This is a genomic window from Flavobacterium lacus, from assembly GCF_003268815.1.
Lineage (GTDB): Bacteria > Bacteroidota > Bacteroidia > Flavobacteriales > Flavobacteriaceae > Flavobacterium > Flavobacterium lacus.
The window spans coordinates 115,343-164,365 of record NZ_QLSV01000009.1; the positions used below are offsets into that span (position 1 = coordinate 115,343).

The window sequence follows — 49,023 nt, forward strand, 5'->3', positions numbered from 1 at the left end:
TAAAAAACAAGAAACATATCAATTAACTAAATTACAAAAAATTAACACACAACTGAAAGTACAATAATAATGAAAAAATATATCAATACAGGAAATAAAGACACCCGCTCCGGTTTTGGTGCAGGTTTGACCGAACTTGGTCAAAAAAACGAAAAAGTAGTGGCTCTTTGTGCCGACTTAATCGGATCATTAAAAATGGATGATTTTAAAAAAAATCATCCCGAACGTTTTTTTCAAATCGGAATTGCGGAAGCCAATATGATTGGTATTGCGGCCGGATTAACTATTGGTGGAAAAATTCCTTTTACAGGAACTTTTGCTAATTTTTCTACGGGAAGAGTTTATGACCAAATTCGTCAATCGGTTGCCTATTCTGATAAAAATGTAAAAATATGTGCTTCGCATGCCGGACTAACTTTAGGTGAAGACGGTGCAACACACCAAATTTTGGAAGACATTGGTTTGATGAAAATGCTTCCTGGAATGACTGTTATCAACACGTGTGATTACAACCAAACCAAAGCAGCAACGTTGGCTATTGCAGACCATCACGGTCCGGTTTATTTACGTTTTGGTCGTCCGAGTGTAGCCAATTTCACCCCTGAAAATGGTGAATTTATCATTGGAAAAGCAGTGGTGTTAAATGAAGGTGCAGATGTAACCATCATCGCGACCGGTCATTTGGTTTGGGAAGCTTTGCTTGCTGCTGAAAAATTGGAAGAGAAGGGAATTTCTGCCGAAGTAATTAATATTCATACCATTAAACCATTAGATGAAGAGGCTATTTTAAAATCGGTTGCTAAAACGGGTTGCGTAGTTACTGCTGAAGAGCACAATATTTTAGGCGGTTTAGGCGAAAGTGTTGCCAGAACATTATCATTAAACAGTCCCGTTCCACAAGAATATGTAGCAGTTCAAGATAGCTTTGGTGAAAGTGGAACACCTGCTCAGTTGATGGAAAAATACCAATTGAATGCCGAAGCAATTATTGCAAAAGCAGAGAAAGTCAGAAGCAGAAAATAGATTACCTTTTTTACCTCAAAAATCCCAATTCTGAAAAATTAGGATTTTTTTATGCTTAATTTTAAAAAAATGGTTTGGATATTAAATTTACATCCCTACATTTGCAATTCAAAATAAAACAATGAACACGGTATTAAATACTTCTTGGTGGTGGAACAACTTACGTCAAACGTCGTGAGCTAGCTACCTGTAGATTTATTTTTCAAAATATTCAAAAGGGCTTGTCAAACACGACAAGCCCTTTTTCTTTTTAATTCAATCACACTATGAAGCAATATAAATTAAATACAACTTACAAATCGGTTTTAGCCGATACCATCACGCCGGTGAGTGTTTATCTAAAAATTCGAGATAAATTTCCGAATAGTATTTTATTGGAAAGTTCCGATTACCACGCGAGCGATAATAGTTTTTCGTACATCTGCTGCAATCCGATTGCGAGTTTTAAGGTTGAAAATAATCAAATCACAACGCTTTTTCCTGATGGAACTACAAAGAAACAAACCATCGATAAAAACACTGTTGTTACGAATGAAATGATACAATTCATGCAAAAATTTGATGTTTCCGGTCCCGATTTAAAGTTTGCCTATAACGGTTTATTCGGATTCACGAGTTATGATGCCGTTCAGTATTTTGAAAAAGTAGAAATCAATCCGAAAGAAAACACGTTGGCAATTCCGGAAATGTATTATGTCATTTATCAAAATGTTATTGCCATCAATCATTTTAAAAACGAAGCGTATTTATTTTGCCATAGCCTAGATAATCAATCCAATATTGAAGAAATCGAGCAACTGCTTCAAGTGAAAAACTTCGCATCCTTTTCCTTTGCAAAAGTGGGAGATTCGGTTTCCAATTTAACCGATGAAAATTTCAAAGAATATGTTTCTTTAGCGAAAAAACACTGTCATCGTGGTGATGTTTTTCAATTGGTTTTATCCCGTAGATTTTCGCAGGGTTTTAAAGGTGATGAGTTCAATGTTTATCGTGCTTTACGAAACGTCAATCCTTCCCCTTATTTGTTTTATTTTGATTATGGCGATTTTAAATTATTTGGATCTTCGCCCGAAGCGCATTTGATTGTAAAAAATGGTGAAGCCGAAATTCATCCCATTGCAGGAACTTTCAAACGAACCGGAAATGATGAAAATGATGCCATCCAAGCCAAAAAATTAGCCGAAGATGTCAAAGAAAACAGCGAGCACGTGATGCTAGTCGATTTGGCTCGAAATGATTTAAGTCGAAATTGCAATCAAGTAAAAATTGAAAAATACAAAGAAATTCAATTTTTTTCACATGTCATTCACTTAGTCTCCAAAGTAAAAGGCAAACTAAAACCCGAAGCCAAAACGATGGATCTCGTTGCTTCCACGTTTCCGGCAGGAACACTCACAGGAGCACCCAAACACAAAGCCATGCAACTGATTGATCAGATTGAAAATACTAACCGAAGTTTTTACGGTGGAGCCATTGGTTTTATGGATTTTAATGGTAACTTCAATCACGCAATTCTGATTCGCACATTTTTGAGTAAAAATCATCAATTGCATTACCAAGCCGGAGCCGGGATTGTAGAAAGTTCTTCGGAAGAAAATGAAATGCAAGAAGTCTATAACAAGTTAAATGCATTAACAAAAGCCTTAGAAATGGCAGAAAAAATATAAACTAAGATGAAAAAAATTATAATCATTGACAACTACGATAGTTTTACCTACAATTTGGTTCACTATTTAGAAGAGTTGAATGCCGAAGTGACCGTTTATAGAAATGATGAATTTGAATTGGATGAATTAGAAAAATTCGACAAAATTCTCCTTTCGCCAGGTCCGGGAATTCCCGAAGAAGCGGGTTTGTTATTAGATGTCATCAAAAAATATGCTACTACTAAAAGTATTCTCGGTATTTGTTTAGGTCAGCAAGCCATTGGCGAAGTTTTTGGTGGAAGCTTAATCAACTTAGAAAAAGTATATCACGGTGTTTCATCTAAAGTAAAACTACAGAAAGAAGATAGTCTTTTTAAGGATTTGCCAACTGAATTTGAAGTCGGACGCTACCATTCTTGGGTCATCAATGCCGATGATTTTCCCGACGATTTAGAAATCACTTCCGTAGATGAAAACGGCGAAATCATGTCCATCCGACACAAAACGCTCGATGTAAAAGGTGTTCAATACCATCCGGAAAGCATTTTAACGCCGCATGGGAAGAAGATATTGGAGAATTGGCTGGAAAGTTAGTCGGCCTTCTGTTGACCGTTACCTGAGAAACCTGACAGGTTTTTGAAACCTGTCAGGTTTAAAAATCGTTATTAAAAAAATTAAAATGAAAAATATACTCAATCAATTAATCAATCACAAAACGCTGTCAAAAGATGAAGCAAAAAATGTGTTGATTAACCTTTCTTCCGGACAATACAATGCCAGTCAAATGGCGGCATTTATGACGGTTTATATGATGCGAAGCATTACCATCGAAGAGTTAACCGGATTTCGCGAAGCGTTATTAGAGCTTTGTGTTCCTGTCGATTTTTCAAACTACCAAACCATCGATTTATGCGGAACCGGTGGCGATGGAAAAGACACGTTCAACATTTCCACTTTGGCTTCCTTTGTAGCTGCAGGTGCTGGAATTAAAGTCGCTAAGCATGGAAATTACGGCGTTTCGTCTATTTCCGGTTCTAGTAATGTGATGGAAAATTTAGGAGTAAAATTTAGTAACCAACAAGATTATCTGGAAAAATGTCTGGAAGAAGCCAACATTGCCATTCTTCACGCTCCGTTATTCCATCCGGCTATGAAAAATGTGGGTGCGATTCGAAAAGAATTAGGCATAAAAACGTTTTTCAATATGCTTGGTCCGATGGTCAATCCGTCCTTTCCGAGAAATCAATTGGTTGGTGTTTTTAGTTTGGAATTGGCCCGAATGTATGCGTATTTGTACCAAAACACGACGACCAATTTTTCCATTTTATACGATTTAGAAGGTTTTGACGAAGTTTCTCTGACCGGTAATGTCAAGATCATTTCAAATACATATGAAAAAATACTAAAACCGGAAGATTTCAATACCAAATCGGTCACTTTATATCAAATCAGAGGCGGTGAAACCGTTGAAGAAGCAGCGAACATTTTCATGACAATACTTTCCGGAAACGGAACGCAAATGCAAAATGAGGTGGTTTGTGCTAATGCGGCATTGGCCATTTCGATGATGAAAAAAACGTCGATAGATGAAAGTTTAGCCATCGCTAAAGAAAGTTTGATGAGCGGAAAAGCGCTCGATAAATTAAAAACACTACAAAACTTGAGTCGCTCATGAACATTTTAGATCAAATAATTGCTTCCAAAAAAAGAGAAGTGGCATTGAAAAAATCCGTTATTCCGATCAAACAATTGGAACAATCGGTGTTGATTGAACGAAAAACGAATTCATTGGTGCAGCATTTATCCACTAGTTCGAGTGGAATTATCGCAGAACACAAACGTCGTTCACCTTCTAAATCAGTGATTAATCAATCGAAATCTGTGGAAGAAATAGTTAAAAACTATGAAAGCGGCGGAGCTTCGGGCTTATCAATGCTCACTGATGGTCAGTATTTTGGTGGTTCGTTGGATGATTTGATTTTAGCAAGAGCCACAACCCATTTACCGCTTTTGCGGAAAGATTTTATGGTAGATGAATACCAAATCATTGAAGCCAAAGCTTTTGGAGCGGATGTAATTTTACTGATTGCAGCGGCTTTGACTCGAGAAGAAATCAAAACATTATCGCAATTCGCCCAATCGTTGCACATGGAAGTTCTATTGGAAATTCACGACGAAAAAGAACTAGATAAGTCGATTATGTCCAGTTTAAATTTGATTGGTGTAAACAACCGAAATCTGAAAACATTTGAAGTTAATTTGGATTATAGTAAGCAATTAGCGAAACATATTCCAAATGATTTTATCAAAATTTCAGAAAGTGGTATCGATAATGCAGATGCGATTATAGAACTACAACAATACGGATTTAAAGGGTTTCTAATGGGAGAATATTTTATGAAAAGCGAAAATCCGGAAAATGAGATGAAACAATTTATCAAAAAACTATCACTATGAAATTAAAAATTTGTGGAATGAAAGAACAGGAAAACACACTTTCAATAAGTGAATTGCAACCTGACTTTTTAGGATTTATTTTTTGGAAGGATTCCAAACGGTATTGTGAAAATGTTATTGAAAAAATTCCTACTAACATCGAAAAAGTAGGTGTTTTTGTCGATGCTGATTACAATGAAATTGTCGATAAAATCATTTCACATCAACTAAATTTTGTTCAATTACACGGTGAAGAATCAGCTGATTTCTGTTTAGAAATGAAAAAAACTAACATTAAAGTAATTAAAGCAATAAAGATTGATAATAATTTTAATTTCAATGAATTAAAATATAATAAAAATTGTATCGATTATTTCCTATTCGACACGAAAGGAGATCTTCCGGGCGGGAACGGAACAACATTTGACTGGGAAGTTTTAAATGATTATAACGAAGAAATTCCATTCTTTTTAAGTGGTGGAATTGGATTAGATGAATGGCCAAAATTAGAAAAATTTATACAATCAGAAGCAGCAAAAAAGTGTTTAGCAATTGATATAAACAGTCAATTTGAAGATGATTTTGGCATCAAAAACAAAGAAAAAATTAAAGAATTTCAAGAAAAATTAAGTCAATTGCTATGAATTATCAAGTAGATGAAAAAGGATTTTATGGTGATTTTGGTGGAGCGTTCATTCCTGAAATGTTATATCCAAATATCGAAGAATTGCGTTTAAATTACCTAAAAATCACTGCGGAACCCAGCTTTAAAAAAGAGTTCATGGATTTGTTAGTCGATTATGTCGGTCGACCTACGCCACTCTATTTTGCGAAACGTTTATCTGAAAAATACAAGACTAAAATCTACCTGAAAAGAGAAGATTTATGTCACACCGGAGCTCATAAAATCAATAACACCATTGGTCAAATTCTGATTGCCAAACGTTTAGGTAAAACCAGAATCATTGCCGAAACCGGAGCAGGTCAGCATGGCGTTGCCACAGCCACTGTTTGTGCGTTGATGGGTCTGGAATGTATAATATACATGGGTGAAGTTGATATCAAACGCCAGGCTCCCAATGTGGCTCGAATGAAAATGCTCGGTGCTGAAGTCAGACCCGCCACTTCAGGTTCAAAAACCCTCAAAGATGCCACCAATGAAGCGATTCGCGATTGGATTAACAATCCCGAAAACACGTATTACATCATCGGTTCGGTAGTTGGACCTCATCCCTATCCCGACATGGTAGCTCGTTTTCAAGCGGTAATTTCAGAGGAAATCAAAGCTCAATTAGAGGAAAAAGAAGGGACGGAATTCCCTGATTATGTAATTGCATGTGTCGGCGGTGGAAGCAACGCTGCCGGAGCTTTTTATCATTTTTTAGAAGATGAAAAGGTGCAATTAATTGCCGTGGAAGCAGCAGGAAAAGGAGTCGATTCCGGTGAAAGTGCGGCGACATCCATTTTAGGTAAAATCGGAATCATCCACGGAAGTAAAACGCTTTTAATGCAATCGTCAGACGGACAAATTACAGAGCCTTATTCGATTTCTGCCGGTTTGGATTATCCGGGAGTTGGCCCGCTACACTCGCATCTACATCAAACCAATCGGGCGGAATTTATTGCGATAACCGATGACGAAGCCATGCAATCGGGTTGGGAAGTATCACAAACGGAAGGAATTATTCCCGCAATTGAAACCGCTCACGTCTTTTCGGTTTTAGATAAAAAACAATTTAAACCTACTGATATTGTGGTGATTAATCTTTCCGGTCGCGGTGATAAAGATTTGAGTACCTACATTGATTATTTTAATTTACACTAGAAATGAATCGAATAAATAAAAAATTGCAAGAAGATAAAAAGCTGTTATCCATCTATTTTACAGCAGGTTATCCTAATTTAAATGATACGTCAGTAATCATAACCGAATTGGAAAAAAATGGCGTCGATATGATTGAAATCGGTTTGCCTTTTAGTGATCCGTTAGCCGATGGACCAACGATTCAAGCGAGTTCGGCACAGGCATTGCAAAACGGAATGTCGACCGAAGTTTTGTTTCAACAACTGGCGAATATTCGCGAAAGCGTTGAAATTCCTTTGATTATCATGGGGTATTTTAATCCAATGATGCAATTTGGCGTGGAAAATTTCTGCCAAAAATGTCAAGAAGTAGGTGTTGATGGCTTAATTATTCCGGATTTGCCTTTGGAAATCTATGAATCGGAATATAAAGAACTGTTTGAAAAATACGATTTAAAGAACATTTTTTTAATCACACCACAAACTTCCGAGGAACGAATTTTAAAAATTGATGCCATTTCAGACAGTTTTATCTACTTGGTGAGTTCATCGAGTGTCACCGGAAATCAATCCGGATTTAATGAAATTCAAGAAAACTATTTTGAGCGAATTGCATCTTTAAAATTAAAAAATCCTCAAATCATTGGCTTTGGAATTTCGGACAAGACTACTTTTCAACAAGCAACCAAACATCAAAAAGGAGCAATAATTGGAAGTGATTTTATTAAATTTATTAAAAATAATCCGGTTGAAAGCATTAAGCATTATATCAATAATTTACTTTAGATATATTATCATAAATTAATTATATTCAACATTATAAATGCCTACTATAGATTTTGACTATATTGAAAAATTAACTGTTTTAAAGTTGTGTTTTTATCTTAGCTTTATACTAAATAACGTGTTTCAAAAAAACGGTATTCAAAAAATAATTTAACAAACTCTTGTAACTTTTTGTAAAAGTCCACGTATAAAAGTTGTAACCAAACCAAAACTATATTTATGGAATTTCTTGAAGGATTAGATCCCTTATTAAAAAGCTATTGGTACATTGCTATACCGGTAAGTTTATTTTTTTTATTGCAAACCATTATGACTTTTATAGGTTTGAGTGGTGGCGAAACAGATATAGATTCGGATAGTGGCGATAGTGATTTGCCATTTGAAATCTTTACATTAAGAAACTTAATTAATTTTCTTTTAGGTTTCAGTTGGACCGGAATTTCGTTGTATGACAGTATTGAAAACAAAGTCGTTTTAATTTTCATTTCTATTGTTGTTGGAATTGTTTTTATCGGATTGTTCTTTATTTTAATCAAACAAATATTGAAGCTGGGCGAAGACAACTCCTTCAAATTTGAAAATACCATTAATAAAACGGCTACTGTTTATCTGACTATTCCCGAGGCTAAATCGGGTTTAGGAAAAGTACAGATTAGTGTGAAAGGTGCCTTTCATGAATTACAAGCCATGACAGAAGCTTCCGAAAAAATCGCCACCGGTAGTGTGGTAAAAATCAAAAATGTTGAAAATAATATCTTAATCGTCGAAAAACTTTAAATCCTAACCCTATGACCACACTTATTATTATTGTTGTTGCTGTTTTTGTATTCTTTGTACTGTTTGTCACTTTAGTTTCACGTTACAAACGTTGTCCGTCCGACAAAATTCTTGTTATCTACGGAAGAACGGGAGGAACTTCTGCCAAATGTGTTCACGGTGGTGGTGCTTTCATTTGGCCGGTTATTCAAGATTATCAGTATTTGGATTTAAAACCGCTTTCTATTGAAGCCAATTTAACCAATGCTCTTTCAAGACAAAACATTCGTGTGGATGTTCCGTGTCGATTTACCATTGCAATTTCTACAGAAAGCGATAGTATGAATACGGCGGCAGAACGTCTTTTAGGACTTTCTCCTGAACAAATTCAGGAATTGGCTAAAGATATTCTTTTCGGTCAATTGCGTTTAGTTATTGCCACGATGACGATTGAAGAAATTAATTCGGACCGTGATAAATTCTTAGATAACATTTCTAAAAACGTAGATTCTGAGTTGAAAAAAATCGGTTTAAAATTAATCAACGTAAACGTTACCGATATTAAAGACGAATCGGGTTATATCGAAGCATTGGGAAAAGAAGCAGCAGCGAAAGCGATTAACGAAGCGAAAATCTCGGTAGCTGAGCAAGAAAAAATCGGGGAAACCGGAAAAGCAATGGCCGATCGTGAAAAAGACGTTCAAATTGCAGAAACGCATAGAGATCGTGACGTAAAAATTGCCATCACCAATAAAGACAAAGAAGTAAGTATTGCCGAAGCATTTAAAGATGAAAGCATTGGTAAAGCCGAAGCACAAAGAGATACACGTGTAGCTACATCAGAAGCCAATGCGATTGCGATTCAAGGGGAAAACGAAGCCAAAATCGCCATTGCACAATCGGATGCAACCCGAAGAGAACGTGAAGCGGAAGCACTTAGAATCGCTTTAGCCTCTGAAAAAGTTCAAAGTGCAAGAGCCTTAGAAGAATCCTATGTGGCAGAACAGAAAGCAGAACAAGCACGTGCCGAAAGAGAACGTTCTACTCAAAATGCGAACATTGTAATTCCGGCAGAAATTGCCAAACAAAAAGCAATTATCGATGCACAAGCCGAAGCTGAAAAAACGCGTGTGCAAGCCAAAGGGGAAGCCGATGCTATTTTTGCAAAAATGGAAGCGGAAGCAAAAGGTTTGTATGAGATTTTGACCAAACAAGCAGAAGGTTACCGAGAAGTGGTGAATGCTGCCGGTGGCGATCCAACAAAAGCTTTCCAATTGTTATTAATTGAAAAACTTCCTGAGTTGGTAAAAACGCAAGTGGAAGCCGTGAAAAACATCAAAATTGATAAAATTACCGTTTGGGATTCAGGAAATAATGCTAACGGAAATGGTTCTACTGCCAATTTTGTATCAGGTATGATGAAAACCGTGCCGCCGTTGAATGATTTGTTTAACATGGCCGGATTGAACTTACCAACCTATTTAAAAGGAGAAGATCCAGTGGAGGATGTGAAAGCTACTGATAGTTCATCGGATAGTAAACCAACACAAGAGACAAAGTAATTTAGTTACAAACTTTCAAAAAATCCCAAATTCAAAGTTATGAATTTGGGATTTTTTCTTACTTTTACCTACATCAATACATTTAAAATGGAAAACATCATACAAACCAGTAATCTAAATTTTCACTATTCAAAACATAAAAGCATTATTGAAAACTTATCGATCAATGTTCCTAAAGGAAGTATTTATGGTTTTCTGGGTCCAAATGGTGCAGGAAAGTCAACCACTATGCGATTGCTAACCGGGATCATTCCCGATGATAAAAATGCAATTAAAATCTTTGGAAGTGAATTAAATGAACAAATTCCGTTTATTTTTTCCAAGATTGGTGCTTTAGTGGAAAGTCCAGCTTTATATCTTCATTTATCGGGTTATAACAATCTGTTGTATATCGCAAAAGTCAAAAACATTAATCCTGACAAAATTGACGAAGTGCTTGAATTAGTTGAATTAACCTACGCAAAAAATCAAAAAGCCAAACAATATTCACTTGGAATGAAACAACGATTAGCAATTGCAATGGCACTCTTAGGTGAGCCCGAATTGTTGTTTTTAGATGAACCCGTAAACGGATTAGATCCAAATGGAATTGTTGAAATAAGAAAACTTTTAATCAAAATAAATAAAGAAAAAGGCGTTACTATTTTTGTATCAAGTCATTTGCTAAGTGAAATCGAAAAAATGTGTACGCACATCGGCATCATTGCAAAAGGGAAATTAAAATTTGAAGGCACAATGAATCAATTGTCCACCAGTTTTAACACATGCAAAATTGAAATAACGATTGACAATGCTTCTGATTGGCAAAAAAAATTAAATGAAAATGGCGTTAAAACACAATTAAACGAAGCTAATAAAATAGCCGTTCTATTGAATACCAAAGAAGAAATTCCAACTTTTATAAAAAAATTGATTAATGAAGGTGCACTACTTTATGAAGTTAAAATACTTGAAGGATTAGAAGAATGGTTTATGAACTTAATTGAAAATTAAAATGAAAAATAGCGTAAACAACTTATTCACAGCCATTCAAGGAGAACATATAAAAAAGCGTGGTTCTGGTTTGTATACCATGAGTTTAATTTTTGGATTGATCATACCATTACTCTATTCAATAATTTATATTTTTAATCAAGAAGCAACAGCCAAACCCGTAGCTTTTTCATTCAATATATTTACGAAACACTTAAATGATATTTTCGATTCTTTTACTGTTTTCATCTTTCCTTTGTTAATTATTTTAATTACAAGTAAAATAGCGCAATTAGATCATAAAAATGGTGGTTGGCAACTTATGGAAACTACTCCTTTACAAAAAACATCCATCTATTTGTCAAAATTTTGTGTAGTTCTAATAGCAAACAGTATTGCAATTTTTTCGTTTTTATTTTTTAGTGTGCTATCTACTTTAGTAATTTATTTGTTTGTAGAAGCTCCCGAAGTGGCAGAATTCAACTTGCCATTTCTTCATTTATTACATATTTTCATTCGATTATTTATAGCAAGTTTATTTTTAACGGCTTTTCAATACTTCCTAGCAGTAAAAATTTCAAGTTATATTTGGTCTGTTTTAATCGGTTTTTTTCTGTTGATCGGTTTCTTAATTGTATCAAGTCTAGTGACAATACCGGACTGGTTTCCTTTTGAAATTTTAAAAAGGGTAGCAAAGTACCCCGAAGGTAGCCAAGTAGAAAATTGGCTTTTATTTACTGAAAAAATAAGTATAATTGGTGCCGCTTTCTTTTTATTTTTGGGTTATTATTGGTATAGCTTTAAATCTATTTTTAGAGCATTTTTTTATTCTAAAAAAAGATTGGTTATTTCTTTGCTTGTTACTGCAATAACGGTATTTTCCTATTTATTCCTGTCACAAACCCATCAAGTAATGTTAAATAAAAAAACAATAATTGCCGGTGAAATTAAAAGTGAAACAAAATTTAAAAAAGCATACTTAATTCATCCAATTATAGAAGATACACTTGCCGCTTTAGAAATTAGAAACAATAAATTTCATACTGTTTTAAGCAACAAAATTCCGTTGGATAATTATAAAATAATCATTGATAATTCTTTACCGGTAGATTTATTATTTGCTTCGAATGATAGTATTTTTGCTTCGATTGAATTTATGAATAATGAATTAAAAACGGAATTATTTGGTTCTCGATTTCCAGAAAACGATTATCAAAAAAGCAACAGTGTCAGTTGGAGTTATTTAAGTTATCAAATTAATGAAAGTGTCAATTTAGATAACCCAAAAAAAATACAAGAAGAATTGTTTGATGAATGGGAAGATAAATACAACGCTGCAAATACCTTTAAAACAGCTGACAATTACACTCCAAAACAAGATTTTATCGAAAAAGAAAAAAAATTAATTACGGTTGAATACCTCAATCTTCTCAATCAATTTCTGGATAAAAGAAAAGCGTTGTTTCCAAATGATAAAACAGTTCTAATTGATGATGTAAAATTTTTAAAATCAAAAATAACATTACAAGATGAATCTTTAATTGGCAATGAAAATTATTTAAGTTACTTACTGTATGAACTTACAAAACAGGATAGTCGCGATATTGATAAAAACCTGAAAGAAATTGATGCCATTTCAACTTTAGAACCAAGTCAATTCAAAAACAGATTGCTTTATTATTATTTAAAAAACAACATTAAAGAAGCGAATTCTTCTGAAAACAGATTGCAATTAGTTGAAAATTATGCTAATAAAATAACTGATTCGAAACTAAACAAAAGTATTCTTCATCTTTTCAAAACCTATGAAAGATTAGGAAGAGGAAAAATAGCTGATGAGATTTTAGCTACCAATTTAGATTCGAAACCCATTAGTTTATCAAATTTTAAAGGAAAATATGTCGTAATTGATGTTTGGGCAACTTGGTGCGGACCATGTCGCTATCAATCGCCTTATTTTGAAAAAATGGCCATTAAGTACAAAAAAGAAAATATTCAATTTATTGCGTTAAGTACTGATAAGGATGTTAAAAAATGGTTTGTAAGTGCTCAATTAAAATCAAAATCTGTTTTGCAATTGCATGCAAATGACATTGGAAAACTTGGAAAAGATTATAATATTGAATCTATTCCAAGATTTATTTTAATTGATACCGAAGGTAAAATATACAATTCAAACATGCCTTTTCCAACAGAGGCAACTTTTGAAATGATTTTGCGAAAAGTATTAAATCTGAAAGAACTTGAATAAAAAGTTTAGTAAACGTTCCACAAAAGTCTGTTAAATCAGTCAAACCAAAAACCTAAATCACTTACATTTATATGCAAATTAAGTGTGAGATGAAAATAGGTTTAGTTTTACTGATGACAATTTTGAACATAACAATGATATACGACTTCAACAAAAATTCCTCCCCACGCGATTGGCGAATCATTGACGATGGTGTCATGGGCGGTTTATCGCAAGGAAAATTTTCGATTGATGCGGAAGGAAATGGCGTTTTTGCCGGAACCGTTTCATTAGAAAATAATGGTGGTTTTTCGTCTGTTCGTTATCAATGTGATAAAATTAAAGTGACAAAAGACAGTAAAGTTCGCATTCGATTGAAAGGCGATGGCAAAAACTATCAATTCCGAATCAAAGACAAAGCAACTTCCTATTACTCGTACATCACGACTTTTAAAACTTCCGGCGATTGGGAAACCATTGAAATCAAACTGAGTGAATTGTATCCTTCGTTTAGAGGTAGAACGTTAGATTTGCCCAATTTTAAAAGCGATTCATTCGAAGAAATCGTGTTTTTAATCGGTAACAAAAAGAATGAATCGTTTCAGTTGGTTTTGGATAAAATTGAGTTGGAGTAAATTCAACAACATTTCCAAGTCAACTTGATTAAAAATAAAATATTTCTCTCTTAAAACCATTAAGGTATTAAGTTGCATTAAGGGCTTATAGCTTAATGTTCCTTAATAATTTTAATGGTTCAAAATAAATAAGTAATCAATTCGTCTAATGTTGCATTAAAGGATTATATCTTAATGCCCCTTAATTTCTTAATGGTTTAAAAAACTGTTTGAATAGTCAAAATTTTAATTTTTTCAAATCTCAAGCTTATTCCTTTTCCTTTATCTTTAAGGCTGAGTTTTTCGCTCTCAAAACCATTAAGAAATTAAGTTTCATTAAGGTCTTTCTCTTGATGTTCCTTAATTTCTTAATGGTTCAAAAAAATGATTGATGAATCAAAAATTTAATTTTAATTTTTACAATCTCAAGCGCGTTCCTTTTCTCTTATCTTTAAGGCTGAGTTTTTCGTTCTCAAAACCATTAAGAAATTAAGTTTCATTAAGGTCTTTCACTTAATGTTCCTTAATTTCTTAATGGTTTAAAAAACTGTTTGAATAGTCAAAATTTTAATTTTTTCAAATCTCAAGCTTATTCCTTTTCCTTTATCTTTACGGCTCAATATTTACCATGAGTCCTACCCTACTTTCTTCTCCTTTACAAGGTTTTACCGATTTCCGTTTTCGCAATGCGTTTCATCACTATTTTGGTGGCATTGATACATTTTATGCTCCGTATATTCGTTTGGATGGAAAATTAGTGATCAAAAATTCGTACCAACGTGATTTGCAACCCGAAAACAACAAAGTCTCCGAATTGATTCCGCAAGTGATGACCAATGATGCCGATGAGTTTTTGTTTGTCGTGAAATACATTCAGGAATTGGGTTACAAGGAACTCAACTGGAATTTAGGTTGTCCCTACCCGATGGTGACCAAAAAAGGAATGGGTTCCGGATTAATTTGCGAACCGCAACGAATTGACCATATTTTAAATCGAGTGCACAACGAAACCGATGTCATTGTTTCGATGAAAATGCGAATGGGTTACGAACATCCGGAAGAAATTTTGGATGTCTTTCCGATTTTGGATAAATACCCAATTAAAAACATTGCCATTCACGCCCGAATAGGTAAGCAATTGTATAATGGCGGAGTGAATTTAGAAGCCTTTCAACGTTGCACCGAAAATACTCGACATAAACTCTATTACAACGGCGACATCACTTCTGTAGCCAAATTTAAAGAAATGCAAGAACGTTTTCCGAGTATTGATCATTTTATGATTGGTCGCGGTTTGATTGCCGACCCGTTTTTGCCAAGTATGATTAAAAACAACACCACGGAATACCCGGCCAATCGCTGGCAAATCTTCAAAGAATTTCACGACACGATTTACCAAGAATACGACTCTGCCCTTTCCGGCCCCACGCCTATCAAAATGAAAATGTTAGGTTTTTGGGAATACTTTTCCACTTCCTTCTCCAACCCACAAAAAACGTTGAAAAAAATTAAAAAAGCTCAAAATCCGAAAAGTTATAGCGAGGCAGTGAAGGAGATTTTTGGTGGGGAGAGGTCGGTAAAATAAATAGTTGTTTATTCTTTATACTTTACTAAATCTAAACCAAATTCTCTTGTTGGATTCTATTTTATATGTCATTGACTTCATAACAATTAAACTGATTACAAAAATTCTAAAAAGTTTATATATTTGATGGCAATTACAATTTAAAAGTGATTTCACAGAATCTTGAAAGTAACCAAAAAAGACATTGAAAAATTAATTAAATCAAGGAAAAACGATTCTTTTCTAAATCATTTATGGAATGCTATTTCTGGGAATTTTCAACCACAAGGAGAAATATCTAAAAATCATATTAAAATTTGGAAACAGAATATTTGGTTTGGTAGTTTTTACACAGTTTTCATATTTGAATTAAACGATAATTTACATCTGATAAAAATTTCGGATAAACTCAATTCCTTTGGAAAATTTCTAATCATACTTATTTTTAGCGGTTTTCTGTTAGCAATCATTCCAGAAAACTTTACCAATTTTAACTTTACAGATAATTGGTTAACTGTTTCAACTGTAGTTATTTTTGCGATTATTTTAGTTTTAGTATTTCGAAAAGTATACATATTAGAAAAACAAAATCAACTTAATGAAATATTCGAAATTTTAGATATTGAAACTGAACACGAAATACCTGAAAAAGAATGGTCTGCCAAAAACATTATAATTAGACTTTTTACATATCCATTTTGTCTTTTTTTAATCGGACTAAATTTCTTTTTTATAATCCCGAATGAACAATACATTTTAGCATTAGGTGCTTTTAGTTTTGTTGGATTTTATTTAGTAACAGACTTGAAAATGATATTTAGAAGAAAAAATTCAAGTAACAACCGTTCATAAAAGTTCAAAAACTAACTAGTAAAATCTAAATTATTTCTATCATTTTTTTGCAATTCCACAAAATAAAACTACTTTTGATACTATCAAATGATACTATCAATGAAACCGCCTTATGACATTACTCCTACTATTTTAAAGCAAATTACTACTATTGCTCAAAAGTTGGGTGAAGTAAATGCCACTTATTTAAACAAACAAAAACCACAACTTCGCAAAGAAAATCGCATTAAAACCATTCATTCTTCTTTACAAATTGAAGGCAATACGTTAACTGAAGAACAAATAACTGCTTTATTGGAAAACAAGAAAATTGTAGGACCAAAAAAAGATATTTTGGAAGTTTTGAATGCCATCAAGGTTTATGAAAACTTAGGAAAGTATAAATTCCATTCCGAAAAAAGTTTTTTAAAAGCTCATTCCGAATTAATGACTGGCTTAATTGAATCTGCCGGAAAATATAGAACAAAAGGTGTCGGAATTGTAAAAGGTAATCAAGTAGAACATGTTGCTCCACCATATGAAAATGTTCTTTTTTTAATGAATGATTTATTTAGTTATTTAGAGAAATCAGATGATTTGACATTGATAAAAAGTTGTGTTTTTCATTACGAAATGGAATTTATTCATCCTTTTTTAGATGGAAATGGAAGAATGGGAAGATTATGGCAAACGCTTATCTTACTAAATGAATATCCTGTTTTTGAGTTTTTGCCTTTTGAAACGTTAATCAGTCAAACCCAAAAGGAATATTACAAAGCTTTATCTTTAAGTGACAAATCAGGAAAATCGACTATTTTCATAGAATACATGTTGGATGTTATTGACAAATCACTAGCGGATTTACTTAAGTTTAATAATAGAACTTTAAAAGAAATCGACCGATTGGAGTATTTCATTCAATTAAAAATCAAAACATTCACTCGAAAAGACTATATGAATACGTTTAAAGACATTTCAAGTGCAACTGCTAGTCGGGATTTAAAAAAGGGAATCGCTTTAGAAATGTTTGAAAGTGTTGGAGAACATAACAAAACAAAATACATTTTAAAAAAATGAATACTTTTATCAAATTACAATCTCCTGCTCCTCTTAGTCTTCTTTGATTGCACACTGCTCTTCGAATGTCTCTGACTTCGCAGCAAATCATCTTTTCAAATTATATTAAGACGCTGAAAATACATCAATAATTTAGAAGAAATTAGTTGCCGTTTTTATTTTTTAATTTAAACTTTTCAAACTTATCTCCATTTTGTTTGTAAACGCCATCATTATCTGTTCCTAACCACAGAATACCGTTTTTGTCTTGGTAGATTGAAACTAGTAAAACATCTTCTATTTCACTATTGATTTCAAACTTTGATAGTGTTTTTCCATCATATTTCCAGACACCACCGCTATAGGTTGCCATCCATAAATTTCCTTTATTATCTGATAATCCGGAATTGAAATAGTGAGGATGGTCTTTTTCAATTCCTTTTAATTTTTTATACGCTGATCCGCTTGCTTCGATTTTGTATTTGCTTTTAAAATTGCTCAACCAAAAATACCCATCTTTGTCTTGAATTATTGAGCGAACTGCTGGAACTCTTCCATCCGGAAGTGTGGAAAGTTCTTCTTCATCAAACCACAAAAACGATTTTCCATCGTATCGGAAAGCACCAGCTATAAACGTTCCAAACCAAATATTTCCGTCTTTGTCTTTATTTACACCATAAACGGAATAAGGATTAAAAGGACTGATAAGCGTGTCAATTCCAAACGCTTTTTTTAAATCTTGTCGTGGTAGTTTTAATTCATAAAGTGAATCACCATCATAACGATATAAATCGTTTGCATTGTAGAAACCAAACCACAAGTCATTCGGTTCAAGTTTCCATTGATTATGAGACGATCTTATTACTTTTAAAGTGGTAAATTTCCTTCCGTCAAATTTGCTTATGCCTTTGTGTGTTTCGATGTATATATTTCCATCCGCATCTTCTTGAAAACCACGTATTGAATCGTTCACTAATCCGTCTACAGTTGTAAATTGTTTCAGCTCGTTTCCGTTTAAATGATAGATACCTTTTCCATCACTTCCAAACCAGTACTTTCCTTTTGAGTCTTGAAATATTCTCCAAATTTTAGTATGAAGTTCAGAAGCTGATTTACCGATTTCTAACGTTTCTGCTTTAGTCTGTTTTTGTTCAGATTTCCTTTCATCAGCAGAGAGCGGCTTTGGAATTGACTTTTTAGGAGTTTCCGTTTTAATTTCACGATTAGCAACCCAGTCGTTGTTGAACTGAGCAAATCTAAACACCAGTCCGCCAACCACTACCAATGTTAAGGTGAATATAGAAATGATTTTTTTCATATTATTTATTGATTTAACGAATGCTTTATAACGACTGATAACTGACTACCGACTACCGACTACCGACAACCGACAACCGACAACAGTTAACACCCATCCATCTTCACACTCAACTTTCCATCCACATACGAAAGTATAAACGGTATTTTTTCTAACGAACAACGCGGTTCAATTGTAAATTGGATATAGCCATAGACTTCAAAATTTTCGTTGGTTAGCACTTTTAACGATTGTTTGTAATGCGTGTTTTGTCGAACCCATTTTACAAAACCATGATTTTCATCTACTTTTGATAAAGGTGTTTCGATAATGGCTCCATTGGTTTGTACATGTTGCGGTTCAGTCAGCACAATTGTAAATTTTCCTGTAAAAGAACCGGGTTCTGTAGGCGAAACAAAATAGCCATTTTTCTTTAAATTCATTTGAATGGAAAGTAAATGTTCTTTATCGCTTTGTTTGTCAATGCGGATGATAGCGGTGAAAAGCGGATCTTCCCGCACCACATCATCGCTAAAATGAGTTGGGCCAACATATACGCTGTCTGCCGCTGTGGTGTTTTGAGCCATGTCTTGTGAGTTGACTTCCGCACAATTGTAATTGAACGAAAGAAGGAGTGATCCGAAAAAGAAACTGTTGTTCATGATTGATGATTTAAAGATTTATATAAAATTGATTATTGTTTACCGTTACCACGGTCCGTTTCTAGTAACATTCACAAAGGCATTGTTTTCCAAACGATACGCTCCTTTAAAACCTACAAACCAGAGTCGTTGTTGTTCGTCTTGGTAGATTTGAAATGGGAAAGGTGAAAAATTACCTTCTTGCTTTTGTTGGTCTTGGTTAACTTCAAAGGGCAATACTATATAATCGCTTATTTTAATTTTAGCTTCAATTTTCTGAAATGTTTTGCCGTTATAATTATAGATATCACGCTTATACGCAATAAACCAAATCGTACCGGTTTTGTCTTCAAAAATACAGCCTACTCCTTCATCCTTACCCAATAACTTTTCGGTGATACTTTTAAACGTAGTCCCATCGTAGAGAAAAAGTCCGTTTACGGTTGAAATCCAATACGTACCATCTGCTCTTTCAATAATTCGATTTACAAAATTGGAAAGCGATTGGTCTTTAACTGAAATGTTCGTTAATGTATTTCCGTCAAACCTATACGCTCCGCCATTGGTGGCAAACCACATATGGCCTTTGCTGTCTTCAGTAATGGCGTGTATCATTTTGGAAGTGCTAACTCCAAAGTTTGGATTTACTTTTCCTTCCGGAATTTCAAACGGTGTAAATGCTTTGCCATCAAAAGTAAAGACACCTTGCGTAGTTCCAACCCAAAGCGTTCCTTTTGAGTCCATTAGCATGCTCCAAAGTCCGCCGGTTGTCAGGATATCTTTTTCATGATAATTGGTAAAATACGTTCCGTCATATTTCGCAATTCCACCGCCATAACCAATCCAAATCGCACCATCTTTGTCTTCAAGGATAACATGAACCGTTACTCCCTGACCAGTACGATTTTTAATATCAAAATAAACAAGTCCATTTTTGTCGTTTCGACAAAGTCCGCTTTGTGTCCCAAACCAAAAGTTTCCTTTACTATCTTGAAAAACAGTTCGAACCACGCCACTGATTTGGTTTCCTTGATAGTCTTTATCATGCACGTCCACTCTATATTCGGGTAAAGTTTCTGCTTTTAAACTGATACTATCGGCATGAATTTTCGTTTGTTCGGGTATGAATTTTAATGGTGTAGCGTTTTTTTCAATTTGCCCGGCACACGATGTCATACCTAACGAACATAGTATTGAAAGACAAATTGCTTTTGTTTTAAAAATAGTTAGTGGAATGTTTTTCATTGTTGTTTCTTATTATTATGGTGTGTGTAAGATAAAGTTCATCTATCCGAACAAACATGATGTAAAACTAGTCCAATCAATTGTTTAAAATGTAAAAAAAATGTAAAAGAAGTGTCAACAGTTTTAAAAAATCACAAAATTGTATGTTATTTGCATAACTTATGAATCAACGAAAAATTTATTTTTATGGTAGTGTTTGCTTAGCCATTTTTGCTGCAATCATGATATTTACTTCTACTAAAAAAGACGAACCCTTTTCTGAATTAGTCAAAATTGCATTAAGGGATGTGGGCAATAAATTATTATTAGCCAATCAAGACAGCACATCGCTGATATTGCCGGTTCAAAAAGTAGAAGAATCAAAATACCAACTTTCCTTTGAGAAAGAACTGACCATTTACCCGGACACTTTAGTGAAAATTGTTCAACAAAGTTTTCAAAAAGCCAACCTTCCCTCCCATTATCAACTGGAAGTGAAACAATGTAAAGATTTGGAAGTGGCGTATAGTTTTCTAAAAAATGCCAGTGTTGAAAAAGATATTATTCCTTGCGGCGGACGAAACATGCCACAAAAATGCTATACGATTGAAGTACGCTTTTTAGAAAAAACAGCAACTTCCAGTTTTAATACTATTTGGATAGTGCTTTTGTCATTAAGTATAATAGTTGCTTTTATCTTCTTTCCGAAAAGAAAAAAGATAAAACAACCTCATTCCACAATCGAAGATGGAATTCCATTGGGCAAATTTCAGTTTTATCCTGAAGAAAGCAAATTACTATTGGCCTCAAATGAAATCAGTCTTTCCAAAAAAGAAGTGGAATTATTGACTCTTTTTGTAGAAAATCCCAATAAAATCATCAAACGAGAAGAACTTTCCAAAAAAGTATGGGAAGATCACGGTGTTTTTGTGGGAAGAAGTTTGGATACGTACATCTCTAAATTGCGTAAAAAATTGAGTGAGGATGAATCAATCAAATTAACGAATGTGCACGGAATTGGGTATGTTTTGGAGGTGAAAATAATTTAAAAAGAAAACCCAAAACATTTTGTGTGCTTTGGGTTTACTTTATAATTGGAAAAACTAAAATATTGTTTTAAAGTTTACTAATTTTAAATTCTTTACTTCCATTTTCTGATTTTACTTTTACCAAGTAGATTGATTTGGGTAAATCACTTAATTCGATTGAAAAAGCCATATCGTTCACTATTTTTGTGCGTATGAATTGCCCCAGAAGTGAGTAGATTTCCACTTGTTTTATAACTGTATTATTAGCAATGTTTAATATAGAATTAACCGGATTTGGATAATAAACAAAATTTGAAAATTCATTATTTGCAACACTCAAAGTAAGCGAAACGGTTACTGCGAAAGGTTCACTTCTACATTCTCCATCAACATTAATAGCATAATAGGTTACGCCATCTTGAAGTAAAAAATCAGACGGTAAAGGAGAAAGATTTGCCAAAGCATCATTCAGAGATGCATACCAAATAACTGTTACTGGACTGATCACTATCGAACTTAGAGTGCTATTTGCTGAAAATGTCTGATTTGAATCACCGCTCGGGGTTGCAGCTTGATTTACAATTACTGTCAATGAAGTTGTACTTGCACATTGTCCTGAATTTGGAGTAAATGTATAAGTTGTAGTTGCCGTATTATTTAGAGCAGGTGACCAAAATCCAATAATTCCATTGTTAGAAGAAGTAGGCAAGGCTGCTAAAACTTCACCAGAGCAAATTGGTGAAACTTCGGTAAATACCGGGTCAATTGAAGGTGTAATCGAAATAGTTACAACTGAGGTTATGGCACATTCGTCATCGTTTGGAATAAAACTATAGGTTGTAGTGGTGGTGTTATTTAAGGCTGGTATCCAAGAGCCACTTATACCATCTGTTGAAACCGTTGGTAAAGGCGGAATCGATGAACCTTGGCAATACGTTGTTTGAAAATCAAAAGAAGGAATTGTACTGATGAAATCATGACCTGAAAAACCCCAACCCTTATTAAAAACAAGATTGTTTATAGCAGGAATTGCCTCTAGACCGTATTCTAAAAAAGTAGCTCCTAAAACTATATTATTTGGAGTATTGGGATTAGCATTCCAAGCTATAAGTGTTTGTGAATAATTTCGACAATCTAATCCAGAGCGGTCAATCATTTCAGACATGTTAGTAACCGAACTAATGTTCCAATTGCCTAAATTATAATTAAAATTTTCTGCTTTAAAGAATATTCCTGACATATCGGTAACATTGGCAGTATTCCAGTTTTGAATAGCGTTACTACCTCCATTAGTAAAGGAAGATAGTGTAGAAAATGGAACCAAGAAACCATTAAAATCAGCCCTAAACATATTAGCCATAGTGGTAACATTTGCTGTATTCCAATTGCCTAAGTTTTGGTTAAATGAAAAAGCATTATTGAACATGTTAGACATATCAGTTACGTTTGATGTATTCCAATTGCCAATATTTTGATTGAATAAAACCGCACCATTAAACATACCAGCCATATTAGTGACGTTTGAAGTATTCCAATTCCCAATATTTTGATTGAACCCATACGGCGTAGTATTAAAAATACCCCAAGAGAACATTTCAGACATGTCTGTAACATTAGCCGTATTCCAGTTGCTTATATTTCTATTAAATGATTCTGCATCTTTAAACATTTTGCGCAAGTTGGTTACATTACTCGTATTCCAAGTACCGATGTTTTGATTAAAACTTACTGCTCCTTCAAACATGCTGGACATATCAGTAACATTTGATGTATTCCAAAGGCTTAACGCTTGATTGAAATTAAAACAACCTCTAAACATGCCAGAAAGATTTGTGACATTTGAAATATTCCAAAAGTTGATATTAAATGGTCCGTTTAATTGTCCACATCCAGAAAACATGTTAGCCATACTCGTTACATTAGACAAATTTGGAATGTCAGTGGCAGTAACAGCTATAAGTGAGCTTCCGAAGAAACTTTCAGTAGTAAATGCATTTTCCATACTTATCCATTCTACCGTTCCCCATTGGTTAATTTCTGAAAAAGTAGAATTATTTGCTAAAATAAACCTTTTGAAGTTTTGAGGTTGAATGCTTAAACGAATGCTAGCACCTTGAGGTAAACCAGGAATAGTAACGTTTGTCCCTTCAAAAGTGCCCGAACCTGAAGCAGCAGCAGCGGGAGGAAGTGTAACCCAAGAATAGGCAACAGGACCAGTTGTCACAGCTTCAAAACTTATAAGTGTTCCTCCAAATATTGAACCCCAAGTTGTAATAAAAGGTTGTTTAGCAAATGCATTTAAACACAAAAACAACAACAAACTCGTTAAAGTAATTTTATTTTTCATAGTTTTTTTAACTAAAATTAGCTCACAATATGAGTGATTTTGAAAATTTAACTTTATTTTTACAATTGTTTATATTTTTAATTATTAACGAATTCTGAATAACGGAAGAAATTTGGAAAAAAAGTACCTTAATTATTTGGGTAATTATAGGGTAACGTCACCCCATCGTTTTGATAGAAGGAATCTACTGTTAAATTAATAAACTAGAGGATAGAATAAACTGCCAAAATACTCCAGCTTTCATTTTGTGGATGATAATTTTGTCCTTTTACCCAGTTGAATTGACTATATATTTACGGTAGATTTTTACAAATAGAAACCATAAATCGGAATTTATCTTTCCGGTAAAACCTTTCTTTTCTAATTGAAAAACCGAACTTTTTTTAGACTGAAGCCAACACATATTTTGAATCAGAAATGAATAAAACAGGCGCATAAGGATTTTTTAGTTTTTCCAAACCAACAATTACTACCAATTATTCAATGCAGTTTATATTTTATAAATTAAGACAACTATTGCAAAGTCGAGCAATATTAGTAGAATTTAAGATGCTACCTCGTAAACACCAACGTATTACCCTTACTCAAATTCGCATCAAATGCATAACCTTCATAGTTAAACCCTTTCAAATCCTCAATGGTTTCGGCATTGGTATCAATAATGTAACGGACCATCATGCCTCTTGCCTTTTTGGCAAAAAAGCTAATCATTTTTAATTTTCCGTCTTTGTAGTCTTTGAATTCAGGCGTGATGACAGGAACATTCAAGGCTTTCACATCCACGGCATCAAAATATTCGTTACTTGCTAAATTAATGAATAGTTCGTCTTTCTGAAGCTCGCTATTCAATTGCTTGGTAATTTTTGCTTTCCAAAATTCATAAAGGTTTTTGCTTTTACCAATTGGAAACTTAGTTCCCATTTCCAACCGATATGGCTGCATCAAATCCAATGGTTTCAACAAACCATATAATCCGGATAAAATGCGAAGTTTGTCTTGCAAAACGTCTAATTTTTCGGTTGGTAAGGTTTTAATATCCAAACCAATATACACATCGCCGTTAAAGGCAAAAATCGCTTGCCGTGAGTTTTCCGATGTAAAGTTATCCAAATCCCGTTCTTGGTTGCGTTGCCAATTCAAATCGGCTAATTTATCGGATATGTCCATCAATTCCATCAATTGCTTTGGCTTTTGCTTTTTCAATTGCTTGTTTATCAAATTCGCTTCTTTAATAAAACAAGAAACAGTGGATTGATTGGTGCGTAACGGACTTTCATAATCCAATGATTTAGCAGGTGATATAACGATTTTCATAGTAATATTTTATAAATCCAAAAATACAAATTGATTCCTAAATATCATATACGAAAAAATGGAAAGTATTGATTTGATTATCAATGAAAGTTATATCGTTGATTCCTGCACTTCAACGAAAAAAATAGGTTTTACTAATTCACATGTTTACATTTGAATATCAAAAGTCTAAAAATGAGAAAGTTAGTAAAATTGTTATTCATTCTTTTTGCACCTCTTTTATGCATGGGTCAATCGTATTTTGACGAACAATCCTTTTCTCATGAAACCTCAAATGAATTAAAAGGAAATGCAATTTTATTGAATAGCGAAAAAAACAGAACCGCCAAAAATTCAGGAATGAATTTACTCTCATTTTCAGTTCAACCTTTAACCACTGAATTTTCAGATGAAGTAATGGTCTTAGAAATAGAAAGAATTGAGTTGGAAGAAAATAATTGTATAATTCAATTCAATGCCCCCAGTTATTGTGGTTACTCTTTTTTAGCAGAAATTCAAATTTTAGATGATACGTTGAATCTGATTTACCAAGGATATGGTTCCTACACACTTGGTCATTGTCGCTATCTGTTTCAGTATGAAGTTCAAAAGGAACATACTGAAAGTATGCTCAATTTAAAATACATCATGATCAACGGCAATCTTTCAACCAAAAAAGAATTAAGCAAAAAATTTGTGAATTAAATCTAAAACCAACTCAAATTGTTCTCTTTTGGTCAAGGTTGAATTATCAATTTCAATCGCATCATGGGCTTTCACTAAAGGTGAGTCATCACGGTGGGTATCAATATAATCTCTTTCTTGAACGTTTTGCAACACATCCTCATAGGAAACATTCTGCCCTTTTTCTGCCAGTTCATCAAAACGGCGTTTGGCTCGCGTGTGAGCACTGGCGGTCATGAATAACTTCAATTCGGCGTCCGGAAAAACGACTGTTCCAATGTCGCGACCATCCATTACGATGCCTTTATTTTTGCCCATGGCTTGTTGTTGCTCCACCAATTTGGCTCTCACTTCCGAAATTTCGGCAATTTTGCTTACCAAACGAGAAACTTCAATGGTGCGGATTTCATTTTCAATATTCACCTCATTCAAAAACATTTCTGCAAATCCTAAATCGGCATTAAACTGAAAATGAAGTTTGATTTCAGGTAATTTTTTTATCAAACCATCTGCATCTAAAAAATCTTCTGAAACCAAATTATGCTGCATCGCAAAATAGGTCACTGCACGATACATCGCTCCCGTATCTACATAAACATAGCCTAAATGATTGGCTAATTGTTTGGCTAACGTACTTTTTCCGGTGGATGAAAATCCGTCGATGGCGATGGTAATGTGGTTCATTTTTCTGAGTTGCTGAGTAGCTAAATTTCTGAGTGGCTAAGATACGGTTTTTCAAAAATCAATAGCAATGACAATGGCAAAAAATCAACGACAATGGCAAAAATCAAGGTTTTAAACCTTTTAAACTCCTAAACCCTTAAACTTTTAAACTAATTTGGGTGTGCCCCTCCGACAAGCTCCGGGTCGGGCTATCCGCTGCAAGTCCGCGTTCGTCGTGCCTCCTCTCTGTGGGCTTTCCGCTGCTATCCCTCACACAATTCAGTGTAACAAAGTAGTACAAAAGAAATAATCTGCTCGAAACTTAAAACTGTGACTGTGACTGTAACTGAAAACTACTGCAAATTGATCATCAACCCAAACAAACTCGTATTGGCTGCCACAGTATACCTAGAGTAAGAATAATCAAAACGTACTTTATTAAAACGAAGACTAAACCCAGCTGAAATTCCTGAAAAATGGCGTTGGTCTACAATTCGCAATTCTTCACCACGCCTAAAATTATAACCAACTCGAAGATTAAATGCTTTACCGGGAAATAATTCGGCTCCCAAGATCACGTGGCGAAGTGCATTGTTAAAAAACGAAACTTTTTCTTCATTCTGACCGCCATCTAATGTTCCCTCCGCTCTGGCTGGGTTAGAAAATGCAATATTCCATTGTTGTAAATTTTCTAACGTAATATGCCACCGAATCGGAACATTTTCGACTTCTTGCGAAATTCCGGCTATGATTTCCAACGGTAATTTTTCTTGCGTTCCGGCATAGGTTGTGAACTGAGTACCAATATTTCGAATCACTAAGGCAAAATTAATATCGTTGCGTTCATCAATATACAAAGCACCGATATCCAAAGCTCCACCAAAGGAATTATAACTTTCTAACGTGGAAGTAATTAATTTAGCATTGGCACCAATATAAAAATCAGAAAAAGGAATGTTGTATGAATAACCAAATGACAAGGCGGCTTCACTTCCGGTAAAATCGGCTGTTCGTGTTCCATTTTCATCATAACCTTCAAAATTACCGTAATTTACATAACTCACACCGGCATGAAATGTTTGAACGTGACGATCATACGTGTAAGCATAAGCGGCTGTACCATAGGTGATTTCACCAAAATAATTACCATAATTAACTGAGAGATGGTTATCCATTTCACTGTTAATGCTGGCGGGATTAAATATACCGGCATTGACGTCATAATCGTAATGTGTGATAATCTTGCCACCCAAAGCAGCCTGCCTGGGTGAAGTGACTAAGTTCAAAAACTGATACACGGATTGTCCGCCAATTTGACTATAGCTCACAGTACAAAAAAGAACAATGGTAAGACGTAAAAAGTTTTTAAACATTATAAACAGAACTCAGTTAGCTTATTGATAACGGTAATGCGAAGATATTATTTTTTGCTCAGTAAATTTATCTTAAAATAAAAATAAGTCAATAAAAAAGTTGGTGCTTTTTTAAGACACCAACTTTTTAAAATTACTTTATTTTTTATAGTGTTTTAGCATTTTTAGCTTTCTGATTAGTGATAGCCAACGCAACAACTTCGCTCATTTCTTTAACATAATGAAAGGTTAAACCTGCTAAATATTCAGGTTTTATTTCATCAATATCGTATTTGTTGTCTGCACACAAAATAATTTCTTTGATATTGGCTCTTTTAGCCGCAAGTATTTTTTCTTTAATTCCGCCTACCGGAAGCACTTTTCCGCGAAGGGTTATTTCGCCCGTCATAGCCAAGCTTTTTTTAATACGCTTTTGCGTTAAAACAGAAACTAATGACGTTAACATCGCTATGCCGGCACTTGGTCCGTCTTTGGGAGTGGCTCCTTCCGGAACGTGAATGTGTATGTTATAGTTTTGAAGCACTTCTTGATTTACACCTAACAATTCAGCATTTGACTTAATATATTCCATGGCAATAGTAGCCGATTCTTTCATCACTGTACCTAAATTTCCGGTTAAGGTAAGTGTGCCTTTTCCTTTAGAAATTAACGATTCAATAAATAAAATATCTCCACCAACGCTCGTCCAAGCCAAACCGGTAACAACACCAGCCACTTCATTTCCTTCCGATTTATCTCTCTCTAAACGAGGTGCTCCTAATGTTTTGATGATATCTTCATCTGTTACTTTCACATTATATTCTTCCTCCATAGCGACCGATTTGGCTGCATGACGGATTACTTGTGCTAATTTTTGTTCCAAAGCTCGAACACCTGATTCGCGAGTATATCCTTCAATTACTTTTTCCAACTGACGTTTTCCGATGGTTAAGTGTTTAGTAGTTAAACCATGTTCTTTTAATTGTTTTGGAAATAAATGCTGACGAGCAATTTCTACTTTTTCTTCAATGGTGTAACCGGTCATTTTTATCACTTCCATTCTGTCTTTCAAAGCAGGCTGAATGCTGGTCATGGTGTTGGATGTGGCAATAAACATCACTTTCGATAAATCAAACCCCATTTCAAGGAAATTATCATAAAACTCCTTGTTTTGTTCAGGATCCAACACTTCTAATAAAGCAGAAGACGGATCTCCGGAATGACTTACAGATAATTTATCAATTTCATCTAACACAAAAACCGGATTAGAAGTTCCTGCTTTTTTTAAACTTTGCAAAATTCTTCCCGGCATGGCTCCAATGTAAGTTTTTCGATGTCCACGGATTTCAGCTTCATCGCGTAAACCACCCAAAGACATGCGAACATATTCTCTACCCAATGCTTTCGCAATAGATTTTCCAATGGATGTTTTTCCAACTCCCGGAGGACCTGTTAGACAGATTATAGGCGATTTCATATCATTCCGCAGTTTCAAAACCGCTAAATGTTCAATGATACGCTTTTTTACATCTTCTAGACCAAAATGATCTTTATCTAAAATCTTTTGAGCTCTTTTTAAATCAAAATTATCTTTGGAAAAATTGTTCCAAGGCAATTCAAGAAACAACTCCAAATAATTTCGCAGGATACCAAAATCTGGCGATTGCGGATTGGTTCGTTGTAACTTTGAAATTTCCTTTTCAAAATGTTTTTCAACTTTTTCGTCCCATTTCTTACCTTTTGCCTTCACTCGCATTTCATCAATTTCCTGATCATACGAAACACCACCCAATTCTTCTTGAATGGTTTTCATCTGCTGATGCAAAAAATATTCTCTTTGCTGTTGGTCTAAATCAATACGTACTTTGGACTGAATATCATTTTTTAACTCCAACTTTTGCAATTCTGTATTCATGTATCGCAAGGTGGAAAGAGCTCTTTCTTTTAAAATATTCATTGATAACAAATCTTGTTTTTCTTTCACATCTAAATTCATGTTAGAAGAAACAAAATTGATTAAGAACGATTGACTTTCAATATTTTTGATCGCAAAAGTAGCCTCGGTTGGAATATTCGGACTCTCTTTTATAATTTTTATCGCAATTTCTTTGACCGAATCAATGATTGCTCCAAACTCTGTATCGGTTACGCTGGGTCTTTTTTCAGGAACTTCTTTAATCAACGCATTGATATAAGGTTCTTCTGAAATGACTTTGCTGATTTGAAAACGTTTTTTTCCTTGCAAAATAACCGTTACGTTTCCATCAGGCATTTTTAATACGCGAAGAATTTGAGCCACCGTTCCTATTTGATGAATATCATCTCGGGTTGGATCTTCAATATCTTCATCTTTTTGAGCTACAACGCCAATTATTTTACCTGCGGCGTTGGCATCATTAATTAGTTTTATAGATTTATCTCTTCCCGCAGTAATTGGAATTACAACTCCCGGAAAAAGTACGGTGTTTCTAAGTGGTAAAATTGCTATTGAATTAGGCAATTCTTCATTCGCCATTTCTTCTTCATCTTCGGGTGTAAGAAGCGGAATTAAATCGGCTTCTGTGTCGAAATCATGAAGTGACATTTTGTCAAGTGTTAAGATATTGTGGTTTGACATATGCTAAATTGGGTCAATTTGTCATTAATAATTTTCTGATAAAGGATATCAAATATAATTCATCTTGTTGATACTGAGTTATAAAAACGTACAAAAACGATGAAATGCATTTTCTCTACTTTCAATAGTCAAAATACATGCCATAAAAAAATCCCGACAAGCGGGATTTAGTTATAAAATATACTTGTTTAGTCATCATATTGAACATCAAATGCTCCTTGTGTAATCGTATAGGTTGATTCTCCATCTGTTACAACTCCACTAAAAGTACATTCCAGTTGTGTAGCCGTTCTTGCTACCACGGTCACTGTTCCAGTCAAAGCTCTTTCCCAGAAATCGGTAGCTTCTCTCGAATAGAACATTTGAACGACATCTGTATTACCTCCAGTTATTTGATAAGTCCCAGGAGTAATATCGCTTCTTACGCTAACCGTGATACTATTATCATCCGCATCGTGACCGGCAACGGAGATTAACTCTATACTTCCTGCAGATGTAATTGCAGTGAATATATCAACATCAACAAAATCTTGTCCGTTTACTTTAGCAAAAAATGTATCATCTGTATAATTTTCACTCGTAAATGGAATATTATTAAAAACTCCATTTGTAAAAGCAATTGGCAAAACACCTTGCTCGTCTGTATTTGACCAATACCCGGTAAAATTAAATGTTCCGGAAATAGTATTATTGATAGTATTCACAGAAGTTATAACAATTGAACCTGTATTTAGATCTGGGTTCGCAGGGTTTATTCCTAAATAACCATATTCTGTTCCTGCTGGTTGATAAATAATAATGTTATCGTTTGCCGGATAAGACCCTGTTGTTGTTCCGCTAACAATAAAAGATACACTATCTCCATTGGATGCCCTAATTCCTGAAATAACAATTGAACCTCCGGTAATTACGGCTTGATAGTTACTGGCAACAAAAGTAGATCCATTAAAATCAACACTAAAAACAGCAGCAGTGTTTCCACCATTTCCATCACCTGGAATCTGAATCGCCGGATCAATAGGCTCAAATTCATCTGAACAAGACGAAAATACGGTGATACAAAAAATAAATAGATAAGTAAAAAAATTGAGCTTCTTCATTGGATAAAATTTTTTCAAATATAAAAATTACTTTCTGCTTAAGGGAAATTTTAATATTTTATTTTTACGAAACTGTAACATTTCAAAAAACAGGCCGTCATTATATCAAATCAAAGTCAACCGATTGAGTTTAGCCAACGAAAATATTGAGCAACTGATATCGCTCTGTAAGCAAAACAACCAAAAAGCACAACTAGAAGTGTATAATCGCTATTGCAAAGCGATGTATAACGTGGCTCTTCGCATTGTGAAAGATGAACATTTTGCCGAAGATGTGATGCAAGAAGCTTTTTTGAAAGCGTTTCATAAACTCGAAACATTCAAAGGTGAAGTTGCATTTGGAGCGTGGTTAAAACGAATTGTAATTAATTACAGCATCGATTTTTATAAAAAAAACAGCTTTTTTAATCATGATGATTATGAAGCAAAAGCATACAAAATTGAAGATGTACAAGATGATGAACCAATCGATCATACTAATCTGAAAGTTCAGGAAATTATGAATGCCATGCAAAAATTGAAAGAAAGTTATCGTATGATTTTGACGTTGGTATTAATAGAAGGTTATGATTTAGAAGAGGTTTGCGAAATTATCAACATCAGTTACGCCAACTGCAGAACGACTTTGAGCAGAGCAAAAGAAAGTTTACGAATGCAATTAGCATTAAAATAAAAGAATGTGAAAGAGAAAAAAGATTCAATCGAAACGTTGTTTAGTCAATTTGATAATCAATGGGATACCGAAACTCCACGGTTAGGTCATTCTGATCGGTTTTTGAAAAAACTAAACGCAGAACCGGTTCAAAAGAAAAAGAAAAACTGGATACCACTTTCGTTGGCAGCTTCACTCCTATTGATTGCCGGAATCATTGGTTTTTATCAACTAAAAAATGACAATCAGCCAACTAATCAATGGCAGCATGCCTCAGCACAGACCAAAGAAACCCACGATTACTTTGCGTCATTAGTTGAAAAAGAACTAAACGATTTAAAATCGAAACAAACGCCGGAAACGGAACAAATTATCACCGATGCTCTTGCACAAATGAAAGTATTTGAGTTTGATTATCAAAAAATTATCACCGAATTACATAAAAATGGGGACACCAAACAATTACTACACGCTATGATTTTGAATTTTCAAACGCGAATTTCATTTCTGGAAGAAGTAATCAAAAAAATTGAAATCATTAGTTATCAAAAAAACATCGAAAATGAAAAATTTATATAGTTTATTATTAATTTGCTTTGTTGCTCTTTCCGGATTTGCAAACGAACATAACGGAAAATACACCAAGCAAAAAACGGTTAAAAAAGCAGTTATTGTCAACTTAGACGCAACGGTTGACATTGACAACAAATACGGAAATGTGTTTGTCACAACTTGGGACGAAGATAAAATTGAAATCGACGTGGTCATCACTGTGAGTGGCGATAGCGAAAGTTGGGTAGATAAAAAATTGGCCTCCATTTCAATTGAATTTGGCGGAACAAAAAGTCTTTATTCGGCTCAAACTATCTTTGGAAATGTGAGCAGCTCCGGCAGAAGAACCAGTATGGAAGTAAATTATACAGTGAAAATTCCGAAAAACGGAAACGTAAAAATTGAAAATCAATACGGAAATATCGTCACGCACGATTTAAACGGAAGCACAGATATCCTCTGCAAATACGGAAAGATTTCGATGGGAAAACTGAACAATTCCTCCAATAACATCAAAATTGATTATTGTTCAAAATCAACTATTGAAAGTTTAAAAAACGCCGTGATTAATGCAAAATATTCCGGATTAACGATTGGCTCTTTTACAAATTTGGATTTGAATACAAGTTATACTGATGTAACTGTTTTGAATGGTAATAATCTGAAATATGATAGTAACTATGGGAAAATTATGATGGGTAAAGTGAACAATGTGGATGGAAGCGGAAATTACTTAACCATTAAAATTGATGAAATTGAAAATAATTTAAAACTAACAACCAATTACAGTAATTTTTCATTGAATGGTGTTTCGGCTAAAGCTAGTAACATTTCAATTTCGTCGGGTTACACCAATATTAAAGTGAATCACAGTGTAAACTATCATTTTGACTTTGATGTATCAACTAAATATGCCAATTTTAAAAGTGAAGCACCCTTAGAATATAGTAGTAGAGTCGAAACGCAATCCACAAAATCATATAAAGGTTACTATAAAAAAAGTGGAGCCAATAAAATGACAATTTCGTCTAACTACGGAAATGTAAACTTGAATTTATCTAATTAATCAATCAAAAATCAAACAAAATGCAAAAATTAATCACATTAGTAGCTGTTTTTACCGTTTCAATTGTTTCGGCACAATGGGGACAAGAAAAAATTAAAGGAAATAGAAATGTAGTTTCCAAAGAAATTACAACTTCAGATTATGAATCGATAAGTGTCGCCGGATTTTTCAATGTGACTTTGGTGGAAGGAAAAGAGGGTAAAATATCCATCAAAGGAGAAGAGAATTTATTAGAATTTATACTCGTTGAAAACGAAGGAAGCGACTTAAAAATACGTACAGAAAAAGGATATAATCTAAATCCATCTAAAGGAAATAAAATTGAAATTACAGTTCCGGTTCAAGAAATTTCAAAAGTAAGTTTGGCTGGTTCCGGTGGAATTGTATCTAATTTCACATTGAAATCATCTGATTTTGAAGTAAATTTAGCAGGTTCAGGAGATATTAGATTAAGTGTTAATTCACAAAATATAGAAGCAAGATTATCCGGTTCTGGAGATATTGTTTTAAACGGAAAAACTAAAAATTTAGAATTAACTGTATCCGGTTCAGGAGATATCGAAGCGTTTGGTTTACAATCTGAAAACAGCAAGGCAACGCTTTCCGGTTCAGGAAATATCTCAACCACTTGTTCAGAATTAATCGAAGCCCGAGTAGCGGGTTCAGGTGATATTGAATACAAAGGTAATCCTAAAAAAATCGACACGAAAGTGGCGGGGTCGGGAAAAATCAAGATGATTTAAGGAAAAATCTATTTCTTTTGCCACGAATTACACAAATTAGCACGAATTAATTTATACTAATTTGTGCAATTTGTGGCTTTGCACTTGCAATATGAATCTACTATTTGGGAGCTATTTTATTTAAAATTATTCCGCTTCTGAAGTTTCATTTTTTGGTACTCTTAGCAACAATAACAATCCTGCTACAAAGAAAACCATCAAAAATACAATGGCATTTCGCATACTTCCGGTGATTTGATCAATCGTTCCATAAATTGCCATACCAATCACAATTCCGATTTTTTCGGCAACGTCATAAAAACTAAAGAATGATGCTGTATCATCTGTTTTCGGTAAAAATTTTGAATACGTAGAGCGAGAAAGTGCTTGAATTCCACCCATCACTAATCCGACAAATCCGGCTGTGACATAAAAATGAATCGGTTCGGTTACAAAATAAGCAAACACACAAATGATTGCCCAAATGGCGTTAATGACAATCAACGTTGGAATATTTCCGAATTTTTCAGATGCTTTTGATGTTAATGTCGCACCCACAACAGCAACCAATTGAATCACCAAAATACTAATGATTAAACCGGTTGTTTTTTCGCTATCGGTTGACCAATTAATTTCTTGTTCACCAAAGTAAGTCGCTACTAACATTACCGTTTGAACCGCCATACTATACACAAAAAAAGCAACCAAATAGCGATAAAGCCTCAGGTTTTGATATAATTGGCTTTGAACTTTTTTCAGTTCTCTGAATCCGTTTAAGACAACATCTTTCGTAATCTTATCTGCATTTTTATTTCCTTTCGGAAGATACCAAAATGCATATTGAGCGAAAAGTATCCACCAAATTCCAGTCATCGCAAAAGCCATTCGCATGGCGTGTAAAGCTTCTTCTCCCTCTTTTCCAATAATCATGTATAAGTTGACTAATAATAAGATTACACTGCCTACATACCCCATCGAATACCCTTTTGCACTCAAACTATCTTGCTGTTCTTTGTATGCGATGTCGGGTAAATAGGAATTATAAAATACCAAACTTCCCCAAAATCCTATTAATCCAAAAAAGAAACAGATAATTCCAAAATAAATATTATCCGCTGTAAACCAATACATTCCAATACAAGAAATGGCTCCTAAATAGCAGAAAAACTGCATAAAACGCTTTTTATTTCCGGCAAAATCGGCAATTCCTGACAAAATTGGAGAGAGAAATGCAACACATAAAAACGCAAAAGCGGTGACAAAACTAATGAGTGCTGTACTTTTAAATTCATACCCTAAAAACAAAATATTCGGATTTTCTTTCGGAAATAAAAACCCATAATACAACGGAAAAATAGAAGATGAAATGACTAATGGATAAACCGAATTGGCCCAATCATAAAAAGCCCATGCGTTGGTTAATTTCTTACTTCCTTTTGCAAGTGTTGCCATAGTTAAATTTTAAGACATAAAAAAAGCTGCTCTTTTCAGAACAGCTTCGAAGATACTATTTTTTACTTAAATACAACGCCGTATTTTGCGGCTTCAGCCTTCGCTTCGGGAATCCATTTTCTTAAATTCGAAACCCTTGTATTATGCGAAGGGTGTGTACTCATAAATTCAGCGGGTGCTGAACCTCCGGAGGCTGCTCCCATTCTTTCCCAAAAGGGAACCGATGCTTCCGGATTATAACCCGCAATCGCCATCAAAATCAATCCAATTTTATCGGCTTCACTTTCGTGACTTCGGCTAAACGGTAACATCCCAAACATTTGCGAACCTGCTCCGTAAGCGGTCATCGCAATAGCTTGTGTTTGTTCGTTTTTTTCACCAACGGCTAATCCAACTCCAACTGCTCCAGCTTGTTGTAACATTCCCGCACTCATGCGTTGCTGACCGTGGTTTAAAAGTGCGTGAGCTACTTCATGACCCATTACTGTTGCCAAACCTGCTTCATCTTTAGTGACCGGTAAAATTCCGGTATACACCACAATTTTTCCACCAGGCATGCACCAAGCATTCACAGCCTTATCATCAACTAATTTATATTCCCATTGGTAATCTTTAAGATAGTCTGCCTGACCAACAGCCGCCAGCCATTTTTCAGCCGCTTGTTTGATTTTAATTCCAACGGATTCTACCCTTTTTGCATCAGCTGTTCCTGTAACGACTATATTTTCCTTTAAAAAAGTGTCGTACTGTTGAAAGGCTGATGGAAAAATGGAACTGTTATTTACCAAAGCTAATGTACTTTTTCCTGTTAACGGATTAGTAGCACATCCCATTGTTAGTATCAGAGCACTAAACGAACAAAACGCAATAATTCTTTTCATATTTTTTATAATTAGGCTACTATTTTTACAAAATTAGTAATCTATTTGCCAACAATGTGTAATTCTGTAAAGAATTTATCAACTAACAAGGTGTTTTTGCCGTCAAAAGAGGCTGATTCTAATGAAACTTTCTCATTATCAATTTCAAGTGAATCAATTCTAAACGGTAATCCAACTAAATTAATTCTGAACTTTGAATAATTAGTCAAAAACTCTCCTTCTTTATGCAATTGAATAATCAACTCTTTTTCTTTTCCCGTTAAATTAAATGTACGGAGTGAAAATCTTCCTTTGTTATAATCATATCCATCTTGGGCATCTTCATACAAAACAGACTTTTCTTTACCTAATTTGTAGTATACATCTAAGGTGATCTCTTCAAATTCTTTTTCGCCTACATATTGTTGCACCGGATATTTTGGAATGATAGCTCCTTCTTTAATGAAAATCGGAATTTGATCATAATCCGTCGCTACCCATAATTCTCTTTTTCCCTCTACTAACTCATTTGACCAATAATTGTACCAGCTTCCTTTTGGAAGGTAAACTCTTCGACCAACAGCATTAGGTTCTAAAATTGGACAAACAAATATTTGGTTACCAAATATAAATTCATCTGTTCTGTATAAGGTTTGAATATCTTCTTGGTCGAAATAGACCAAAGGTTTCAACATTGCCTCGCCTTCATTCACATATTTCCAAAACATGGTATACAAATAGGGAAGCAATTGGTAACGCAGGTTTACAAATTTTCGAGTAATATCAACCACTTCATCACCAAACGACCAAGGCTCTTGTTCACCATGATCTCCGGAAGAATGTGTTCTGCAAAATGGATGAAAAACACCTAACTGAATCCAACGAGCATATAATTCGCCCGAAGGTTGTTCAGCAAAACCGCCAATATCAGAACCTGTAAACCCCATTCCGCTAATCGACATGCGTTGCATTTGAATGTTGGCAATCCACAAATGTTCCCACGAGGCTACATTATCACCCGTCCACGAGGAAGAATAACGTTGAGCACCCGAATACGCCGAACGCGTAATGATAAAAGGTCGCTTTGGATACGCGAATCGCTTCACACCTTCATACGTTGCTCTTGCCATTTGCGTTCCGTAAATGTTATGTGCTTTTCTATGACTACAAGGATTTCCATCATAATCGTGACGAACATCCATTGGGAACGTTTTCCCGGGAACATCCATTACGGCTGGTTCGTTCATATCGTTCCAAACACCTTTTACGCCTATATCCGAAATTAATTCTTTAAATAATCCTGCCCACCACTCGCGAACTTCGGGATTAGTATAGTCTGGAAAATTACATTCGCCCGGCCAAACTTTTCCTTTCATATAAGGTCCATCGGCACGTTTGCAGAAATAATCTTTATCTAAAGCTTCATTGTAAACCGAATATTCTTTGTCAATTTTAATTCCGGGATCAATAATAACCACCGTTTTGAATCCGTCTTTGGCTAATTCAGCAACCATGCGTTTTGGGTCCGGAAAATATTCTTTGCTCCAAGTGAAACAACGGAATCCTTCCATGTAATCGATATCTAAATAAATGGCATCACACGGAATTTGCAATTTTCTGAAGTTAGCGGTAATTTCTTTTACTTTACTTTCCGGATAATAACTCCATTTGCATTGATGATAACCCAACGTCCACATTGGCGGAAGCTCAGGTTTTCCTGTTAAATGCGTATAATTTGTAACTACATCTTTCATTTTCGGACCATAAATGAAATAGTAATTCATCTCACCACCTTCTGCCCAAAAACTAGTTACATTTCTGCGTTCGTGACAAAAATCGAAAAATGTTCTGAAGGTGTTGTCAAAAAATATTCCGTACGCATTGTTATGATGTAAGCCAATATAAAATGGCACTACCTTATATAATGGCTCTTGTTCACGATGAAAAGCATATTGATCGGTTGCCCAATTTTCAACGCGTTTTCCTTTTAAATTAAGATGCGTGGCTTTGTCGCCCATTCCATAATAACATTCACCATCATTGGCTTTCTTACTCATTTTTACGATGTTTCCACCAAATTCATAGCTTTCTTCCCAATGAAAACCAATTTCATCATCCAAAATCTGAAAACCTTCTAAATCAAAAATCGAAACTTTTGCATTCTGTTTATTGATTTTGCAAACTATTTTGCTGGTTGTAATAGTATAAAAAGCTTTGTGCTCTTCTACAGCCAATTCATTATAACCGTGCGATTGACCTTTATCTATGGCATACGAAAAGTCTTTGTTGAAATAACCTTTGGTTGTGTACCGAAAACGAATCATACTATCGCGAAGAATGGTGATTTTGAGCACCACGTTATTTTCTGTGTAGAAAAAAAAATTGTCAACATCTTGATTGAATGACACTATCTTGGAAGGAAACTGATCGCCTTTGTGTTCTAATTCAGTATTTGTAATCATAGTAATTGGATTATAATTGTCAAATTTACAAAGTTGAAACTTTTAATCACTTTTTAATTTGAGGTTTTATTAACTCAAACGTTTGCGTTTATGGATAAAATGGAAATCAGTATATTAAAAAGATAAGATTTAGTTTTTAACGTCTTTTTTAAATCTAAACCATTAAGGTATTAAGTTTCATTAAGAGTTCTAAACTTAATGAAACTTAATACCTTAATGGTCTAAAAAATTCAACCTTATTTTACTTCAAAGAAATTTTAAAAACCGAAACCCCCAAAGGCGGCAATGTCAATTCTACCGAAAATTCCCTACCATTCCAAGCTTCCTTTTCAATTTTGATGGCTTTTTTATTGTTGATGCCGCTTCCGCCGTATTCTACTTTATCCGAATTAAAAATTTCAGTCAATTTTCCTTTGGAAGGTAATCCGATTCGATAATTCTCTCGAACTACCGGCGTGAAATTACAAACCACCACTAAATTTTCTTTTTCATTTTTTCCTTTACGGATGTAACTCAGCACCGCATTTTGATGATCGGAATAATTAATCCATTCAAAACCTTCGGGGCTAAATTGATTTTCGAATAAAGCGGGATTCGTTTTATATAACTCATTTAAATCGCTGATGCATTTTCGTGTGCCTTCGTGATAACCGTATTCTAACAAATGCCAGTCTAAACTTCCGTCAAATTTCCATTCGGCACGTTGACCGAATTCAGAACCCATAAACAGTAAATTCGTTCCCGGATGCGTGAACATATAGCCGTAAAGCAAACGTAAATTGGCGAATTGCTGCCATTCATCTCCTGTCATTCGTCCTAAAATGGATTTTTTTCCGTAAACAACTTCATCGTGCGAAAGCGGCAACATAAAGTTTTCGGAAAACGCATACGTCATCGAAAAAGTCAAATCATTTTGATGGTATTTTCTGTAAATCGATTCTCTTTTAAAGTATTCTAAAGTATCGTGCATCCAACCCATCATCCATTTCATTCCAAAGCCTAATCCGCCCACGGATGTTGGTCTGGAAACCATTGGAAACGATGTACTTTCTTCGGCAATCGTCTGAACTCCTTCATAATTGGAATAAACCGCTTCATTAAAATCTTTTAAGAAACTGATGGTATCTAAGTTTTCTCTTCCGCCAAAAATATTCGGTTCCCACTCCCCGTCTTTTCGGGAATAATCCAAATACAACATCGAAGCGACAGCATCTACACGCAAACCATCCGCATGATAATGGTCGAGCCAAAACAACGCATTGGAAATCAAAAACGAACGCACTTCATTTCTGCCATAATTAAATACCAAACTTTTCCAATCGGGATGATAACCTTTTCTTCGATCGGGATGTTCATATAAATTGGAACCGTCAAAAAATCCTAAACCGTGAGCATCGTCGGGAAAATGCGACGGAACCCAGTCTAAAATCACGCCAATTCCGGCTTGGTGCAATTTATCTACCAAAAACATAAAATCCTGCGGTTTTCCAAATCGGGAAGTTGGTGCAAAATAGCCAATCAACTGATAACCCCACGATGGATCATACGGATATTCCATAATTGGCATAAATTCCACGTGCGTGAAACCGGTTTCTTTGACATAATTCACCAAATCTTCCGCCAATTCTAAATAAGTGAGCGAACGATCTTGCTCTAAATTGCGTTTCCACGAACCCAAATGCACTTCATACACCGAATACGGTTTGTCGAAACCATTTTTATCCTTTCGGGAATCCATCCATTTTTTGTCTTTCCATTTGTATTCCAAATCCCAAATAACTGACGCCGTTTCCGGTGGTTTTTGGCAATATAACGCAAACGGATCTGCTTTTTCAGTGATAATTCCGTTGTTGTTGGACTGAATTTTATATTTGTATTTTGTTCCTTTATCAATGTTAGGAATAAATCCTTCCCAAATTCCGGACGCATCCCAACGCACATTCAATGGATGTTCGCCCTGAATCCAGTAATTAAAATCGCCCACGACAGAAACCGAACGTGCCGACGGTGCCCAAACGGCAAAATAAACGCCTTTTACGCCGTTGACCTCCGTGAGATGAGCTCCTAATTTTTCGTATAATCTAAAATGTTTTCCGGCTTTGAATAAGGCGATGTCAAAATCGGTGAAAAGGGAATGTGGTTGTACTTGGTTCATATGTTTTAACCTTAAAGGTATTGTGTTTTTTTTTATTTCGTAATTCTAATAATAAATGTAATTATTTTTTCAATTCCATTACTTTCTCTAATAAAGGTGCTAATCCATTTTCTGTAATTGTGTCATTATTCCAAAAACTCATACAACAACTTACATACTTGTCTCTGACTTTACTTGCAATATAATAAATTGTTAAAGTTTTTCCTCCTGACATTCCTACAAGTAATGATTTTGCACCTATAAAATCATAGATTACTTTTTTAGCTTTCGTTTCTGTTCCTTCAAATATAACGACAACATCTTCCTCTGAAAGTACTTTTCCGCCTTTTTTATTTTTTGTAACAGTAAATTGATTGTCAATGGAGTTCTTCGCACTTTCGAATGTTTTGTGAACCGACCAATTCATTTCTCCGTAATATGGACATTGTACGGTGTTTATGTTTGTCCAATAACAACTATTTCCAAGTTTGATTTTTCGTCCTGCAAAATCAATACTATCAATAGTCATTGGCTCAAAAACTTCTTTTGGTATTTCACCGTTCAAAATTAGATTTATATATTTTCTTTCAAATTCTTGATTTTGTTTTCCATAATAACCAAACCAAAAAACTGAAACGGTTTTGTTTTTATTCTCAACAAAATAATATGAACTAATCTGATTAATATTTTCCGCAATATTTTCAAATTTAGTGATGAATAAATTGTTGTTTTTTAATGTTTCGTCTTTTGTTTTAATGTCACTTTCTTTAATGGAATATTTTCTATATAGTTTTTTTAACCCCTTTTCAGAAAATTCATTACTAAATGTTTGACTTGAAAAATCAACTCCATCAACATTAAAGAAAATAATTGTTTGGTTATTAATAGCTTTAAGTCGTTTTACAAAATCATCATTTTCTTGACTAAATAAAAATGTTGAAATTAATGTAAAAACTAAAAAAAATATTGACTTCATATTTTTTATTTTACAATATTAAAAGTATGTAATGATTTTCCATAATTTCTCATTGAAACTTTACTTGTCAAAGCATTGTCACTTGGTTTTACAGAAATACTTTGGTTTATGTCATATGAATCATTTTGGGAAAATTTCATACTAATAGTTTATTTGATGTCTTTTTACATAGAATGCCTTCACATAACTTCCATAACTACTTAAGTAAAAGTAAAAGAAACGATATTGTTTTTTCACTATTGCCATTTAGGGATTATATCTGTAAACAAAGTCAATTATCAATTCTATACTTTTTGTTCTATATTATATGTTCTTTAATCTAATAATTCATAATACTCTGAATCCCCCTCAACGGAATCACCGCCCAACGTGGTCTGGAATTCAATTCGTAACCCAACTCGTAAACCGCTTTTTCCAGCAAACAATACTTCAACAAAAAGTCAATTTCGTGGTTGTAACCAATGTTTAAATTGCCGGATTGAGCTTTTTCAATATAGGTTTCCAAAAAGACACCCACAAAATATTTATACAGAATCTCTCCGGCTTTAAACAATTCTTCCTGTTCAAACGGATATTTTTCTTTGTTGTTAAAAATCGTTGCATAAATGGCATAATGAAACGAACGAAACATTCCCGCCACATCTTTCAACGGTGGTTGTTTTACTTTTCGGTCACGAATGGTGCTTTCCGGTTCGCCTTCAAAATCCAAAATATAAAAATCATCGCCATTCACTAACACTTGTCCCAAATGATAATCACCGTGAATGCGAATGCGTTCCGATTTCATCTTCGTCCAATCGAAATCAACAAAATGTTTCCGAACTAACTTCTTATTTTCCATAAATTGATGAGCCAATTCCAACGCCAATCCATCTAATTTATGCAAACTGTTTTCAATGATATTCAACCGGTTTTGAAACTGATACAACATTCTGTTTTTCAACCAAACAGTATAATCGCCATTGTAAGTGGTGGGTGTAAAAGCCGTTTCGTGGATATCGCTTCCCAAGGCAATATGCATTTCTGCCGTTCGCAAAGCCAATGTTTGAATGCGTAAAAACAAACTCAAACCCACCCAATCAATAATTTCGGGCGGAATTTCATTAATTCGTAACCGCTTAAACATCGCAATATCGGGTAATTTATCGATTTTAATTTTTTTGCGTTTCAAATTATCAAAAACACCGTCGGCCTGTTCAAGCATAAATTTCCACGCATCACCTTGATTCGATACCAATTCTTGCATCAAACCGAGCGTAATATTCCCTTCGGCCAAAGCCAAATTAATACTTCCGGTATAGCGTGGTGTATTTTCAAAATGCATTCTTTCCGTCAAAAAACGACTGATTTCATAATCGGGATTTGTGCTGACATAAATTCTTCTGAAAATCTTCAACACAAACGAATCGTTGTAAATAATTGACGTATTACTTTGCTCTAATCCCATAAAACGAGACGATTGATAATCTTCTTTTTCGATGGATGAACCTTTATGAAAAACCAATTTCAATCCGGGCGTTTCTTTTGATTTTACAATATTATCAAACAGCAACTTACGAAAATCTTCTTGATGTAAAGCATCAACTAAATAACCGGTTTGCTTTCCCATCACCACCGGAGCAATAACGGTACTTGTATCCAATTCTTCCTTGGCCATAAAAGCCAACGGCATAAAATAATGTTGGTAAAACGCTTCTTTGAAATTCACTTCCAACAACACCCCATAATAGGTGTTTTTCTTGGATGTTATCTTAAACTGATCAACCACCTCGATGTACTTTAACGTACTCGCTTTTCCGCCATACCATCGTTTATTAATGATATAATTTTCTAAAATATCCGAAGAAAAAACCTTGACAAAATCATCATCATCAAAACAAGTTTCCCACGTAGTTTTAAATTCAAATGTACTGGTAAAAGTATCTTGGTTGGTTGTATTCATTATCGTTCAATTTTAAATAAATGAAAAGGTAAAGCAGGATGTAATTCAACAAAATTCCACTCTCTATCCCAATAATAAGTGTTTCCGGTAATTAAATCGGTTACTTTAACCGGTTGATTTCCAATTTCTTCCAAAGGTAAACGAACCACAGCCTGCAATGGATTTTGTGCATTCAAACTACAAACCATCAATGTATGATCGGTTTTGGCATCATTAAATTTATAATAAGCAATCAATTGTTCGTTATCCGTTTTACAAAAAACAATATTATTAGTTTGTTGCAAGGATTCTTGCTGTTTTCTGATATGATTGATGCGAGTAATCAACGTAGTCAATTTGTTTTTCGCTTCCCAATCCCAATGATATACTTCGTATTTCTCCGAATTCAAATATTCTTCTTTTCCTTTTGCCATCGGTTGATGAACCAAAAATTCATAAGCCGGACCATAAATTCCAACACTTGAACTCAACGTCGCAGCTAAAAAATATTTTTGTAAATAAACCGATTCATTTCCGGTTTGCAACGCAAAAGGCAGAATATCAGGCGTATTCGGCCAGAAATTCGGTCGGAAAAATTCCTTTTGTTCGGTTTGAGTTAACTCTGTAACGTATTCAATCAATTCCGCTTTCGTATTTCGCCAAGTAAAATAAGTATACGATTGCGAAAAACCTTGTTTTGCCAATTCATTCATAATTTTCGGACGCGTAAAAGCTTCCGACAAAAACAACACATCCGGATGTTTCTTCTTAATCTCGCCAATCAACCATCCCCAGAAATAAAAGGGTTTCGTGTGCGGATTATCAACACGATAGACTTTAATTCCACATTCTTCAATCCAAAACAAAGCGACATCTAACAATTCCTTCCACAAGTTTTTCCAATCGCCACTTTCAAAATAAATCGGTTGAATATCTTGGTACTTTTTTGGTGGATTTTCGGCATATTGCACCGTTCCGTCCGGACGCCATTTGAACCATTGCGGAAAATCTTTCACATACGGATGATCAGGAGCGGCTTGCAACGCATAATCCATCGCAATTTCAATTCCCATCGATTGGGCTTTTTTCACCAATGATTTAAAATCGTCAATCGATCCCAATTCAGGATGCGTCGATTTATGTCCGCCAAACTTTGAACCAATTCCCCACGGCGAACCCACATCGCCTTTTTCAGCCGTAGTGGCATTGTTTTTTCCTTTGCGATTTACTTCTCCAATCGGATGAATCGGCGGAAAATACAACGTATCAAAACCCATTTCCACCACTCGCGGCAACAATCGTTCGCAATCTTTAAACGTTCCGTGTTTACCGGGAATTTCTGATACCGAACGTGGAAAAAATTCATACCATGTGCTAAACAACGCTTTTTTACGATCTACATAAACCTTCAACTCTGAAGATGAATTCGCTAATGTTCTAGTCGGATATTTTTTAAAAATTTGATGTAATTCATCCGACAACGCAATCGCAATCGCTGAATCATATAATTTTGCATCTTGAAATGCTTTGATGGCTGCATTCAAATATACTTTTTCTTCTTTTGTAACTTCTTTCAAAATGGCTTGGCAGTACTCTGCTCCTTCCAACAATTCCGATTTAACGTGTTGATTATCGTTAATTTTACGCTCTGTTCCGTGTTGCCAATTTAAAGCATAATCGACCCAACCTTCAATAAAATAGGAATAAAAACCTTGCTTTTCAACAACAAATTCGGCTCCCCATTCATCATTTTCCGTGGGAGACATTCGCACTTCACTCCACTTTTTATCTTTTTCGTGTTTAAATTTCACACAACAATCCACCACATCGTGACCGTCGGAAAAAACGTGAGCTGATACATTAACTGTTTGGTTGATAATTCGCTTTATAAAAAAAGAACCTCCATCTAATTGAGGCTTCACACTTTCAATAACAATACGCGTCTGATTTTGCATTTTAAGTAATTTTTATGAACTCTAAATTTATAAAAAATAAAATTAAATCTTACCTTTCGTTAAAATTTATTGAAATGTCAAAAAAAACCAAATCTGACAATCAATCCTTGCAGATTCCGAAGCCAATTCTCATAACCGCTAAATTTTTGCAAGCAATTTCACCAAGATTAGCCACTCAATTTGCTGCAAAACTTTTTACAACACCCATAAAACACAAAATTCCGAAACGGGAATTTCAAATGGATAAACAAAGTATTCAACACGATGTTTTAATTCCGTCCATCAATAAAACCATTAAAACCTACCAATACGGTAACAAACCGAAAAAGATTTTACTCGTTCACGGTTGGTCAGGTCGCGGAACTCAATTAGTCAAAATTGCCGACGAACTCATCGAAAATGGCTTTTCCATCATCAGTTTCGATGCTCCGGCTCACGGTAAAAGCAAAGGATATTCGTCGATTATGACCGAATTTATCGCTTCTATCATCGAACTCGAAAAACAATTCGGTCCGTTTGAATTTGCCATCGGTCATTCCCTAGGTGGCATGTCCATCATCAACGCCATCAAACAAAACCTGAATGTCAAAAAAGCCGTAATTATAGGTAGTGGCGATTTAATTCAGGATATTATCTCCGATTTTATTCAAAATTTAGGTCTAAAACCACAAATTGGCGAGAGAATGCGTGAACATTTTGAAAAGAAATTCAGCGAACCCATGAACAATTATTCCACATCGGTCGTGTCCAAAAACATCGAAACACCTGTTTTAATCATCCACGACAACGACGATCACGATGTAAATGTAAAATGTGCCCACAACATTCACAACCATTTAAAAAACAGCAAATTAATGATAACCAATCATTTAGGTCATAGAAAAATATTAGGGAACGAAAAAGTAATCAATGAAATCAGTAATTTTATCAGAAGCTAATCCAGCTATCCGCTGCAACTCCTCGGCCTTCAAGCCATTTTTCTAACGCTTTTTCGTGGCTTCTTTGGTTGCCCCAAAAAGCGAAGAAAAATTGGCTTTCAGTCCTGCGGGGTTTCCGCTACTATCTGGGCTACGATAAGTGCTAAAAATTAAAATTTAATGTTATGAAAAAATTAATCTTACTACTGACATTCGTCACATTAACCGCGTGTCAGGGACAAAAAAAGGAGCAAAAAAATCCAAAACCTAAAGTTGTCAAAACCGAAGCCGAATGGAAAGCTGAACTCACACCCGAACAATACGAAGTATTACGTAAAAAAGGTACGGAAAGAGCTTTCACTGGAGCCTACTGGGATCATTTCGAAAAAGGACAATACGTTTGTGCCGCTTGCGAAAATCCGTTATTCAAATCCCAAACCAAATTCGAATCTGATTGTGGTTGGCCATCGTTTGACCAAGCTATCAAAGGTTCTGTGATTTATGAAAATGATTATAGTTTCGGAATGTCACGTGTAGAAGTCATGTGTGCCAACTGTGGAAGTCACCTTGGTCACGTTTTTGATGACGGTCCGAAAGAAACCACCGGAAAACGTTTTTGTACCAACTCAATTTCTGTCAAATTTATACCTGAAAAGTAATGGCCTATAAAATCCATAAAACCGAAGAAGAATGGAAAGCCCAATTAGGCTTAGAAAAATATAAAATCCTTCGTCAAAAAGGAACTGAATTTCCGCACACGGGACAATACAACCTCCATTTCGAAAAAGGAAAGTATGGCTGTGCAGCTTGTGGCGAAGTTCTATTTGAAAGCGATTCCAAATTTGATGCTCATTGCGGTTGGCCCTCCTTCGATCAATCCATCCCCGGAAAAGTAGAATACATCAAAGATGCATCCCATGGAATGATTCGCACCGAAATCCTGTGCGCCACTTGCGGAAGTCATCTTGGCCACGTTTTTGATGATGGTCCAACTGAAACCGGAGTTAGATATTGTGTAAACTCATTATCTATTGATTTTAAAAAATAAAAATGAATTTATTTGAAGAAACACCTAATTGGAAAGAAAATTAACTCCTTTAATTAATCAATACAAAGGAAAAAAACATCCATTGGACTACCAAAAACCTTATCAATTGTTATTCATGGTTGTGCTCTCTGCTTAAGCTTCAGATGCCAATATTAACAAAATCGCACCTGAATTATTTAAAAGCTTTTCCAATATGGAAGTATTAGCCGCTTCAAATGTAGAATCGGTGTTTCCTTTCATCAGTAAAGTAAGAAATTTTGCAACAAAAGCAAATTGGCTTATTGAAATCGCTAAAACCGTAAAAGAAGATAAATACATCCCAACAAATCTTGAAAACTTAACTGCTCTAAAAGGAATAGGAAGAAAATCAGCCAATGTAATTCTCCGTGAAACCAACCAAAAAGCTGAAGGAATCATAGCTGATTTACACGTCATCCGAGTTGCTCCAAGAATCGGTCTAACCGATGACAACAAAGACGGCATCAAAATCGAAAAACAACTAATGAAAATGCTTCCTCCTGAAATCTGGAATGAAATCGGAATGGCAATTTCATTTCTAGGAAGAGAAACTTGTCGCCCTACTAATCCAAAATGTGATAAATGTGTTGTTAACTCTTATTGCAATTATTTTAAGAAAATTCAGAAGTAATTCTTTCCTTTTGGGCGTGCCCCTGCGACAAGCTCCGGGTCGGGCTTTTCGCTGCAAGTCCTCGTCCAAAGGTTGGTTTTTGTCGGGCTGTGCTCGGCTTCTTTGGTCGCCGGCTCAACCCGCAAAAACACA

The 49,023-nt window shown here is 34.7% G+C and carries 43 protein-coding genes (1 of these 43 running past the window's edge); 27 read left to right on the top strand and 16 right to left on the bottom strand.

Annotation, left to right across the window (positions count from 1 at the left end; all coding sequences use genetic code 11):
* The 17 genes from B0I10_RS10350 to B0I10_RS10430 all read left to right on the top strand — a co-directional run.
* A protein-coding gene (locus tag B0I10_RS10350) for a hypothetical protein (RefSeq protein WP_112086442.1) crosses the window boundary here: on the top strand, nt 1-67 show its end. It extends 557 nt beyond the left edge of the window; the window shows 67 of its 624 coding nt (coding positions 558-624); its start codon lies off the left edge, out of view; its stop codon occupies nt 65-67.
* Nucleotides 68-69: 2 nt separating this feature from the next.
* Nucleotides 70-1,023, top strand: a complete 954-nt coding sequence (locus tag B0I10_RS10355; RefSeq protein WP_112086443.1) for a transketolase family protein — start codon at nt 70-72, stop codon at nt 1,021-1,023.
* Between the two features lie 266 nt (nt 1,024-1,289).
* Nucleotides 1,290-2,690 carry an anthranilate synthase component I family protein gene (locus B0I10_RS10360; protein ID WP_112086444.1) on the top strand — a complete coding sequence of 467 codons (1,401 nt, stop codon included), beginning with the start codon at nt 1,290-1,292 and terminating at the stop codon, nt 2,688-2,690.
* Nucleotides 2,691-2,696: 6 nt separating this feature from the next.
* A complete protein-coding gene (locus B0I10_RS10365; protein ID WP_112086445.1) occupies nt 2,697-3,263 on the top strand; it encodes an anthranilate synthase component II in 567 nt (188 codons plus the stop codon).
* Between the two features lie 85 nt (nt 3,264-3,348).
* Complete coding sequence (gene trpD, locus B0I10_RS10370; RefSeq protein WP_112086446.1) at nt 3,349-4,344, top strand: anthranilate phosphoribosyltransferase; 996 nt, start codon at nt 3,349-3,351, stop codon at nt 4,342-4,344.
* Nucleotides 4,341-5,126 (top strand): indole-3-glycerol phosphate synthase TrpC, encoded by a 786-nt coding sequence (gene trpC, locus B0I10_RS10375; RefSeq protein WP_112086447.1) that lies wholly within the window; start codon nt 4,341-4,343, stop codon nt 5,124-5,126. The genes trpD and trpC overlap by 4 nt, the downstream gene beginning before the upstream one ends.
* Nucleotides 5,123-5,749 carry a phosphoribosylanthranilate isomerase gene (locus tag B0I10_RS10380; RefSeq protein ID WP_112086448.1) on the top strand — a complete coding sequence of 209 codons (627 nt, stop codon included), beginning with the start codon at nt 5,123-5,125 and terminating at the stop codon, nt 5,747-5,749. Before trpC ends, B0I10_RS10380 begins: the two co-directional genes overlap by 4 nt.
* Complete coding sequence (gene trpB / locus B0I10_RS10385) at nt 5,746-6,930, top strand: tryptophan synthase subunit beta (RefSeq protein WP_112086449.1); 1,185 nt, start codon at nt 5,746-5,748, stop codon at nt 6,928-6,930. Before B0I10_RS10380 ends, trpB begins: the two co-directional genes overlap by 4 nt.
* A 2-nt stretch (nt 6,931-6,932) precedes the next feature.
* Complete coding sequence (gene trpA, locus B0I10_RS10390) at nt 6,933-7,694, top strand: tryptophan synthase subunit alpha (protein WP_112086450.1); 762 nt, start codon at nt 6,933-6,935, stop codon at nt 7,692-7,694.
* Nucleotides 7,695-7,913: 219 nt separating this feature from the next.
* On the top strand, nt 7,914-8,471 hold the full coding sequence (locus tag B0I10_RS10395; RefSeq protein ID WP_112086451.1) for an NfeD family protein: 558 nt from the start codon (nt 7,914-7,916) through the stop codon (nt 8,469-8,471).
* An 11-nt stretch (nt 8,472-8,482) separates the two neighbouring features.
* Nucleotides 8,483-10,012, top strand: a complete 1,530-nt coding sequence (locus B0I10_RS10400) for a flotillin family protein (protein WP_112086452.1) — start codon at nt 8,483-8,485, stop codon at nt 10,010-10,012.
* Between the two features lie 39 nt (nt 10,013-10,051).
* The gene (locus B0I10_RS10405; protein WP_112086453.1) at nt 10,052-11,005 is read left to right on the top strand and encodes an ABC transporter ATP-binding protein; all 954 of its coding nucleotides are present in this window, start codon (nt 10,052-10,054) and stop codon (nt 11,003-11,005) included.
* 1 nt (nt 11,006) lies between these two features.
* A complete protein-coding gene (locus tag B0I10_RS10410) occupies nt 11,007-13,235 on the top strand; it encodes a redoxin family protein (RefSeq protein ID WP_112086454.1) in 2,229 nt (742 codons plus the stop codon).
* A gap of 134 nt (nt 13,236-13,369) precedes the next feature.
* Nucleotides 13,370-13,849: a CIA30 family protein gene (locus B0I10_RS10415; protein ID WP_245942978.1), complete on the top strand. Its 480-nt coding sequence runs from the start codon at nt 13,370-13,372 to the stop codon at nt 13,847-13,849.
* 607 nt (nt 13,850-14,456) lie between these two features.
* Nucleotides 14,457-15,413, top strand: coding sequence for a tRNA dihydrouridine synthase (locus B0I10_RS10420; protein ID WP_112086455.1), 957 nt, complete (start codon nt 14,457-14,459; stop codon nt 15,411-15,413).
* Between the two features lie 162 nt (nt 15,414-15,575).
* Entirely contained in the window at nt 15,576-16,244 is a 669-nt protein-coding gene (locus B0I10_RS10425) for a hypothetical protein (protein ID WP_112086456.1), read from the top strand.
* Nucleotides 16,245-16,343: 99 nt separating this feature from the next.
* On the top strand, nt 16,344-17,300 hold the full coding sequence (locus B0I10_RS10430; protein ID WP_112086457.1) for a Fic family protein: 957 nt from the start codon (nt 16,344-16,346) through the stop codon (nt 17,298-17,300).
* Nucleotides 17,301-17,442: 142 nt separating this feature from the next.
* Here the strand turns inward: B0I10_RS10430 and B0I10_RS10435 are convergent, their stop codons facing one another.
* The 3 genes from B0I10_RS10435 to B0I10_RS10445 all read right to left on the bottom strand — a co-directional run bounded on the left by B0I10_RS10435 (nt 17,443) and on the right by B0I10_RS10445 (nt 20,462).
* Nucleotides 17,443-18,597 carry a ligand-binding sensor domain-containing protein gene (locus B0I10_RS10435; protein WP_112086458.1) on the bottom strand — a complete coding sequence of 385 codons (1,155 nt, stop codon included), beginning with the start codon at nt 18,595-18,597 and terminating at the stop codon, nt 17,443-17,445.
* An 86-nt stretch (nt 18,598-18,683) separates the two neighbouring features.
* On the bottom strand, nt 18,684-19,238 hold the full coding sequence (locus B0I10_RS10440) for a hypothetical protein (protein WP_112086459.1): 555 nt from the start codon (nt 19,236-19,238) through the stop codon (nt 18,684-18,686).
* Nucleotides 19,239-19,283: 45 nt separating this feature from the next.
* A complete protein-coding gene (locus B0I10_RS10445; RefSeq protein ID WP_112086460.1) occupies nt 19,284-20,462 on the bottom strand; it encodes a ligand-binding sensor domain-containing protein in 1,179 nt (392 codons plus the stop codon).
* 161 nt (nt 20,463-20,623) lie between these two features.
* Here B0I10_RS10445 and B0I10_RS10450 point away from each other — a divergent pair, with 161 nt between their 5' ends.
* Complete coding sequence (locus B0I10_RS10450; RefSeq protein ID WP_112086461.1) at nt 20,624-21,490, top strand: winged helix-turn-helix domain-containing protein; 867 nt, start codon at nt 20,624-20,626, stop codon at nt 21,488-21,490.
* Between the two features lie 67 nt (nt 21,491-21,557).
* On the opposite strand, the gene B0I10_RS10455 is transcribed toward B0I10_RS10450, so the two are convergent.
* Complete coding sequence (locus tag B0I10_RS10455; RefSeq protein ID WP_112086462.1) at nt 21,558-23,816, bottom strand: BspA family leucine-rich repeat surface protein; 2,259 nt, start codon at nt 23,814-23,816, stop codon at nt 21,558-21,560.
* Nucleotides 23,817-24,368: 552 nt separating this feature from the next.
* Nucleotides 24,369-25,130 carry a peroxide stress protein YaaA gene (gene yaaA, locus B0I10_RS10460; RefSeq protein ID WP_112086463.1) on the bottom strand — a complete coding sequence of 254 codons (762 nt, stop codon included), beginning with the start codon at nt 25,128-25,130 and terminating at the stop codon, nt 24,369-24,371.
* A 174-nt stretch (nt 25,131-25,304) separates the two neighbouring features.
* Here yaaA and B0I10_RS10465 point away from each other — a divergent pair, with 174 nt between their 5' ends.
* Nucleotides 25,305-25,814, top strand: a complete 510-nt coding sequence (locus B0I10_RS10465) for a hypothetical protein (RefSeq protein ID WP_146740341.1) — start codon at nt 25,305-25,307, stop codon at nt 25,812-25,814.
* On the opposite strand, the gene cmk is transcribed toward B0I10_RS10465, so the two are convergent.
* From cmk to B0I10_RS10485, 4 genes are all read right to left on the bottom strand, one after another.
* Entirely contained in the window at nt 25,791-26,477 is a 687-nt protein-coding gene (gene cmk / locus B0I10_RS10470) for a (d)CMP kinase (protein ID WP_112086465.1), read from the bottom strand. The two genes, B0I10_RS10465 and cmk, sit on opposite strands and share 24 nt — an antisense overlap.
* Before the next feature lie 332 nt (nt 26,478-26,809).
* The gene (porQ, locus tag B0I10_RS10475) at nt 26,810-27,829 is read right to left on the bottom strand and encodes a type IX secretion system protein PorQ (protein ID WP_112086466.1); all 1,020 of its coding nucleotides are present in this window, start codon (nt 27,827-27,829) and stop codon (nt 26,810-26,812) included.
* Nucleotides 27,830-27,974: 145 nt separating this feature from the next.
* Nucleotides 27,975-30,425 (bottom strand): endopeptidase La, encoded by a 2,451-nt coding sequence (gene lon / locus B0I10_RS10480; protein ID WP_112086467.1) that lies wholly within the window; start codon nt 30,423-30,425, stop codon nt 27,975-27,977.
* 188 nt (nt 30,426-30,613) lie between these two features.
* The gene (locus B0I10_RS10485; protein WP_112086468.1) at nt 30,614-31,525 is read right to left on the bottom strand and encodes a DUF6252 family protein; all 912 of its coding nucleotides are present in this window, start codon (nt 31,523-31,525) and stop codon (nt 30,614-30,616) included.
* Between the two features lie 124 nt (nt 31,526-31,649).
* On the opposite strand from B0I10_RS10485, the gene B0I10_RS10490 reads away from it, so the two are divergent.
* From B0I10_RS10490 to B0I10_RS10505, 4 genes are read left to right on the top strand one after another with little or no spacing between them, the layout of a single operon-like run.
* Nucleotides 31,650-32,198, top strand: a complete 549-nt coding sequence (locus B0I10_RS10490) for an RNA polymerase sigma factor (RefSeq protein WP_112086469.1) — start codon at nt 31,650-31,652, stop codon at nt 32,196-32,198.
* 6 nt (nt 32,199-32,204) lie between these two features.
* On the top strand, nt 32,205-32,756 hold the full coding sequence (locus B0I10_RS10495; RefSeq protein WP_112086470.1) for an anti-sigma factor: 552 nt from the start codon (nt 32,205-32,207) through the stop codon (nt 32,754-32,756).
* Complete coding sequence (locus B0I10_RS10500) at nt 32,740-33,795, top strand: hypothetical protein (protein WP_112086471.1); 1,056 nt, start codon at nt 32,740-32,742, stop codon at nt 33,793-33,795. Before B0I10_RS10495 ends, B0I10_RS10500 begins: the two co-directional genes overlap by 17 nt.
* A gap of 20 nt (nt 33,796-33,815) precedes the next feature.
* Entirely contained in the window at nt 33,816-34,538 is a 723-nt protein-coding gene (locus B0I10_RS10505) for a head GIN domain-containing protein (protein ID WP_112086472.1), read from the top strand.
* 126 nt (nt 34,539-34,664) lie between these two features.
* On the opposite strand, the gene B0I10_RS10510 is transcribed toward B0I10_RS10505, so the two are convergent.
* From B0I10_RS10510 to B0I10_RS10540, 7 genes are all read right to left on the bottom strand, one after another.
* Nucleotides 34,665-35,969, bottom strand: coding sequence for an MFS transporter (locus B0I10_RS10510; protein WP_112086473.1), 1,305 nt, complete (start codon nt 35,967-35,969; stop codon nt 34,665-34,667).
* Between the two features lie 62 nt (nt 35,970-36,031).
* A complete protein-coding gene (locus B0I10_RS10515; protein ID WP_112086474.1) occupies nt 36,032-36,850 on the bottom strand; it encodes a M48 family metallopeptidase in 819 nt (272 codons plus the stop codon).
* Between the two features lie 41 nt (nt 36,851-36,891).
* Entirely contained in the window at nt 36,892-39,291 is a 2,400-nt protein-coding gene (locus B0I10_RS10520; protein ID WP_112086475.1) for a glycoside hydrolase family 31 protein, read from the bottom strand.
* Between the two features lie 241 nt (nt 39,292-39,532).
* Nucleotides 39,533-41,446, bottom strand: a complete 1,914-nt coding sequence (gene glgB / locus B0I10_RS10525) for a 1,4-alpha-glucan branching protein GlgB (protein ID WP_112086476.1) — start codon at nt 41,444-41,446, stop codon at nt 39,533-39,535.
* A 61-nt stretch (nt 41,447-41,507) separates the two neighbouring features.
* Nucleotides 41,508-42,401, bottom strand: a complete 894-nt coding sequence (locus B0I10_RS10530; protein ID WP_112086477.1) for a hypothetical protein — start codon at nt 42,399-42,401, stop codon at nt 41,508-41,510.
* 319 nt (nt 42,402-42,720) lie between these two features.
* Nucleotides 42,721-44,343 (bottom strand): maltokinase N-terminal cap-like domain-containing protein, encoded by a 1,623-nt coding sequence (locus B0I10_RS10535; RefSeq protein WP_112086478.1) that lies wholly within the window; start codon nt 44,341-44,343, stop codon nt 42,721-42,723.
* Complete coding sequence (locus B0I10_RS10540; protein ID WP_112086479.1) at nt 44,343-46,277, bottom strand: alpha-1,4-glucan--maltose-1-phosphate maltosyltransferase; 1,935 nt, start codon at nt 46,275-46,277, stop codon at nt 44,343-44,345. Before B0I10_RS10540 ends, B0I10_RS10535 begins: the two co-directional genes overlap by 1 nt.
* 74 nt (nt 46,278-46,351) lie before the next feature.
* Between B0I10_RS10540 and B0I10_RS10545 the strand changes: the two genes are divergently transcribed.
* From B0I10_RS10545 to B0I10_RS10560, 4 genes are all read left to right on the top strand, one after another.
* Complete coding sequence (locus tag B0I10_RS10545) at nt 46,352-47,215, top strand: alpha/beta fold hydrolase (RefSeq protein WP_112086485.1); 864 nt, start codon at nt 46,352-46,354, stop codon at nt 47,213-47,215.
* Between the two features lie 164 nt (nt 47,216-47,379).
* Entirely contained in the window at nt 47,380-47,853 is a 474-nt protein-coding gene (msrB, locus tag B0I10_RS10550; protein ID WP_112086480.1) for a peptide-methionine (R)-S-oxide reductase MsrB, read from the top strand.
* Nucleotides 47,853-48,242: a peptide-methionine (R)-S-oxide reductase MsrB gene (gene msrB, locus B0I10_RS10555; RefSeq protein ID WP_112086481.1), complete on the top strand. Its 390-nt coding sequence runs from the start codon at nt 47,853-47,855 to the stop codon at nt 48,240-48,242. The genes msrB (B0I10_RS10550) and msrB (B0I10_RS10555) overlap by 1 nt, the downstream gene beginning before the upstream one ends.
* 193 nt (nt 48,243-48,435) lie before the next feature.
* Nucleotides 48,436-48,891 (top strand): endonuclease III domain-containing protein, encoded by a 456-nt coding sequence (locus tag B0I10_RS10560; protein ID WP_245942979.1) that lies wholly within the window; start codon nt 48,436-48,438, stop codon nt 48,889-48,891.
* Nucleotides 48,892-49,023: the final 132 nt, after the last annotated feature.

Excerpts from the sequence above, each read along its gene's own strand:
- B0I10_RS10355 (WP_112086443.1), top strand. The coding sequence starts at position 70 with ATGAAAAAATATATCAATACAGGAAATAAAGACACCCGCTCCGGTTTT.
- B0I10_RS10360 (WP_112086444.1), top strand. The coding sequence starts at position 1,290 with ATGAAGCAATATAAATTAAATACAACTTACAAATCGGTTTTAGCCGAT.
- B0I10_RS10365 (WP_112086445.1), top strand. The coding sequence starts at position 2,697 with ATGAAAAAAATTATAATCATTGACAACTACGATAGTTTTACCTACAAT.
- trpD (WP_112086446.1), top strand. The coding sequence starts at position 3,349 with ATGAAAAATATACTCAATCAATTAATCAATCACAAAACGCTGTCAAAA.
- trpC (WP_112086447.1), top strand. The coding sequence starts at position 4,341 with ATGAACATTTTAGATCAAATAATTGCTTCCAAAAAAAGAGAAGTGGCA.
- B0I10_RS10380 (WP_112086448.1), top strand. The coding sequence starts at position 5,123 with ATGAAATTAAAAATTTGTGGAATGAAAGAACAGGAAAACACACTTTCA.
- trpB (WP_112086449.1), top strand. The coding sequence starts at position 5,746 with ATGAATTATCAAGTAGATGAAAAAGGATTTTATGGTGATTTTGGTGGA.
- trpA (WP_112086450.1), top strand. The coding sequence starts at position 6,933 with ATGAATCGAATAAATAAAAAATTGCAAGAAGATAAAAAGCTGTTATCC.
- B0I10_RS10395 (WP_112086451.1), top strand. The coding sequence starts at position 7,914 with ATGGAATTTCTTGAAGGATTAGATCCCTTATTAAAAAGCTATTGGTAC.
- B0I10_RS10400 (WP_112086452.1), top strand. The coding sequence starts at position 8,483 with ATGACCACACTTATTATTATTGTTGTTGCTGTTTTTGTATTCTTTGTA.
- B0I10_RS10405 (WP_112086453.1), top strand. The coding sequence starts at position 10,052 with ATGAATTTGGGATTTTTTCTTACTTTTACCTACATCAATACATTTAAA.
- B0I10_RS10410 (WP_112086454.1), top strand. The coding sequence starts at position 11,007 with ATGAAAAATAGCGTAAACAACTTATTCACAGCCATTCAAGGAGAACAT.
- B0I10_RS10415 (WP_245942978.1), top strand. The coding sequence starts at position 13,370 with ATGATATACGACTTCAACAAAAATTCCTCCCCACGCGATTGGCGAATC.
- B0I10_RS10420 (WP_112086455.1), top strand. The coding sequence starts at position 14,457 with ATGAGTCCTACCCTACTTTCTTCTCCTTTACAAGGTTTTACCGATTTC.
- B0I10_RS10430 (WP_112086457.1), top strand. The coding sequence starts at position 16,344 with ATGAAACCGCCTTATGACATTACTCCTACTATTTTAAAGCAAATTACT.
- B0I10_RS10435 (WP_112086458.1), bottom strand. The coding sequence starts at position 18,597 with ATGAAAAAAATCATTTCTATATTCACCTTAACATTGGTAGTGGTTGGC.
- B0I10_RS10440 (WP_112086459.1), bottom strand. The coding sequence starts at position 19,238 with ATGAACAACAGTTTCTTTTTCGGATCACTCCTTCTTTCGTTCAATTAC.
- B0I10_RS10445 (WP_112086460.1), bottom strand. The coding sequence starts at position 20,462 with ATGAAAAACATTCCACTAACTATTTTTAAAACAAAAGCAATTTGTCTT.
- B0I10_RS10450 (WP_112086461.1), top strand. The coding sequence starts at position 20,624 with ATGAATCAACGAAAAATTTATTTTTATGGTAGTGTTTGCTTAGCCATT.
- B0I10_RS10455 (WP_112086462.1), bottom strand. The coding sequence starts at position 23,816 with ATGAAAAATAAAATTACTTTAACGAGTTTGTTGTTGTTTTTGTGTTTA.
- yaaA (WP_112086463.1), bottom strand. The coding sequence starts at position 25,130 with ATGAAAATCGTTATATCACCTGCTAAATCATTGGATTATGAAAGTCCG.
- B0I10_RS10465 (WP_146740341.1), top strand. The coding sequence starts at position 25,305 with ATGAGAAAGTTAGTAAAATTGTTATTCATTCTTTTTGCACCTCTTTTA.
- cmk (WP_112086465.1), bottom strand. The coding sequence starts at position 26,477 with ATGAACCACATTACCATCGCCATCGACGGATTTTCATCCACCGGAAAA.
- porQ (WP_112086466.1), bottom strand. The coding sequence starts at position 27,829 with ATGTTTAAAAACTTTTTACGTCTTACCATTGTTCTTTTTTGTACTGTG.
- lon (WP_112086467.1), bottom strand. The coding sequence starts at position 30,425 with ATGTCAAACCACAATATCTTAACACTTGACAAAATGTCACTTCATGAT.
- B0I10_RS10485 (WP_112086468.1), bottom strand. The coding sequence starts at position 31,525 with ATGAAGAAGCTCAATTTTTTTACTTATCTATTTATTTTTTGTATCACC.
- B0I10_RS10500 (WP_112086471.1), top strand. The coding sequence starts at position 32,740 with ATGAAAAATTTATATAGTTTATTATTAATTTGCTTTGTTGCTCTTTCC.
- B0I10_RS10505 (WP_112086472.1), top strand. The coding sequence starts at position 33,816 with ATGCAAAAATTAATCACATTAGTAGCTGTTTTTACCGTTTCAATTGTT.
- B0I10_RS10510 (WP_112086473.1), bottom strand. The coding sequence starts at position 35,969 with ATGGCAACACTTGCAAAAGGAAGTAAGAAATTAACCAACGCATGGGCT.
- B0I10_RS10515 (WP_112086474.1), bottom strand. The coding sequence starts at position 36,850 with ATGAAAAGAATTATTGCGTTTTGTTCGTTTAGTGCTCTGATACTAACA.
- B0I10_RS10520 (WP_112086475.1), bottom strand. The coding sequence starts at position 39,291 with ATGATTACAAATACTGAATTAGAACACAAAGGCGATCAGTTTCCTTCC.
- glgB (WP_112086476.1), bottom strand. The coding sequence starts at position 41,446 with ATGAACCAAGTACAACCACATTCCCTTTTCACCGATTTTGACATCGCC.
- B0I10_RS10530 (WP_112086477.1), bottom strand. The coding sequence starts at position 42,401 with ATGAAGTCAATATTTTTTTTAGTTTTTACATTAATTTCAACATTTTTA.
- B0I10_RS10535 (WP_112086478.1), bottom strand. The coding sequence starts at position 44,343 with ATGAATACAACCAACCAAGATACTTTTACCAGTACATTTGAATTTAAA.
- B0I10_RS10540 (WP_112086479.1), bottom strand. The coding sequence starts at position 46,277 with ATGCAAAATCAGACGCGTATTGTTATTGAAAGTGTGAAGCCTCAATTA.
- B0I10_RS10545 (WP_112086485.1), top strand. The coding sequence starts at position 46,352 with ATGTCAAAAAAAACCAAATCTGACAATCAATCCTTGCAGATTCCGAAG.
- msrB (WP_112086480.1), top strand. The coding sequence starts at position 47,380 with ATGAAAAAATTAATCTTACTACTGACATTCGTCACATTAACCGCGTGT.
- msrB (WP_112086481.1), top strand. The coding sequence starts at position 47,853 with ATGGCCTATAAAATCCATAAAACCGAAGAAGAATGGAAAGCCCAATTA.
- B0I10_RS10560 (WP_245942979.1), top strand. The coding sequence starts at position 48,436 with ATGGAAGTATTAGCCGCTTCAAATGTAGAATCGGTGTTTCCTTTCATC.